Below are 57,671 nucleotides of genomic sequence, written 5' to 3' on the forward strand. Positions count from 1 at the left end.
GCAATAGCCCAAGATACAGACATGATTTTTTTAGATGAGCCGACTACTTATTTAGACATGGCTCATCAGCTTGAAGTCCTGGAATTATTACAAAAACTTAATAAGGATGAAGGGCGAACCATCGTGATGGTCTTGCATGATTTAAACCATGCCGCTCGTTTTGCAGATCATATTTTTGCTTTAAGAAACGGCAAGATTATTCAATCTGGATCTCCAGAAAACGTCATAACGAAAGAAGTTTTACGAGAAGTCTTTCAAATTGATGCGGAAATCGGAAAAGACCCTCGGACAAATCGTCCAATGTGTCTTACTTACCACTTAATCAAAGGAGAAAACAACAATGAAAAAAGCAATCATACCTTTTCTAATGATATTCGTTCTCATGGTTAGTGCATGTAGCAATGAAGAAACAACAAATAATAGTGAATCAACTGAAAATAAAAAAGAACCAGCATCGGAAACAATTACTTATGAAACAGAAAATGGCCCAATTGAAGTACCTTCAAAACCAGAAAGAGTCATTGTCCTTTCTTCATTTGCTGGTAGCTTAATAGATTTAGATATAAACTTAGTCGGCGTTGATAGCTGGTCAAAAATGAATCCTCGCTGGGAAACTGAATTAAAAAATGTTGAAGAAGTTTCAGAAGAAAATTTAGAAAAAATTATTGAGTTAGATCCTGATTTAATTATTGGATTATCCTCTATTCAAAATATTGATAAATTACAAGAGATTGCTCCTACTGTTACGTATACATACGGTAAAGTAGACTACTTACAACAACATATTGAAATTGGGAAACTTGTAAACAAAGAAGAAGAAGCTACGGCATGGGTCGAAAGCTTTAAAGAACGTGCTCAAGAAACCGGTGATCAAATCCGAGAGAAAGTTGGTGAAGATACTACCGTTTCCGTTATTGAAAAATTCGATAAACAATTCTATGTGTTTGGTGATAATTGGGGACGTGGAACAGAGATCTTATATCAAGAAATGAACTTAAAAATGCCTAAAAAAGTGAAAAGTGATGCATTGGAAGACGGTTGGTATGCCATCTCTTCTGAAGTGTTAGGTGATTATGCTGGGGATTACTTAATTTTAAGTCAGCGCCCTGGAAGTGACAACTCTTTCCAAGAAACAGATACTTATAAAAATATTCCTGCCGTTAAAAACAATCAAGTCATTGAAGTCGATGCAAGACAATTTTACTTCAATGACCCAAACACTTTAGAGTTTCAGTTAGATTCCTTTAAGAATACCTTTCTTGGAAAATAATTAACTAAACAATGTTTATAAGGCTGTCGATCAATCGACAGCCTTTTGCATACATAATATAAATAAGTCGCAAGCGCTCGTTTAGCGACGACAAGAGAAAGGAAACACGAAAAGCCGAGAAAAGCAGAGGATCTACTAACTACTGCCACGTCCTGTAGGCAACGATGAAGTAGCGCGTCGTATGCGTCGAAAGCGCTACCCGTCGCTGGGCGCTGGAGCTAGACAAGAATGTTAGAACCTTCTTAAAAAGGACAAAGTTTATCCTTTGTCAATCTTATATAAAAAAGAGTTGATTTTAGTGAAAAAAACGATATCCTTTCCTAGTAAACTATTGATAACTTCTTTATTCTTAATCATTTCCTCTATCCTATCTTTAGTATTTGGGGCAACGCAAGTGAGTTTACACGATGTTTGGCTAGCTCTTACAACCAATACCAGCCAAGAATCTCTTAATATTATTTGGGAACTTCGACTTCCTAGAGGAGTTGGTGCCATTTTTGTAGGAGCTGCTTTAGCGATATCCGGTGCCATTATGCAAGGGTTAACCCGAAATCCGTTAGCTGACCCTGGCTTGCTAGGGTTAACGGCAGGGGCGAATGCAGCTCTCGCCTTTGTACTAGCACTTTTCCCAACGATTAATTATCTTGGTGTCACTTTTGCTTGTTTCATTGGTTCTGCTGTTGGAGCAGCAATGGTTTTTACCATTGGATCTTTCACAAAAGGAGGGTTTTCTCCTTTTCGAATTGTTCTAGCTGGTTCTGCTATTTCTGCTTTTCTTTTTGCTATTGCAGAGGGAATTGGATTACAATTTAAAATTTCGAAAGACGTGTCCATGTGGACAGCAGGTGGTTTAATGGGGACGACATGGGATCAACTAGTTGTGATCATACCGATTGTAAGTGCCTCCATTATCCTATCATTACTATTATCTAAGCAACTAACTATTTTAAGTTTAAATGAAGATGTAGCTGTTGGCTTAGGACAGAACACAAAAAAGGTTAAAATCCTTTTATTTCTCGTGATTACGTTATTAACCGGAGCATCTGTAGCATTAGTAGGGAATCTAGCTTTTATTGGATTAATGATCCCCCATATTGCTAGGGTTTTTGTTGGTACAGATTATCGATTTATTTTGCCAATGAGCGCGTTAGTTGGAGCATGTTTTATGCTTTTAGCTGATTTATTAGGTAGAACCATTCATGCTCCTTATGAAACGCCTGTTGCTGCAATTGTATCCATTTTAGGATTACCCTTCTTTTTATTCGTTGTTCATAAAGGAGGAAGAGCATTTTCATGATTCATTCCAAATTAATAAAAAAACAACGCAACATCTTTATTCTTTTAGTCATACTTCTTTGTGCGACAGCCATTATAAGCATGGGGTTAGGTTATGCATCTGTCAGTTTTGATAGAATCATTCCAACTTTATTACAAAAAGGAACGATTAAAGATGAATTAATTTTATTTTCAATTCGTTTACCTCGAATTATTATCACTATATTAGCAGGAATGAGTTTAGCCTTGTCTGGTGCTATTTTGCAAGCTATAACAAATAATGATTTGGCGGACCCAGGAATTATTGGGATCAACTCAGGTGCTGGCGTAGCCGTTGCTATTTTCTTTTTATATTTTCCATTAGAAACTGGAACGTTTACCTACCTCTTACCTGTAGTAGGTTTTTTTGGGGCTTTCTTAACAGCTTTGTTTATTTATTTATTCTCTTACTCAAAGGATAGAGGGCTCCAGCCTATTAAACTAGTATTAACTGGTATCGGTGTGTCGATAGCATTATCTGGTTTGATGGTCGTCCTTATCTCTTCTTCAGAACGTAGGAAAGTAGATTTTATCGCACAGTGGTTATCGGGAAGTATTTGGGGTGCTGACTGGCCTTTTATTATTGCAATTCTTCCTTGGCTACTCATTCTTATTCCGTTTACCTTCCTTAAATCCAATCGGTTAAACCTTTTACAATTAGATGATTCTATCCCTATTGGGGTTGGAATGAGAATTGATAAAGAAAGATTTATTCTTTTATTTTCTGCTGTAGCACTAGCGGCCGCTTCTGTATCAGTTTCAGGTGGAATTGCTTTCATTGGCTTGATAGCGCCTCATTTAGCAAAAACACTTGTCGGTCCACGCCATCAGCTTTCTCTTCCTATTACGATATTATTAGGCGGATGGCTTCTTTTGCTTGCCGATACCATTGGGAGAAATATTTTAGAGCCTGATGGAATTCCTGCGGGAATTATGGTTGCCTTAATTGGCGCACCTTATTTTGTCTTTTTATTAATGAAGAAAGCTTGATCTAAAAACGAGTGTATGTAGATTCATACACTCGTTTTTTTATTGACATAATTGATTTTCTTCTTTTTTATCCTTCTTTCTGCTCTTCGAGTTGTTTCTTTAATAAAAACTTTTGAATCTTTCCACTCGCATTTCGTGGGATTTGCTCCATAAACACATAATCTTTTGGTCGTTTATACGGAGCAAGCTGATCACCGTCTTTACAGAAGCTCTCAAGATCATTTGCAGTTAAAAGGGAATTTTTCTTAACTACGACAGCAATGACCTTCTCTCTCCAAAACTCATCAGGAATTCCAAACACCGCTACATCTAGCACATCGTCATGTTTATGAAGAACGTCTTCAACTTCTCGAGGATAAATATTTTCCCCACCACTAATGACCATGTCGTCCACACGATCACAAACAAATAAGTAACCTTCTTCATCTAAATAACCTAAATCTCCCGTTCGATACCATCCATCTTGAATAACGTTTGCTGTTGCATCTGGCCTCTTTAAATACTCGACCATTATACAAGGACCTTTTACGACAATTTCACCTACTTCTCCACTAGGGAGCTCATCATGTATATCAAATGTGTCTTCCTCTTCTGCTTTAACAATTTTTATTTGATGATTTAAACAAGAACGACCAGCAGAACCTGCTTTACTTATTTGTTCAAATTCAAACAGGATCGAGATAATAGGGCCCATTTCCGTCATAGATTATGGATTGATATGGTCTAATATTGAACTATATCAAATCCTTTAAAAACGTGATTTTGGATGTGCTATATGAAAGAAAAATAATATATATTTGTACAAGTTGTTTTTTAATGTGAGGTCAAAATATGGTCACGTGAGGTCACTTTGTAATATTCACTGTAATATTTGTAACATTATAATGTAAGCCCACATCTGTTGGGCTTTTTTCTTATAATAATTTTTCCATATCCACCTCCTTACCTAACTTCTTTAACCCATTTTCAATCTTGCAGATCGTGGAGTATTTTGGGCGGTAATTTTCATTGTTGCAAATACTTGATATTGTTCCCCTGCTCAAATTTGTTACTTTTTCTAAATCAATTTGGCTAATCTCATTTTGATCTAGCCATCGTCCAAACTTCGTCCTATCCTTCCAGATCACCTCTATCCCTCCCACCTACTTTCTTTTACCAAGTAGCTTGACCATGATGTCAATTTCTTAAACTATAAAAACTTTTTGACCTTTTTGACATATTGGACAAGTAGTAACTAATACCCTTTATTAAGACGTCAAAACAAGGCGTCTACAACAAAAGGAGGTAATCAACATGACAGAAGAATTAGCGTTATTACTAAGCGAGTGCGAGGACGTCTACCTAACAGAGGAAGGACGTCAGCTATTAGGAGAGATACTTAACGATATAAAATGTCCAGAAAATATCATAAGGAAAAATGCATCATGACTTATCGCCCCACTGTCAGATACGATGAAAGATATAAAAAGTATGTGGATGAACTTTTTAAAGCGACAACGCTAGATCGCAACCAGATAATCAGACTTGCACTTTTTTCAGCAGCACACTCAAATGAGTTTTTAAACGTGATCCAGCAATATAAAAGAGTAGACGTCCCTCTCCCCTCCCCATCGTGGAGCGTGACGGATGCCGACCTTTGGCGGTATAAGAGTGTGGAGAATGCAAAAGAGAAGGAGGAAAAGACAGAACTACGTAGGCGAGAGACTGAGGGACGAAATGGGCAGGTTTATGAGCGAAGAATCGTCAATCAAGGAGGAATACGAATTAAATTGGGATAGAGATATCAAGGTGGTGAAAGTGAAAGATAGTTACGGGAGTTATCTAGTCAAGGATCGCCTGTTTACGGCTGAGGACGTCTTTAACTTTGTGGCTGTGGGCGCGGTTATATTGGGAAGGTTATGACTCTTTAAATAAAAAAACTCCATAAAGGAGCAAGTAGACGCGTGGGAGGTGTAAACCTTCCTTTTATGATATAAAAAATATTTTGAAAAATTTATTAAAAATTTGATAATATACCCAATCATGAAGATATGTTTTTCATATTTATATAGTATAATGTGATTTTTTTTATGGGAAGGAGTTGATTAATTAATATGTACCACCCCTGTGATGGGCTAGCTGAAATTCTAAAATGTCAGATAAACAGAGCAGTAGCTTTACTTCTTAACAGTGGGGATATTCAAAATCTCGTTGTTAAAAAAGTGGAAAATGGAGTGGTTGCTGGAAAAGATTTAAACAATCCCCAGGCTGTTTATTTCGTATCTATTGATAAAATCGAACGTATTATTACGTATCCAGATTAAGTTGAGCTATCAACCCACTCACTTGAGTGGGTTTTATATATGAAAAATGTTTGAAAAATAAGAATATTTACAATTAAATTACAATGTAAAATGTTTCTTTATTTCAAAAAAATATTATTATATAATTTTCATGTATTTAAAAAAATAGTATATGTGGAAGGTGATTCATTTGATACCAAAAAAACCATCAATGTTCTATCAGCAACTTTTTTTTAGGCGCAGCTCTTTTGTTTTCGGGAACAAGTACATCGTTTGCTAATTCTAATCAGACAGAAACTGAAAATATCCAAAATGCTTATTATTATGTCGATGGAGTTGAATATGAAATTCCAAAAGAAGAGTTTTCTAATCTTTTAGATGAAGATAATATAGTTGAACTGCCAGTTGAAAGTACTGTTGAAAAAGAAGAAAAAATAAATCCCAAAGACGGTCCTTTGAAAGCAAATGCATGTGTTGCTGGATATGAATTTGATGGAAGTAGGAAATCTTCAGGATTTAAAAAAGCAAGCAACGGATCTGGGAGTAGAGTAATCAACAAGTCAAAAAATAATCTAACTGAGGTGTCCCAATTATCTGGTACTACTACTGTATCTGGAAGTGTTAGTGGTAGTACTAAAGTGAGTTGGGGTGTAATTAAAGGAGAAGTTGGATTCAATATCGGAGGTAGTCAATCTTGGACTAAGTCACAATCTACTTCTATAACAGTCAGACCAGGTGATTGGGGATGGATTGATTATGGAGTGATTGCAGAAACATGGAAAGGTAATTATTATTATCTTTCTAGTAGTTGCTCTAAACAAAGTTCAAAATACATTACTGTGTCTGGACCAAAATATAAAACGAAACTTGCTAAAACTGAAAAATATCCTTACTAATCTTTTATCTACTTATAAAAGGAAGGCTTGGCATGAAAATTAAACTAACATTAATTGTTTTAATTTTTTCAACGGTTATAATAGGCTGTGAAAAGGAGCTTTCTAAAGAACAAAATAAAGAAGTTGATAAAAAAATAGAAAGTGTCAAAGATCTTAATGGTGACACAGATTAAAGTTATTGAAAGGCAAGTTGATTTTATTACTATCTCAGATCCGCCAGAAGGTGTCTTGTTCCCTTCAGATGCAGTTCAATATCAATATGAGGTGACTTTTAAGGATGGAAATAAAGTTCTCCCCAAAAAGGATGACATTATTTTTGAGACAACAATAGGAAAAAATAGTGTTGTTGGAATTCAATCTCCAATAGGTAAAAATGTTTATACAGTTTTCTTATACGAATATAAAGAAAACTGGATAATGAACGGTTATGCAAATCTAGAAATTTTTAATGATTCTACCTTTACTAATAAAGAAGGCTTATCTCTGCCTATGGAAGGATTCAATTTTGTTAAACTAGAAATTAATGAAAGTGATAAAGCAGTTTGGATATATGCGGATGAAAAAAATATAGTTACAATTTCAATTTTCGATCGTGAGCCATTTGAAGAGTCAATAATAGAAGAAATATCAATTGATAACGGTAATGTTGATATTGGCTATATCGGTGTAGATGAGTTAGATAATAAATATTTTTATTATTTTGATAGCGATAAAACAGTAGTTATTTCAGGAAATATAAAAGAAAAAGAGCTTATTTCAATGGCAAAATCTCTACCCTCTGTAAATTCGGCTTTTTTTCCTAAATCAGAATAAATTTTACATCACATGTAAAAAAACAGCCCACTCGAATGAGTGGGTTTTGTTGTTAATGATAAAAATATGGAGATTGTGCAGCACCAAGGTACTTTGTGCGTGCATAATCTGAATAAAATTTAACATATACCTTATAATTTCCTCGTGGCATACTATAGAATTTCTGATAAGCAAATGATGAATTAGTTATGGTGTCATAACGAGTTGCGTGATTTTTAATGGATCCCCCAACTTTTTCTTGTAGTTTAATTGTCAAATAGTATGTAGACTTATCATAATCATTGCTATATATTTTCCCAATAATATCACCATTACTTTGTGAGTAAATACATAAAGTTTGATTACTGAAACCCCAATTAGAACCTTTTTGACAATCTCCCGATCCCCCAGAGGCTTGCGCTTCCTCAGTAGGCATAAAAGTAAACCCTGCAATAACTAAAATAGATACTAGAAATAATTTCTTTAAATTTTTCATCATATTCCTCCTATATATTTGTATAACAATTTAAAAGTATACTAGAAAAATAGATAGATTTGAACAGGAAAAGGTAACTAAACAAAAAAAGACCCACTCGCTTGAGTGGATTATGTTTGTTATTAATAAGGCCAGTATAGATAAGGAGATTGAGCGCACCAAGATATTTAGTACGTGCAGAATCGGAATAAAACCTTACATAAAATTTTAATGGATAGGAAGATTTACTGAAACCAGAATAATAAGTGAAATAGTTATAAGGGTTACTTCTATTAATCATTATATTTCTACTGCTAAGAGTACCTGAAGATTTACTTATTATTTGGGCTTTTATATAATAAGTTTTTGACTCGTCGCTGTAAATCTCTGGTTTGACCCACCCGTTTTGGTTAACACTTAAACACAATGTTTGTTTATCCCACCCCCAAGTTGAACCTACTTGGCATACACGGTTTTGAGAGGCTGAAGCTTCTTCAGAAGGCATCATAGCATATCCTGCAATAGCAAATAATGTTACTATCAATAATTTTTTAATCTTACTCATGGTCTTCCTCCTATGTAATTAATTTATAACAGTTTAACATTTTACTAGGAAAATTTATGGATGTAAACAAAAAAAGGAATAAAATAGAAAAAGCCCTCCTCTTTAGAAGTGGGTTTTGTCATATTATCAAAGAAGGTATCAATCAGTATTGACCCAATAGACTAAAAACATAACTATCAAACTAAGCCACAACCACCAATATTTTAGGAATAGTTGACCTTGCGTTAGGTTGATTAGATCGTTCAGAAAGTCCATTATTTAACCCGAACCCTTTGCCCTGGATAGATCAAGTTAGGATTAATGAAAGTTCTCTTTCTTTTAAACGAAAATTGATCGGATTAATAACTGCCCCTATTTTGCTGCATGCAAAAAACAATGTTGCAAATTCAATGGTATTAAATGAAAATGTTGACACCCTATCTCCTTTTCGAACACCTTCATTTATAAGAGCCTGCGCCACCTTATTCACTTCATGATCCCATTCTTGGTACGTCCAGCGAATATTTTGTGTCAAATCAACAATGGCTTCTTTTTTGGAAAACCTTTCTACTGTTTGATTAAATAGTGAACCTAATGTCATGTACACAGTTTTTTCCTCCTTATCGTAAACGCTTTCACTCCCTCTATATATTTATATTTTATAAAAAGGACAAAAGTCCTTGTTTTCTTTCTAAATTTTCTAATTACTCATTCGGAGACTAAATGGTACTACCTCATACTACTTTTAATATGATAAACTTAGTAATAGATTGTTCAAAAAATCACATGAAATTGACTAGGAGATGAGAATAGAATGAAAGTACAAATTAAACAACCTGTTTTTGCAGAAACAGCTTCTTTGTTTGTCCAAACAGCTAACCTTTATTCTGAAACGATTTTAGTAAAAAAAGAACATTGGGTTGTTGACGCAAAAAGTTTATTAGGCATTTTAGCTTTATCGCTTCAAAATGGAGATATTATTGAATTTATGACGGAATCAGAAAATGATAAATTACCTGACTTAACAAAGCTAACGGAACTTCCTTTTATCGAAGTAATTGGTTAAGCTAAAACTTTTGCACCTACTTATTAGAGCCAACGCATGTTTATTCACTTGAAGTATGTGAGAACGATATTCACCACATACTAAAACCCTCTAGTTTTCCACGCTAGAGGGTCAGAGGTGTTTTTTTAGATCCACTACTATTATATTCTGCAAGGTTAAGAAAGGACCCTATTTCTTCATATATTCATCTTCATGTAATTGCGATGGTAACTTTATGTTTTATTTAGGTTCACTTGTATGATTGAGCTGAACGGAATTTCAAAAGTACTTCCCTCTCTAGATACCACGTTTATTGTTCGATTAAGCTCATCTACAGAATGTACAATTCCAGTTATCGCTTTACGTTGATGATGGTCAAAATACACCATCGTTAGTTGTGTACCTAGCGTTATTGACTCATAAATCAGTTCATTTATTTCTTCAAGTTGTTGTTCATCAAGCTCTGGCATTGTTTCAAAGCCGTCTTCTTTCGTCCACTCCTTCAGCTGTTTCACATGCTCTGGAAGCATCATTGATGTCCACTTTATCGTTCCGCGATCACGTATCATGCTTTATGCCCCCCTAATAATTTACTTCGATAAACAGCTGTGCCTGCTTTGGTATAAGAAACGGCTCTAAGTAAAGAGGCACTCCCATATTTATCCCTAATTTTATCCATTGCATAGCCTAATTGATGCTCCTTGACCCGATTAGGAGAAAATAAGTCTAATTGCATACATTGATCATCCTCAATATTCGAAAGTGCAATCGATATTTTTCTAACTGTTTTATGTTGATAAAATTGTTCAAATAGTTGCAAGCATGTTTGATAAATATCCATTGTTATATTGGTGGGGTGATCAATCGTTTTAGCACGATGAAAGCCCCCTCCTTGCTCGTTCTTACTGTAGCCAATTCCTAGTGTAATCGTTCGACCTATTTTGTGATCATTTCTTGCCCTGCGTGCCACCTCTTCGGCAATTTCTAGAATGACATGTTTCACTTCTGAAGGATCATGATAATCTCGAAGTAAAATTTGACTTTTCCCGTAGCTAATTTGTCCTTTGACAATCGGCGTACCAACCTCTGATAAATCTACTCCCCATGCATGATAGTAAAGCTGATTTCCCATCACTCCAAACTTCTTCTCTAGTTGTTCAAGAGGAAATCGAGCAAGCTGACCTACATCAAAAATTCCCATCTTATTTAATGTATTCTCTACCCGACTGCCAATTCCCCACATTTCACTTAATGGTTTAACTTTCCAAAGTTTTTTTGGCACGTCCTCATATGTCCATTCAGCAATTCCCTTTTGCTTCGCCTCTAAATCTAAACAAAGCTTTGCCATCAGCATATTAGGACCAATCCCAATGGCACATGGAAGTTGAAATAAATGACGCAAATCATCTCGTATCCGTTCAGCAATTTGAACAGCACCTCCCCATAACCTTTCCGCTCCATCTACCTTAATAAAACTTTCATCAATGCTATACGTATGAATCGCTTCCTTAGGCACATAACGATGAAACAGACGGCTAATTTCAGTTGAAATTCGTACGAATAAAGCCATTTTCGGATGGACAATGTGAATTTTAGGATCATTCGGTATTTCAAATAATCGTGCACCCGTTTTAATGCCGTACTCTTTCTTTAATTTAGGAGAGGCAGCTAATACGACGCTTCCTTTACGATCTTTATCACCTACAACCGCTAAGTAACAGTCAAGTGGATCAAGCCCCATTAAAACAGCAGAGCAGCTTGCATAAAAGCTTTTCATGTCCACACATAAAATTTTTTGTTTAGAGAACTGACTGTAGTCCACCGTAACCTCACCACCATAAGAATATACGTTCGATTATTAGTATATTCTTATCTTATGGGAATATACGTTCTTATTCAATGGTAGTTTACGGAATCATTCTAGCGATTGGAACGAGCATTGGAGCATGGTTAGGAAGTAAGTTCGCAGTAAAACATGGATAAAAATAGGGGGGACGATTTATGATTGTCGCAGTAGTAACGATGTCTATTAAACTATTTTTCACGTAGAAAAAAGAGAAAGACAATTGCCTTTCTCTTAAAAATTACGCTTCTTGTGGTACAGATAACCCTAATCCTTCCGCTACTCTTGCTCCGTATTCTGGGTCACCTTTATAGAAATGCTCAATTTGACGAAGTTTAATTTCTTCTTTCTCGACTGGCTTCATGGCATTTACGATATTTTCAACGAGACGTTCACGCTCCTCTTCATTCATTAAACGATATAAGTCCCCTGCTTGTGTATAATGATCGTGATGATCATATGAAGTACTATCTGCTACACCTGAAACCTCATACGGCGTTTGTTTATTTTCAGGTGTCTCTTTAGGGGCGCCAAAGCTATTTGGCTCATAATAGGTGGAACCTCCGCCGTTATTATGGAAGGTCATCTGGCCATCTCGTTGATAATTGTGAACTTCTGTTTTTGGTCGATTAATTGGTAGATGATTATGATTTGCACCTACTCGGTAACGATGAGCATCTGCATAAGCAAATAAACGCCCTTGCAACATTTTGTCAGGAGAAGCTTCAATTCCTGGAACAAATGAACCAGGTGAAAACGTTGCTTGCTCAACTTCTGCAAAATAATTTTCTGGATTCTTATTCAGAACCATACGACCGACTTCTATTAATGGATAATCTTTATGAGACCACACCTTTGTGACATCAAAAGGATCAAATCGATACGTATCCGCATCTTCTAAAGGCATAATCTGTACATACACTTTCCAAGAAGGAAAATCTCCATTTTCAATCGCATTAAAAAGTTCTTCCGTATGATAATCAGGGTTTTCTCCAGCAAGTTTTTCAGCCACCTCTGACGTTAAATTGTTAATTCCTTGTTCCGTTTTAATATGGTACTTCACCCAAACTCCTTCACCATTTTCATTTACCCATTTAAAAGTATGGCTTCCATATCCATTCATATGACGAAACGTGGCTGGAATTCCACGATCGGACATGAGTATGGTCACTTGATGCAAGGATTCAGGAGACAGCGACCAAAAATCCCATACAGCTGTAGGATTTTTTAAGTGAGTTTTAGGGTCTCTTTTTTGTGTATGAATAAAGTCAGGAAATTTTATTGCATCTCGAATAAAGAAAACAGGTGTATTATTACCGACGAGATCGTAATTTCCTTCTTCCGTATAAAACTTAACCGCAAATCCTCGAGGATCTCGAACTGTGTCTGCAGATCCATTTTCTCCAGCTACTGTAGAAAAGCGCACGAAAAGCGGCGTACGTTTACCAACTTCAGATAAAAAGTTGGCTTTCGTATAAGTTGTAACATCATTAGTCACTTCAAAATAACCATGTGCCCCAGCTCCTTTAGCATGAACCACACGTTCGGGTACACGCTCCCTGTTAAAGTGAGCAAGCTTTTCAAGCAAATGAACATCTTGAATTAACGTTGGTCCTCGAGACCCTGCCGTCATCGAATTTTGATTATCACCTACGGGTGCACCCCAACTTGTTGTAAGACTTTTTTTACTCATCATAATCACCTCAATTAAAGTTGTAATTTTATAATATCAATAATTAAATAAAAATCAATATATTTTTATAATAATTATAAATAATTGTAATGGACAACTTTTTATGATACATAATGTTACTCATATGTAAATAAGAAAAAGGCTGATCCTTGCACTAGAATCAGCCTTTCCACCTTCAATTGCTTAATAAGGATCAACCATGGGACGATTTAAACAAGCTCTAATAAAGAAAGATAAATACTAAGCATAATAAAATTAATATTTATTTAGACCTTTACTTTTTATTTAAATATTTCAAAGAAACAAGTTCAAATAATGTTGGAGATAAATGAAACAAAACACTTCCCATATTCATCCACCATGGCAGATTTAATTCTCTTTTAGGCTTAATCATTAATCGGGTAATTTTCTTTGCAACATCACTAGCTTCAAGCATATATTTCTCAGCATTATTCACATAGTCACCAGATTTATCAGCAATTTTAAAGAAATTGGTTTTTATAGGTCCTGGATTCACAGAAGAAACAACAATATTTGTTTCCTTCAGTTCCATACGCAGACTATTCGTAAACCCTAACACAGCATGCTTGCTTGCTGCATAACCAGATGATTTTGGGGTGGCTATTTTCCCTGCTTGAGAAGCTATATTAATAATATGCCCCCTATTTTGCTCAATCATGAACGGTAATACTTCTTTTGTGCACGCCATTAACCCCAGAACATTAACATCTAACATCCCTTTTAAATCGCTTAAACTAGCATCAAGAAAAAAATCAAAAACGCCAAATCCAGCATTGTTGACCAGAATATCGACGAACCCTTCATCTTTTCTAATCTTTTGAAATACTTCCCTCACCTGCTTATGATTGGTCACGTCTATCCTGTATAAAGAAGCTTGTACGGATGTTCTTCGCTTTATTTCTTCCACTATGTTTATCAATTTCTCTTCTGATCTCGCTAACAAAATTGGTTTTGCCCCTAAACTGGCGACTTGATAAGCCATCTCTTGACCAATACCCGAAGAAGCTCCTGTGATGACGATGATTTTGTTCTCTAAACTTTTCAACATTGTCACTCTTTCTATATCTACTATATTTATACACTATCTGGAGAGTCAAAAGTTCTCCGGAATTTTTCAAAGCTTTTTCCCCATACTCGATGTTTTTTATGTAATGGTAAGGGATTCCCCTCGCTTTCCGCGGACGACCTGTCAAGCCTCCTCGTTCGTGCCTCACATTGCGGGGTCTTGACTAGCCCGTTTTTCCGCAGGAGTCTTGGGGTCCCTTACAAAGTCCATTTTATAAAGATGACTCAATCCCTTAGAAAGAGAATTTTCTGCATAAAAAATAACCCTTCTGCTTGATTTCATGTTAACCTATTAAGCGACTAAACAAAATAAGGAGACATGTCATCCGAGAAGAGTTATCTTTGATATTGTATCAAACTCAACAGCGAATGACCATAGTGATTATGTGGAAAAGAATAGATAAAGAACTTTCAGAATTTAGGACCTGTTTTACACGACAAGCTACCTATGAATGGTTTGTCGTCATGATTATTGGATTGATGTTACGTTCCGATCAAGTAGGATTAACCTCCATCATTCGTGAGCCTTTCGATCTCACCCAAGTCCTATCCTGCTATGATGCATTTTTTTAGGTCCCAAGCTTGGAAGTTAGAGGATCTTATTCAAACATGGACGAAGCTTGTTTATCGTAAGGCACCCATCTATAAGAAAGACGGCATCACCATCTTGGTAGGAGATGGCGTGAAGCAATCGAAAGAAGCACGAAAATGCCTGGTGTGAAGAGGTTACATCAAGAATCAGAAAATTCCTCAAAAGCCGAGTTTATCTTTGGGCACATGTTTGGTGGGATAGGTGTTCTCATTGGCGATCCTTCTAAGAAACTATTTTGTCTTCCTCTTTCGATCAGGCTCCATGACGGTGTCAACATGATTCGAAATTGGAGAAAAAAACAGAACAATTATGAATGTGAAGGTTCTCACATTGTTCAAATCATAAACGATGCGTTTCAAGCAGCTAAATGTATGGGAGAATCGCTCGTACTGCTTGATGGCTACTATTTATCCATTTTTGCTCTTATGAAACGGGCAGAACTGTTAGAGAAATCAGAAACGATGCTTCACCTTTTGACTAAAGCCAAGAAGTCTTGTAGGGCTTATACAAAGCCCGGTGAATATAAAGGGGAAAGGTCGTCCTCGTAAAAAAGGAGAGACCATCAAACTTCAAGACCTCTTTACATCAAGGAAGAGTGAATTCGTAGAAGCAACCGTCCGTTTATATGGAAAAGAAGAGACCGTTCGTTACCTTTGCCTTAATTTATTATGGGGGCAAAAGCTTTATCAAGAACTGCGATTCGTCCTTGTCATGTATGGAGAAAAAACAGCCATTCTTGTTACAACGAAGCTCGATTTAGATCCCGTTAACATCATTGAATTGTACAGTTTTAGGTTCAAAATTGAATGTACGTTTCGAGAGCTGAAACAAGTGATGAATGGATTTGGGTATCAATTTTGGTCAAAAGCCATGCCTAAACTGAGACGCTATGCAAAAAAAGGAATGATTCATCCATTAGAAGAAATGGAGGATGAAAAAGAGAAAGAACTCATCTTGTCCGCTTTGAAAGCAATCGAGGGATTTGTCATGTGTAGTTGTATCGCCATGGGGATGCTTCAAATGTTGTCTCTTACTTTTTCAACTAAGATTAATGAGAGTCCTGTTCGATTTTTACGAACGAAGTCCAACCCTATTGTCTCAGAAGCGACCGTTGCCTATTATTTAAGGAAGACGACTTTTTCGCTTTTTAGTAAAACGAGCCGTTTATGCATAAGTCGAATAATGAAAAAGAAGCAATCAGACCCTTTTTTTGACGAGGATCTGAAGGCTTCTTAAAGGTGAAAACTTTTGACTGACAAGTACACTATTTTATCGTTTATAATAGCGTAAAATTCCGTTCTCTTCCCTACACTCGACTTTTCCCATATCCTCTAAATAATCAAGTTGACCAATAGTTTCTGAAAGTGTTAAAACCGTTTGTTTTTTATAAACCTTCGGAAATAACTGCACACATAAATCAAATACAGTTGATTCATTAACAAAAGATAACACTTGCAACGCTCTTTCATGCTGCTTTTTCAAACGATGTTCAACAAGTTTATGAACATGCTCAACCCTTTCCCCATGTCCAGGATACACGATATCGATAGGTCGATCCATTAGCTTCCGTAAAGAATCGTTATACTGCAATAACGATCGAGGTCTTTCATTCCCTTGAAGAGGAGGTTCAATCAATGGATTAGAAGAAATGTTTTTGATTAATAAATCCCCGCCTAGCATAACTTTAAATTGTGAATGATAAAAGGAAAGATGGCTCTGGGCATGACCGAGTGTCTCAACAACTTCCCATCCCTCCAATCCATCAATGTCCATCCCTTCATTTATTACTTTTGTCAGTGGTCTATGACAGGAAAAACTCATCAACCCCTCAAACCCCTTCTCTATATAGGGGATTAACACAGGATCAATACCAAGCTTTATTAATAGCGTGCTCATAAATAATTGATGATGAGAAAAAAAAGCTTCATCTCTATTAATAAACGGATTTAAATAGGGGTGTCCCATCACATCAATTTCATCAGGAAAGAAATCTAATAAACCAGCGTGGTCAGGGTGATGGTGGGTTAACAAAACTTGTTCAATATCTTCAACAGAATAACCTGCTTCTTTTAACTGAAATTGAAAGCTGTCCCATGCTTCTTTTGTTTTTGGTCCCGTATCCACTAAGGTTAGGGCATCTCCCTTTACTAAAAATATGTTTACATCCCCTACGGGGAACGGTGTCGGCAATGACATTTGATATATTTTTTCATCGTTTGTCTTCACGTTCATTTCACTCATCCTTATTCATTAATCTATAAGTTTCATTTTACACATATAAATAGACTATGTCATTATTTTCGAATAATTCATATAATTATTCCTTGACAATCACTCGTCTCTCCATGCATAATGAATAAAATTAAAATTACGAAAGCAATGAATAGGGCTAGTAAATAGTGTTATGGAAAAAAGAGAGTGGGATTCATTGGCTGGAAAATTCCACATCCCTCTAACCTATTGAACCTACCCTATGAGCAGTTAGGCAAACCTAACCGTATCCTAGCGATAAAAAGGAACTGAGTAGAATGCTTTTAAGAAAGGCGCAAGCGCACGTTTAGCGACGAAGGGGCTTGAGCACTTCGTATGAGATAAAGGAAACACGAATAGCCGAAGGTTTCGATGTTGACTTATCATAAGAAGGAGGGCGAAAACTTACGAGTCGTTGGGCGCAGGAGCTAGACAATAGAAAGGCGCAAACGCACACCTAGCGACGAAGGAGACTTTCTTTTTTAAGCATTAAATAAGGTGGTACCGCGGTGTCTATCGTCCTTGAATGGAGGATAGGCTTTTTTTATTGGAATGAAAATATGGGAGGGAAATGAAATGAATAAGCAGATCGCCTTTATAGGGGCTGGATCGATGACAGAAGCAATGATAAAAGGAATTAGACAAAAAGGAACCATTGAATCACAGCAAATTACAGTCACAAATCGATCGAATTTGAATCGCTTGTTACAACTTAAAAACTTATATTCTGTTCAAACCTCTTCTTCCGTTGAAGACTTCATAAAAGATACAAATATCATTTTCTTAGCTATGAAACCAAAAGATGCAAAAGAAGCTCTTCAAACATTAAGACCATATGTAGAAAGCCACCAATTAATTATTTCATTAATGGCTGGTATCACGACAGCAGCTATAGAAAGAAGCTTTGAAAAAGAAATTGGGGTTATTCGTGCCATGCCTAACACTTCAGCAAGCATTGGATTTTCTGCCACATCTTTATCAAAAGGTTTATTTGCGACTAAAGATCAACTGGCAGAAGCCGTCGTTCTTTTCGAAGCAATTGGCATTGTCAAAACGATTGAAGAAAAACAAATGGATGCTGTCACAGGATTAATTGGAAGCGGCCCCGCCTATGTTTATTTTCTAGTTGAAGCCATGCAGGAGGCAGCAGAAAAGCTAGGCTTAGAAGACAACCTATCAGAAACCTTTATTTTACAAACATTAAAAGGGGCAACGAAAATGATCGAATCCTCCGAAAAAACAGCTGCACAATTACGGGATGATGTAACGAGTCCATACGGAACAACAGAAGCAGCTATGAATATTTTAAGCCAACATGATACAAAAGAAACTCTCGTTCAATGTATATTAAAAGCTGCACAACGTTCGAATGAGCTACAGTTATCTATGACAAACAACTTACTAAATAGTACTCAATAAATCAAAGGAGGGGGCCGGAAAGTCCATGTTCATAGTAATTGAGTACAAATTGAAAACCCAAAAATATTATTTTAACACCATTTTTGGGTTTTACTTTTATTAAGGTTTTATCTAGAAAGTTACTTTTGAGACAGCCCCTTTCTCTGCGGCAGAAATCCTCCATTACCTACCTCGGCCTAAAGGGTTTTCCGACTGCACCACATTACGTAGAGGAGGCTTTGACTCACTTTAATAAGGATTCAATTGTGTATGATAATAATTCAGGCAAATATTCAAATGTGTATTGAATATCCAAGCGCTCCGTCCATTTATGAGGGTCTCTTCCTACTGGTCCAACATTAATAACAGGCACATTTATTTCTTTCATTTCTTCTAATGGGAGTGAATACCCTTTTCCGTATAAAGGCATGTTTGTTGTTAATAAATCGATATTTACCGAATCTCTTAACTGAACAAAGCTTAAATCCGATAAACCTGGAAAATAATATTGACGCTGCAAGCGAATGTGATACTGATCCCTAGCAAAATCAATCAAGTTAGAACATACATTTTCAATTAGCTCGTCTTCTTTTGACGAGACAGAAGGATAAAAAGGTGGGCTATAAAATAGAACGATCATCGGTGAGTCTTCACTCAAAAGTGCGGCTAATTCAGCCACTAATTTCGTCGAAAAATCACGATCTCCTAGTTCTCCCCTATTAGAAGCCACATAATCCAGTCTTCTAAACACCTCTTGCTCCCCGAACCGTTCAATGGCCTTTTCAAGAAGCTGTTCATACGTAAAAACATTCACTTTATGTGCCAAAGGTTCAAATGGTACCATTTCTGAATAGGCAATCGCCCTTTTCTTTAAATGCTCTTCTATTTCTTTAGCTGCTTCTTGGGCGACACTTAATAGTTGCTTATGTATTTGACTAAATGGCCGATCCATCGTGAAGATATTAAACATAGAAACCGATTCATGAGGCGTTTGAACCGAGTACTCTTCCTTTAAATCTTTTTGCATTAAATTCGTTGGAGGGGGGGTCACTTCTCCTTCAGCCTTTTCACAAAATGAAGGGTTCAACTCCATCTTCTCATTTATTTTAGAAACCATAAAATTGGGATTAAATCCAGAAAAAGGCTCACCAACATGAGCTTCAATTCCTTTGCAGAAGAAACCAGACAGTAATTTACCAATCGAACCTGTATAAACGTAGCGATCTTCATCATTCGGTACTTTCGCAAACATCGGTTCAGAATTAACACACGCTTGATAGGTTAAAGCATGTTTTTTTGCCAACTCATTTAGAGCAGGAACAGCTGCTAACATTCCCTCAGAGTTAACTTCCTCGTCCGGAACAGTCAAAAGCAATACATTGCCGTCAAACTCACCTTTCATTGCCCGTTCTAACATTGATAATTGAACCGTCAAACCCGCTTTCATATCCATAATGCCCCGACCAAACAGCCACTCCCCGTGTTCCATATCTTGGACAACTTGCAGAGGAAGTCGATCCTTTTGTTGCGTAAGCTCATGGGTCAATTGTTCAGGTTGAAAAGCTAAAGGCTTTAAATATCCATAATCCTGCACATCAACTACGTCAAAATGACTTAATAAAATAACGGTTTTTGATACATTCGGCTTTTTGACAAGTGCGGTTAAAACCGCCCGTCCATCTCTTAAAGGGTGTAAGTTTAGGAACTCTTCATTTTTTTTAAAATAGGGAAACTTTTTCAACCTATAAAATAGTTGCTCGCTAAAGCTTGCTTCCCCTTCTGTTAAAGTCACTGTGGGATGTTCGACAAGTGTACATAATAGTTCTTTTAATTGTTGCTTCGTTTGCCATTGCACGTTAAAAACCCCCTTCTAGTATCCTTCTGAGATATACCATAATTATACTATACCACCACCACTAGTTCATCCTCACCTTGAAAATTCACAAGCATTATTGTATTTTTGAAATCATATTTTTTGACCATAAAAATAAAACGGATCATACTGTTATATATTAGTGCGTGTTCAAAAAGTAGGGGGAAAAGGGTCGAGAAGAACGAGGCGACTAGTTAAAGGGTCACAGGCTAAGAACAACCACTTCCTGTGGTGAACGCCTGTACTAGCACATCGTGTGCGTCGGAGGAGTGGAATAGCGAGACAACAAAGTTATTCGACAGCAATTTTTCATGACTTTTTGAACAATATTAAAAATTGGAGGTCATTATTTATGAATGAAGGTGTTTTTTCTCCATATACGATTAAAGGGGTTACATTAAAAAACAGAATCGTCATGTCCCCAATGTGTATGTATTCTTCTACCGATGAAAATGGCAAATTACAGGCGTTTCATTGGACACATTACATAAGCAGAGCTGTCGGGGGTGTAGGGTTAGTCATGCTAGAAGCAACGGCCATTTCTCCAGAAGGAAGAATTTCTTCCCAAGACCTTGGAATTTGGAATGATGAACATGTCGAAGACTTAAAAATGCTTGTGGCAGAGATGCAAACCTATGGTACAAAAACAGCCATTCAATTGGCTCATGCTGGTCGTAAAGCAACCGTTGATGGAAAGATACTTGCCCCATCTGCGATTGCATTTAATGAAAATTTCTCTATACCAAATGAAATGACTTATGAGGATATTAAACAAACCATAGAAGCCTTTCAAAACGCTGCCTCACGAGCAAAACAAGCAAGCTTTGATATTATTGAGTTACATGGAGCTCATGGGTATTTAATTAATGAATTTTTATCTCCTTTAACGAATAAACGCGAGGATATTTATGGAGGAAATCAAGTAAACCGCTATCGTTTTTTAAAAGACATCATTGATGCTGTGAAGGAAGTTTGGGACGGAGCTTTATTTGTAAGAATATCAGCCAATGATTATCAAAAAGAGGGATTAACGGTCAATGACTATATAACATATTGTAAGTGGATGAAGGAACAAGGTGTAGATTTAATAGATGTTAGCTCAGGTGGAGTTGTACCTGCCTCAATTGATGTTTATCCAGGATACCAAATCGATTATGGTGAAAAAATTCGTCAGCATGTGAAAGTGGCAACAGGGGCAGTTGGCATGATTACCAGCGGTCTACAAGCAGAAGAAATCATTCGTAATGAAAGAGCAGATTTAGTATTCATTGGTCGAGCGTTATTAAAAAACCCTTATTTACCAAAGGTATTTGCAGATGAGTTAGATGTTCCAATTGACCCCCCTAAACAATATTCACGAGGGTGGTAAAAGAAAGGGTAGGCAAAACTTTTAAGTCTTTTGCCTACTTGTTTTTAATTTATGAACAAGGCGCGCTCAATTTGTTTTCGATGATGTAGATCATGTTTTATATGTCCTTCAAAGTATTCATGAAGAAGAAAAGTTGATTGACCAATGCTTATCCCACTGCCCCTCATCAATCGATTCCATCCTTTTGAGTAGCTCTTGTCTTGTGTGAACAAACTTTTTGATCATATCATCTTGTTCCATATTTCTTCCTTCGATTGCTGCTTTTCTATTAAACTCTTCTACTTCAGGTCCTAAAGGAAACAATTCTTCTGAAAAAAAATACGGAATACGTTTTTCCATGATAAAACGATCCCAAGCCTGTAGGTGACTAATGATTTCAGCACTACTCCACTTTTCTTTTTCAATAGGATTAACCCATAAATCTGAACCAAATCTATTTAAAGATTTCACCCAATCAATCATCCTATTATGATGTTCGACTAGCTGTTTCTTTATCGAGTTCAACATTAACACGCACTCTTAATTAAATAGAATTATACTAGACTATTAATTTTATAATACCTTTGTCATAAATACACTATTTTCATCCTCTATATAATCATCAAAAGGCTTGCAATAGTGAAACCCAAAACTTATATAGAGAGTTCTAGCTGGTTCAAAAGCTTCCATGGATCCTGTCTCCAAACTTAATCTTTTATAGCCACGCCGTCTAGCTTCATCCATAATGTGTTGAAGAACTAATTTTGCAACACCTTTTCTTAAATGTTGTGATGAAGTTCGCATAGACTTTACCTCTCCATGCTCCTTATCAAGTTCTTTAAGTGCTCCGCATCCTAACAATTCATCATGCTCCCACACACTCCAAAACGTTATTTCCTGTTTTTTCAATTCATCAAGATCCAGTGCATGAATACTTTCCAGCGGAGAATGTTGTTTCATTCCATCCATATGTTCCTCTAATAATATCGCCACGGCATTTCCACTTAAATCATCTATTTTAATTTCCAATATCATCAACCCTTTAAAGTTCAATTTGTTCTCTTAGAACATCAATTTCAACCAAGTCGTTGGCTATATATGTATTCGAGAAAGTTTTTTTCGCTTCCTGCAACAACGATTGAATTTGTAGAGACGACTGGTAGCGAGAACTTATATGTGTAAGCCAAAGACAACCCACATTTGCTCGCTTGGCAACTTGAGCAGCTTGCTTGGTAGTCGAATGAAAGTAATTAAAAGCTAGTTTTTCTTCTTTTTCACTAAAAGTTGCTTCATGAATAAGAACATCCGCATCCTTCGCCAACTCCATACTGGCTTGACAAAAACGCGTATCACCTAAAACCGTAACAATACGACCTTTTTTAGCCTCGCCTATATAATCTTGACCATTAATAATCCGGCCATCTTCCAACACCACTTTCTCTCCATCTTTCAATTGACTATAAATGGGGCCTGGTTGAATTCCTTCATTAATCAATTTGTCTACTTGCAATTTACCTGGTAAGTCCTTCTCAATAACACGATACCCGTATGAAGGAATGCCATGCTCAAGCAACTCTACTTGAACTTCAAACGTATCATCTTCAAAAATAATGCCTGTCTCCTCAATTTCTACAATTTGTAGTGGGTATTTTAAATACGTTGTACTTACAGAAAGACTTGTTTCCACAAATTCTTTTATTCCCTTTGGTCCATATATAGTTAGTAATTCTTCTCCTCCTTGAAATGAACGACTTCCCAATAATCCAGGTAACCCAAATATATGATCACCATGCAAATGGGTAATAAAGATTTTTTCTATTTTTCTCGGTTTTATTTTCGTATGCAAAATTTGATGTTGCGTCGCTTCTCCGCAGTCAAACAACCATATTTGGTTTCTTTCTTCTAATAGCATTAGAGCTATAGATGAAACATTCCGTTCTTTCGCAGGTATCCCTGCCCCCGTACCTAAAAACTGAATCTCCAATCAATTTTCCTCCTAAGAACTGTTCGTTTTAGTCATAGCATATCACGAACCGATCATGATAGGAATAAACATCGTTCCTCCAGCTTGTATGGTCATAAGCTGTAACGACTCATTCGTCTTAAATATTTGCTTTCACCCGTAATAAACATTAAAATTGTTTAAGTATAATAGGTCAAAACGAGGTAACTTACTACTACTTTATTACATATAACGCATTAAAAAAGTGAGGTATTCTAGTGGAAACAACAACATATCCTAAAGCAGTCATTGTGATCTTCGGAGCGACTGGTGACTTAGCGAAACGAAAGTTATATCCATCTATTCATCGGCTTTTCAATAACAACCAAATTGGTGATGAGTTTGCTGTTATCGGTGTCGCTAGAAGGCCTTGGACAAATGACCTTTTTCGAGAGAAAGTGAAAGAATCTATTCAAACCCCTATTACTACAGATGAAGAAATTGATTCGTTTACAAGTCATTTTTACTATCATCCTTTTGATGTGACAGATAAAAGTTCCTTTCAAGATTTAATGAGCTTAATGAACGACTTAGATGGACAGTATCGAACAGAAGGAAATCGGATGTTTTACTTAGCCATGGCGCCTGAATTTTTCGGAACAATCGCGCAAAACATTCAAGAATATGGATTGAAAGAGACAAATGGTTGGACTAGACTCGTCATTGAAAAACCATTTGGCCATAATTTTGAATCTGCTAAGAAGTTAAATGATGAATTAAGAGAAGCATTTGATGAAAAACAAATATATCGAATTGATCATTACTTAGGAAAGGAAATGGTACAAAACATAGAGGTTATTCGATTTGCTAACGCCATTTTTGAACATCTTTGGAACAACCGCTTTATATCCAATATACAAATCACATCTAGTGAATTATTAGGAGTGGAAGACCGAGGGAAATACTATGAAAGTTCAGGAGCCCTTCGCGATATGGTACAAAACCATATGTTGCAAATGGTCGCGTTACTTGCAATGGAGCCTCCTATTAAATTAACAACTGACGAAGTTCGTTCTGAAAAAGTAAAAGCTTTACGTTCTATCCGTCCTCTTACCAAACAGTCTACTTTTGACCATTTTGTTCGAGGGCAATATGGCAAGGGAGAAATAGAAGAAGAACACGTAGATGGGTATCGTGAAGATCCCAATGTTGACTCAGAATCGAATACGGAAACGTTTGTAGCAGGAAAGATCATGATTGATAACTATCGCTGGGCAGGCGTCCCTTTTTATATTCGAACAGGAAAAAGAATGAAAGAAAAATTAACAAAGATCGTGGTCGAGTTTAAAGACTTACCGATGAATTTATATAACAATGGTTCAGGAAAGAAACAAACAAACTTGCTGGTTATACATATACAACCTGATGAGGGGATCACCTTACATTTAAATGCCAAACAATCTGATGGAACAAGAACTATTATTCCCATTCAACTTGATTACTGTAACAATTGCATCAATGGCATTAATACACCGGAAGCTTATGAAAAATTAATTTATGATTGCATGAACGGAGATGCAACGAACTTCACCCATTGGGATGAAGTTGCTCTTTCTTGGCAATTTGTTGATACCATCTCAAAAGCTTGGGAGAGCCAAAAGGCCGAATTTCCAAACTATACGTCAGGTTCCATGGGACCTGACGACGCTGATAAACTTTTAGAAAAAGACGGATTTAACTGGTGGTAATAAGCAAAGCGCATGCGCCTTGCTCAGCCACGACAAGCATAAGGCACGGAGAAAAGAAAGATGTTCTTTATCTTTTGTTCTACGTGACTTATGACCTCGAGTGGCTAGGTGCTGGAGCTAGACAGCAATGTTAGCACATTCTTATAAAGCACAAAGTTTATACATTCTTATCTTTTAAGAAAGGCTGATGCCCTTTGCTCACATCCGACAAGCATAAGACGCGTATAAAATGAAGGTGTTCTTTACCTTCATGCATACGTGGCTTATGACCTCGAGGATGTAAGGGCGTCAGCTGGACAATAAGAAAAGCGCAAGCGCCCGTCTAGCGACGCAGGTGCTTATAGACCCCCGCATGAGATAATGGAACATCAACTAAAGACGCCCACGTCCTGTGGGCAACGTTGATGCTAGCACTTCCTGTGCGTCGAAAGCGCTACCCGCCGCTGGGCGCTGGAGCTAGACAAAAATAAAAGCACCATCCAAATAAGGACAGATTTTTATACTTTCTTACTCTATAAGAAAAGCGCAAGCGCCCGTCTATATTTATCAAAACGTATAAAAAATACAGGAGGAGAAAACTCATGAAATTTTACGATGTAACAACTCCTATTTATCAAGGAATGACTGTTTATAAAAACAAACCAGAAAAACAACCAATCATCAAAACAACTACAAATGAGCATGTAACCGAGTCTCGCATCGATATGGATTTACACACAGGAACACATGTTGACGCTCCTCTTCATATGATCAATGATGGGGATACAATGGAAACCATCCAAATTAAAGAGCTAGTCAGACCTGTTAAAGTGTTTGACGTGACACATGTTGAAGATCGGATCAAGAAATCAGATGTGGCGGGCTTAAATATTGAGAAAGATGATTTCATTTTATTTAAAACAAAAAATTCATTTGAAGATTCATTCAACTTTGACTTTATATTTGTTGCTGAAGATTTAGCCAAGTACTTGGCTGAGATTGGCATTAAAGGTGTTGGAGTTGACGGACTCGGAATAGAAAGAAGTCAGCCTGGCCATCCTACTCATCGCACATTATTTGATGAAAAAATTATCGTCATGGAAGGTCTTCGATTAAAAGACATAACAGAGGGTGAGTATTTTATGGTTGCTTCTCCACTTCCTATTAAAGGAGTAGATGCATCACCAGCCCGCGTATTATTATTCGAGGACAACCTATCTGGATAGCCTAAACCCTTATAAAGAGGATTCCATATTAGTAGAAAGTTTTGCTTTCAAACTAAAAAACGCCCCTAATCAAAATAACTGATTAGGGGCGTTTCTATTACTTTTTTATTTCTCCATCCAGTCAGTATGGAAAATTCCTTCTTTATCCACTCGTTGATACGTATGCGCACCAAAGTAATCACGCTGTGCTTGTAGAAGGTTCGCTGGCAACCTTTCTGAACGATAGCTATCATAATAAGCAAGCGCGGAAGAGAACGTTGGAACTGGGATTCCATTGTTAATTGCAAGAGCAATTACCTCTCGAAGAGCTCCTTGATAGTTTTCAACGATCTCTTTGAAATATGGGTCAAATAAAAGATTAGCAAGCTTTGGATCTAAATCATATGCTTCTTTTATCTTTTGTAGGAAGGCCGCTCGAATGATGCATCCCCCTCGGAAAATCATCGCAATTTCACCGTATTGAAGATTCCAGTCATACTCCTCTGAAGCTGCTCTCATTTGCGCGAAGCCTTGTGCGTAAGAAAGAATTTTACTCATATAAAGAGCTTTTCTAATGGCCTCGATAAGCTCTTTTTTATCGCCTGTAAAGTTTTGAATTGCGGGTCCAGATAGCGTTTGACTTGCTTTTACACGCTCTTCCTTCATCGCTGAAATAAAACGCGCAAAAACCGATTCAGTAATTACAGGGAGAGGAACACCTAAATCAAGTGAGCTTTGACTCGTCCATTTCCCTGTCCCTTTTTGTCCTGCCGTATCTAAAATCACATCCACTAAAGGTTTGCCAGTCTCTTCATCCATTTTTGTGAAGATATCAGCTGTGATCTCGATTAAATAACTATCAAGTTCTCCATTATTCCACTCTGCAAAGACTTCATGAAGTTCTTGTGCATTTAGGCCTAGAACATGTTTTAAAATCGAGTAAGCTTCACATATAAGCTGCATATCCCCATACTCTATACCATTATGTACCATTTTTACATAATGACCTGCTCCATCAGGTCCGATGTAGGTCGTACATGCTTCTCCGTCCACCTTTGCAGAAATGGCTTCTAAAATAGGCTTTACTAACTCATGAGCTTCTTTTTGCCCACCCGGCATAATTGAAGGCCCTTTAAGAGCTCCTTCCTCACCACCAGAAACACCGGTTCCTATGAAATGGATTCCACTCTCGGCTAATTGCTTATTTCGACGTTGAGTATCTTTAAAGAAAGTATTTCCACCGTCAATTAAAATATCGCCTTTATCAAGATGAGGCAATAATGACTCAATCGTCGCGTCTGTCGGTTTTCCTGCCTTAACCATTAATAAAATTTTTCGAGGTTTTTCCAGTGAAGCGACAAATTCTTCAATACTATATGTACCAACGACCTTTTTCCCTTCTGCTTCTTGTAAAAATTGTTCCGTTTTTTCTGGAGAACGATTAAAAACAGAAACAGAATATCCACGACTTTCTATGTTAAGAGCCAAATTTTTGCCCATAACTGCAAGTCCAACTACTCCAATATGTTGATTTGACATCCTTTTACGTCCCTTCTAGTTCAACTTGTACAATCTTGAAAATACCATATATAAATAAGGTTTATCAAGTTATAGATTTCGAATTCATTGCAAGAAGAGGGGAAAATGTTTCTGAATAAAAGAAACGAACGCTTAGTCTCGCAAAAAATCTTTGTTAAAACTAGTCTCTCCCTGTTCTTCTTCTTTTATCTTTAACCCTTTTTTAATAATACTTTTTCCATATTTCGTTTGAAGTTCATTCATCACATTGATAATAGGCTCGTCTTTTACATCCTTTTCGAACGTGAAAAGATCCAGTTGCTTCATAGCAGCGCTCTCATCAACTAACTCTTGACCCGTAATTCCTAAGAGTCTGATCGGTTTTTCATTCCAATGTTGATGAAACAGCCTCATGGATTGAGCAAAAATCTCTTCTTTCCCAGCTAGCGGATTTTCAAGAGAATAGCTTCTAGTAATGGTTTTTCGATCAGCATACCGTATGGTAATTGAGATTTTCTCCATCATCAACTCTTTCTTTGTTAATCTACTACTTACTGAATGGGCTAGTTTACGAAAGGTTTGTTCTATAAGTCCCATATCCACTGTATCATTAGAAATCGTCGTAGAGTTGCCTACACTTTTAATATCATATATGGCAGAGGGATCGACCTCTCGGTTATCAATGCCCATCGCTCTTTCTTGCAAACGAATTCCATTGATCCCAAGAAACTGTCTTAATGAATCTTTGTTTGCTTTAACCAAATCGTCAATGGTGTATACTTCAATTTGATTTAATTTTTCTGTTGATTTCTTTCCGACACCATGCATTTCTTCAATTGGAAGTGGCCACAATCTTTCTTTTAATTGTCTTTTTCGTAACACAGTAATTCCTAAAGGTTTTTTCATGTTTGAAGCCATTTTAGCCAAAAATTTATTAGGAGCAATACCAATACTACAAGGGAGTAAAAGCTCGTTATATAATTGATCTTGTATATTTTGGGCAATTGTTAGAGGATGTTCTGGAACTTGAGAAACATCTAGATAACCTTCATCAATTGAAACAGGTTCTACCGTTTGGGTGTATGTTTTTAACACTTGAAATATTTCAGATGAGGCCTGTCTATAGAGGTCAAAATTAGGCTTAACCACAATCATATTGGGACATAATTTCCTTGCTTGCCACAATGGCATCGCCGCTCTAACCCCATGCTTTCTTGCCTCATAGCTACACGTCACAACAATTCCCTTTCTTTCTTTAGGGTTTCCCGCTACAGCTAAAGGTTTACCACGCAAATCACAGTTATGCGCCATTTCTACAGAGGCATAAAAACTGTTCATATCGACATGAAAAATCACTTTCCCGTTTGCTCGTTCCATTATGTTTCATCCCTTTAATTTATAGTGACCTCTAACAACTGTTCCTTCACCTCTGCAAAATGAGGAAGGCTGTCTACAAGATTTGAAACATTTAAATGAGTGATTAAACTATCATCATGTAAGATGATATCCGTAAAATAGGGAACAGACTGAAAAAGGTTTTTATTTAAAGGCTTAACCATATCATTTGTAACCGAAATGATATCCCTCGTTTCCTCAACGAGTAATCCGATCAATTCATGTTGATTCATTTTCGAAACAATGATTTTTTGATTTGCATCGTCAATTTTTTCTTTGTTAAAAACAACATTGATATCAATAACAGGTACAACCTCATTTCTCATATTTGTAATACCACGTATGAATGATGGAAAATTGGCCCCAGAAACGACTTGCAAGCTGTTCTCAATCGTCACAATATCATCAATGGATAACGCATACTTCTCATCACCCGAAAAAAACACAATCGCTTTTTCCATAAGATTCATCCCCTTTTTGTAAAAGAGTAGGGGCTCATAAAGCCCCAGTTCAACACTACCCGTTAGCCACTTCTTCTATAATCGCAACGACATATTCAGCTGCTTTCACTAATTCCTTAGTAGGCATTTTTTCATTGGTTGTATGTATTTCTTCATATCCAACAGAGAGGTTTACAGTTGGGATATCGAATCCTGCGATAATATTCGCATCGCTTCCTCCTCCTGATGTTAATAAATTCGATTTACGACCAATTTTTTCAGCTGCTCTTTTTGCCACCTCGACTACATGATCTCCATCACCAAATTTAAACCCTGGATACATAACAATCACGTCAACATCTGCTTTGCCTCCCATTTCTGTTGCAACATCTTCAAAGGCTTTTTTCATTTTATTTGCTTGTTCTTCCATTTTCTCTTTCACTAAAGAACGGGCCTCCGCTAAAATTTCCACATGGTCACAAACAATGTTCGTTTGTGAGCCTCCCTCGAACCTGCCAATGTTAGCCGTGGTTTCATCATCTATTCTACCTAACGGCATTTTGGAAATCGCTTTTGCTGCCATTGTAATAGCCGATACACCTTTTTCAGGAGCAACTCCAGCGTGAGCGGTTTTCCCATGAATAACAGCTTTAATCTTTGCTTGTGTTGGAGCCGCGACGATAATATTGCCTACTTCTCCATCACTATCTAAAGCATATCCGAACTTAGCAGTTACAAATTTAGAATCTAACGCTTTCGCACCAACTAAACCTGATTCTTCACCTACGGTAATAATAAACTCTATTTTCCCATGCTTTATGTTTTGCTCTTTTAACACTTTGATTGCTTCAAGCATGGCTGCAAGACCTGTTTTATCGTCTGCTCCTAAAATGGTGGTACCATCTGTTACAATGTATCCATCTTTAATAGAAGGTTTAACTCCATTTCCAGGAACAACTGTATCCATATGTGAGGTGAAGTAAATAGGGTCTACTCCTTCTTTTGTTGCTTCTAACGTACAAATTAAATTCCCTGCGCCATGACCGGTTTCATCCATTGTATTGTCTTCCACAACTTTTACTCCAAGAGCCGTAAATTTTTCTTTCAATACTTTGGCAATTTTCGCTTCATGTTTTGTCTCAGAATCGACTTGGACTAATTCAAGAAATTCATCCACTATTCGTTGTTCGTTAATCAAAATCATTTCCTCCTTGTATAAATAACGTACTTTTTTATGTAATATTAAAAGATTAACTTTAACTTAATCAGTATATCATTTTCCATTGATTAATTCATAATACTCGAGAAGAGGAATAGTAAAATCACCCCACAATAATGTGAAGTGATTTTATGTTTATAAAGGGATATTCCCATGTTTCTTAGCTGGACGAGTCTCTTTTTTTGTTTTCAACATTTCTAGTGCCTGAATCAGTTTAATTCTTGTTTCTCTTGGATCAATAATATCATCGACAATTCCTTGGCTTGCGGCAACGTAAGGATTAGCAAACTTCTCTCTATATTCTTTTATCTTTTCTGCTCTCGTTTGTTGAGGGTTATCACTACGATTTATTTCTTTTGAAAAGATAATATTTGCTGCTCCTTCAGGTCCCATAACAGCAATTTCTGCATTCGGCCAGGCGTATACCATATCGGCACCTATTGAACGAGAATTCAATGCTACATATGCCCCACCGTACGCCTTACGCAAAATGACTGTGATCTTAGGTACCGTTGCTTCGGAATAAGCGTATAAGATTTTCGCACCATGTCTAATGATTCCACCATGCTCCTGGTTTACTCCTGGGAAGAACCCAGTCACATCTTCAAAAGTAACAATAGGAATGTTAAATGAATCACAAAAGCGGATAAACCTAGCTGCTTTATCAGAAGAGTTAATATCCAGCCCTCCTGCCATATATTTTGGCTGGTTGCAAACAAGCCCCACTACTTGGCCATTAATTCTAGCGAAACCAACTACAATGTTTTTGGCAAACGATTGTTGCACTTCAAAGAACGATCCTTCATCGGTTACCTGGTCAATAACGTGTCTGACATCGTATGGTCTGATTGCTTCAAAAGGAACGACATCTGCTAAATCAGGCAAATAATCATCTCTTTCTTCGATATCCACAACTTCAGGGTGTTTCTCGTTACTTTGAGGTAAATAACTTAATAATTGACGTACTTGTTTTAAAACTTCCTCCTCTGTTTCTGCAGAGAAATGGGCATTCCCGCTAATCGAATTATGAACATTTGCCCCTCCTAAGTTTTCAGAGGAGATTTTTTCACCTGTAACCGTTTCAATTACTTTAGGACCCGTGATAAACATTTGGCTTGTTTTTTGTACCATAAACACAAAATCAGTAATTGCTGGTGAATACACAGCTCCTCCTGCACAAGGACCTAAAATAACCGATATTTGCGGAATAACCCCAGAGTATATTGCGTTTCGGTAAAACACATGTCCATACCCATCTAATGAATTGACCCCTTCTTGTATTCTCGCTCCTCCTGAATCGTTCAAACCTATAAAAGGGGTTCCGTTTTGATAAGCTAGATCCATCACTTCAGCAATTTTTTTTGCGTGCATTTCACCAAGGGCTCCTCCAAATACGGTGAAATCTTGAGAGAATAAATAAATAGGGCGTCCATTAACCTTTCCATACCCTGTCACAACTCCGTCTCCAGCTGCTTTTTTCTCCCCTAAGCCAAAATCGTGACAGCGATGCTCCATAAATGTATTAATCTCAACAAAACTTCCTTCGTCCACTAGCAACTCAATTCTCTCTCTAGCGGTAAGCTTTCCTTTATCATGCTGCTTAGCAATTTTTTTATCTCCACCGCCTAATTCAACCTCTCGGCGCTTATCATATAGTTCATTAATTTTATCGTATATGTCCATTTCTTATTTCCCCCGCTTTTCGCATAGCTCAAACAATACACCTTTAGTTGATTTCGGATGCATGAAGGCAATATCAGCTCCACCAGCACCCGTCCTAGAAGTATGATCAATCATTTGAATATCTTTATCAACTAAGTGCTTAATCCGATTTTCAATATCATCAACACCAAAGGCTACATGATGAATTCCTTCACCTCTTTTTTCTATAAAAGATGCAACCGGACTAGCAGTACTTAACGGTTCTAACAATTCAAGCTTTATATTCCCTGCATCAATAAACGCCACTTTAACTTGTTGGCTTTCGACTACTTCCTCATCAATCAATGTCAATCCAAACACGTTTAAATAGATAGGCAATGTTTCTTTAATAGACCGAACGGCAATTCCAATATGATCCACTTTGTTCACCATTTTCACCAACCTTCCAAAGATGTATTCGCTTACAAATCTGATTGATATAGATTCTAATCCTATATCTCTTTCGCGTTTTATTTAAAAATATCCTGCTAAAATTGTTGAATAATGTTGTTAGGGGTTGTCCAAGAAGAAAATTCATCATAAAATAAAAGAGATAAAGAAGATTAATTCTCATCCTTCGAGGAGGAAATTAAACATGTCAAAAAAAACACAAAAAGTGGTTGTATATATAATGATTGCTTCTATGCTATTAACAACCTTACTTGCAGGTGCAGCAAGCTTTTTTTAATAAGAAAGGCGCAAGCGACCGTCTAGCGGCGCAGGTGCTTATAGACCCCCACATGAGATAAAGGAAACACGAAAAGCCCGAAAGCAGAGGATCTACTAACTACTGCCACGTCCTGTGGCAAACGTAGATCCACCTCCCTCCTGGAGGCGTCTCCGTTGACTTATCGTGGAGAAATGGAACATCATCTAAAGGCGCCCACGTCCTGTGGACAACGATGATGCTACTACCTCCTGTGCGTCGAAAGCGCTACTGGGCGCTGGAGCTAGACAAAAATAAAAGCACCATCCGAATAAGAACAGGTTTTTTATACTTTCTTATTCTGTAAGAAAGGCGCAAGCACTGGTTTTTTCAAAAAGTGTGAAATTATCTATTTCCAAAATAAAAAGACTTGGAGTATTTACGGATACTTCAAGCCATTTTCATTTCTTTTCATTGCTCCTTGCTCAACCGCAATCTCTTCAAAAGATCGACTCGATGTTGTCACGTATACCTTCGTCCCTATAGGAATATAATCGAAAATCTCCTCAACTGATTTATTCAACATCCGCACACACCCATTCGAAACAGAATAGCCAATGGACCAAGGGTTATTGGTCCCATGAATCCCATATATGCGACCATCTGTATCTAATGCATCAAAACCGATCCACCTTGATCCAAGAGGATTCTTAGGGTCTCCTCCTTGAATATTATTTCTACGATAATAAGGATTAATGGCTTTAACTGTTACCGTGTGAACTCCTTCTGGTGTTGGATCTTTTATCTTTCCAGTAGCAATCGGATAAACTTTATAAATACTATTATCACGTATTAATGCAAGTTGATTTTTTTGCAGATTGACAATAATAAAAGGATCACCAGGTAAAGGATTTTGACCTAAAGGCCAAATTGGGGAAGCCACCAACAAAAACGTAACAAGAATCAATTTCATTAATAAAGCTAACCTCTTTCCATAACAGTCTTATCCTTTATTATTCAACATAAAGGCGATTTCTATTAGAAAGAGTAGGTTAAATAATAAAACATCATTTTTTTCTAAACGAACTACTTGCCATTCCTTTAAATTGATTCTTTAAGGACAAATATTGCTCAAGTTCGTAAACAAAATGGAATAAAGCTGCTCGAACCTCAAACTCTTCTCTTGAGCTAGGCAAAGGCATCTCTTGGAACTTCTTTCTCATTTCATTTAACTTCCAAATATACTTTTTTGCTGTATTTCCAGGATGAATATTACAACTAAGTTCATGAACAAAATCTGCTAACATTTCTCCTTGCTCCACATTCAAAGATATCGTTGTTATGATCGGTAAACTTCTCTCAATTATTTCAAACTGCTTCTCTCTCATTTTGAAATAATGATAATAAAGATTCTCTTCCCTTAAAAAATGATTTTCTACATCACGAAAAGCTAAGGACTTTGCCTTTTTTAGAATTCGATCAACCTCTGTTAATTCTCTTCCATTCCAATGACTTTCACCCGTCCGTAAATAATTTTCAACCTCTAAGAAGATACGTTCAAATTGCTCCTCTAATTTCACTTGATACTTATGAAGTTCTCCCTCAAGACTGGGCATATATAGATTCATAATTAATGCAACACCAATTCCAATAAATATTAATAAAGCTTCATTTGCCACATGCTCAAAAGTCACTTCTCCATAAGAATACATGTGGAGCAAAATAACCGAGCTTGTTACAATTCCTTCTGTTGCTTTTATGACTACCATTGTAGGAATAAAAAATAACAATAATAATCCAATAACAACAGGGTGGTAAGCAATTCCTTCAAAAAAAACAAACGCGAAAACAATCGCAAAAGAACATGCTAGGAACCTTTCCCATGCACTTTGAATTGATTTCTTTTTTGTAACTTGAATGCAAAGGATTGTTAAGATTCCTGCAGATGAAAAATTTGTAAGACCCAACCACTGAGCAATCATAATCGCAATTACCGTACCAAGGCCAGTTTTTATCGTTCGATGTCCAATTTTAAATTTTTTCATACCTATAGCTCCTGTTTTGACAATGATTTCGATCGTTATTGCATGTATTAGTTTAGACTAAGTTTTTACTTAATCGCTATGAATAATATCATATTTTGAAAAGTTTTTTCATTTGTTACATGATCAGGAGTAATCAAGAATCCAAAAGTAATGTTAAAAAGTGAGAAAATAAGAAAAGATTAGAACGCCCGTTTAGCAACGAAGGGGCTTGAGCACTCCACTCCGTATGAGATAAAGGAATCACGAAAAGCCCGAAAGCTGAGGATCTACTAAGTTCAGCCACGACGCGCGAGCTAACGTTGATGCTAAAACTTCCTGTTCATCGCACGTCCTGTGGGCAACGATGATGCTAGCACCTCCTGTGCGTCGAAGCGCTACCAGTCGCTGGGCGCTGGAGCTAGAAAAAAATAAAAGTACCATCCAAATAAGGACAGATTTTTATACTTTCTTACTCTGTTAGAAGAAAAACAAAGGATTCTCCTTAATTGAGAATCCTTTGTTTTCTTATTATTTTATACTTCCTCACAATACTCATCAAACAAACGTTGTAAGTTTGTGACGACAGACATTGGATCATGACCTTCAATCTCATGTCGTTCAACCATCGCTTTAATTTCACCATCTTTTAAAAAGGCGAATGAAGGGGAGGATGGTGGATATCCAGTAAAATAAGTACGTGCTTTTTCAGTCGCCTCTTTATCTTGACCTGCAAAAACCGTTACTAAATGGTCGGGACGACTATCATAGTGAATGGCATGTGCGGCTGCTGGACGAGCAATTCCACCAGCACAACCACATACAGAATTGACCATTACCAATGTTGTTCCCTTTTTATTTAAAGCGTCTTCTACTTCCTCAGGAGTCTTAAGTTCTGTATAACCAGCAGCGGCAATCTCATGACGAGCTTGGCGTACGACATCGTTCATAAACAAATTAAAATCCATATTCATTGAGGTCATCTCCTTTACCTAAAACAATTTAGACCAATTTAATCTTACAATGAGAACACAAATAGAGCAAATACAAAGATTAGGATGAATAAACTTGTTTAAACAACTCAATAACAGAAAGCGCACTTTTAGAAACGGACTGTTTCCCTTTTATAATATCGCTCTCCAATTGTGATATATGCTCTTTAATGATTGGATGCTGAAAAACTAATCTCTCCACTTGTTCTTTAATTAAATCATGAAGCCATTCTTTCTGTTGCTCTTCTCGTCTTTTTTTAAATAAGCCATTCTTTTCTACTCTCTCCCGAAACTGCTCAATCTTAGTCCATATCTCTTCTATTCCACTTTCTTTAGTTGACGAACAAAGAACCGCTTCAGTCAACCATCCTTCCGTATAAGAGGTGAGGAAATGGAGAATGGTATTCAATTCTTGTTTTGCTTTGACAGCTCTTTGCTTATTGTCTCCATCTGCTTTATTGACAACAACTAGATCTGGCAGCTCCATAATTCCCTTTTTCATCACTTGAAGCTCATCACCAGCTCCAGTTAAAACAATCAATAAAAAGAAATCGACCATATTTCGAACAACATATTCTCCTTGTCCTACCCCAACAGTTTCAACTAAAATAACATCATATCCCGCTGCTTCACACAGAATGATAGATTCCCTTGTTTTACGGCTTACTCCGCCTAACTTCCCCCCTGCTGGTGAAGGTCTAATAAAGGCTTTATGATCTCTTGCTAGTCTCTCCATTCTTGTCTTATCTCCTAAAATACTACCCTTAGATACTTGACTACTTGGATCGATTGCCAGTACGGCAACCTTAAGTCCTTTACTTGTCAAATATGTTCCGAAAGAATCAATAAATGTACTTTTTCCTGCTCCAGGTACTCCTGTAATACCGATCCTAATCGTTTTATTTTGATGAGACATAAGTGCTTGCAGAAGCATTTGACCTTCCTCAAAATGTTTTTGTGAGTTGCTTTCAACTAGAGTTATGCCTCTTGCAAGGGACGCTCGATCTCCTGCTATTATGCCATTTGTAAGTTCTTCAACCGTTTGTCTCATCTTATAGCATCCTCTAAACCTAACTGTTCGCAGATGCAATCCAATATTTTATTGGCTGCTGCAGGTATATTTGTTCCAGGTCCGAAGATCTCAGTAGCTCCTTGCTCCTTTAAGAATTTGTAGTCTTGAAATGGGATGACTCCACCACAAATGACAAGAATATCTTCCCTTCCTAAAGCTTTTAGCTCTTTTACTAATTCAGGTAATAATGTTCGATGTCCGCCAGCTAAAGAACTCATTCCAACAACATGAACATCATTCTCAACTGCTTGAGCGGCAGTTTCAGCAGGGGTTTGAAAAAGTGGACCAATATCAACATCAAACCCAAGATCGGCATAGGCGGTTGCCACTACTTTCGCACCTCGATCATGTCCATCTTGCCCCATCTTCGCCACTAAAATTCTTGGTCTTCGTCCTTCTACTTCGTAAAACTGATTTGTACGTTCTCTAACAGCTAAAATAACCTCTTCATTTTTATACTCTGACTGATAGACACCACTAATAGATCTAATAACTGCTTGATGACGCTTTGCAACCTTTTCAACCGCATAAGAAATCTCTCCTAAAGTTGCTCTTTGCCTCGCAGCCTTAACAGCTAAATCAAGTAGGTTCCCCCTCTTTCGTTCTCGTAGCTTCGGTTAAGTCGTCAAGAGCTTTTTGCACTGCTCGCTCATCTCTATCTTGCTTTAATTGTCTTAATCTAGCCAATTGTTTTTCTCGAACTTCGGAATTATCAATGTTTAAAACTTCTAAATCCTGTTCTTCATGTTCAAGCTTAAATTTATTTACACCAATGATCGCTTCTTTTCCAGAATCAATTTTCGCTTGTCTTTTAGCAGCGGCTTCTTCAATTCTCATTTTTGGTAAGCCCGTTTCAATCGCTTTCGCCATGCCACCAAGTTCTTCAATTTCGTCCATATGTTCATGCGCTCGTTGTATCAAATCTGCCGTCAACTTTTCCACATAATAAGAACCTGCCCAAGGGTCAATCACGTTACAAATACTTGTTTCTTGTTGCAAATAAAGCTGTGTGTTACGCGCAATTCTAGCCGAAAAGTCTGTTGGTAATGCGATCGCTTCATCTAACGCATTCGTATGAAGGGATTGTGTGTGTCCCATGACCGCTGCATGGGCTTCAATACACGTTCGAATAACATTATTATATGGATCTTGTTCAGTTAAGCTCCAACCTGACGTTTGAGAATGTGTCCGTAAAGCCATCGACTTTGGATTGTTAGGGTTAAATTGTTTGACTACTTTCGACCATAAATAACGTCCAGCTCTCATTTTGGCCACTTCCATAAAGTAGTTCATTCCAACTGCCCAAAAAAATGATAGTCGTGGAGCAAACTGATCAATAGAAAGGCCTGCCTTTAACCCTGTCCGAATATATTCCAATCCATCGGCTATTGTATAGGCCAATTCCAAATCAGCAGGCGCACCAGCTTCTTGCATATGATAGCCAGAAATACTAATACTATTAAACTTAGGCATATTCTCTGAAGTATATTTAAAAATATCACCGATTATTCTCATTGATGTATCTGGAGGGTAAATATAGGTGTTTCTCACCATATATTCTTTTAAAATATCATTTTGGATCGTTCCTGTTAATTCTTCTTTTTTTACCCCTTGCTCCTCTGCCGTAACAATATAAAAGGCCATAATAGGTAAAACAGCACCATTCATTGTCATCGAAACCGACATTTTATTTAAAGGGATTTGATCAAATAAGATTTTCATATCTAATATGGAATCAATGGCTACACCTGCCTTTCCTACATCTCCAACAACACGCGAGTGATCCGAATCATACCCTCGATGAGTCGCTAAATCAAAAGCAACAGATAGTCCTTTTTGCCCCATTTCTAAGTTTCGACGATAAAAAGCATTGCTTTCCTCAGCAGTAGAAAAACCTGCATATTGACGAATCGTCCACGGTCTATTGATATACATTGTGGCATAAGGCCCCCTTACGTAGGGAGGAAGTCCCGGTAACGTGTTAAGATGAACAAGATTTTCAATATCCTGCTTTTGATAATTAGATTGGATCAATATATTCTCATTTGTTTGAAATAAGTCCTTGTCCTTTTTATCGTTTGTTGCTACTTGCATAAACGGATGGTCTTTAAGCCTCACCTTACTCATAATCCTTTCCTCCTAACTGCTTTTGCATATGAAGTAAGAACGAATACGCGTCCATATTAGTAGAAATAAGCGAAATGTTAGGGTGTTTTTGTAGTGATAAAGGTAGTTTCCTAGCTACGACGTACAATTGCTTAATGGATAAAAACTGCTCTACCGTTGAGTCCTGCAATTGCTGGTAATCATCATCTGTTCCACAAAGAATACAAATCTCTTTCTCTTGAAATTGTCGACTTACATGCCCTTTCATTCCACCAGAGGCCAAAATCCCATTAACAAAGTCAAGTCTTGGTTTATATTCTTTCAATTCTCCAACAACATAGATTGGTATATTTTCAGTTAGTTTTTGCGATTTCAAGCGTAGTTGTTCATACGATTCCGCTAAACGAGAGGGATTAAGTTTTTTTACCATCTCATTCTTATCATTACTCAACATAAAACCAGTATTAAGATTCGTTCTTTCAGAGGTCACAGCATCATTTATATTTGCATACATGTTGACTCCAATCATCGATTTTTGGCGATGATACAATTGATTCTCATGCTGGTTACTTAATTTCTCTATTGAACCTTGAACTTTTCCCAATTTTAGTGCTTGTATAAACCCTCCTTGTTCATCAATCTCTTGCATAAGAGCCCATGCTTTTTCTGCTAATGAGTTTGATAAAGATTCAATATAATAGGAGCCTTTCGCTGGATCCGCTACTTTACTTAATAAACTTTCTTCTTTAAATAAAAAATGTGTATTTTGAGCAATTCTAGCTCCATGTAAAGAATCGCTTTCTGTTAAAAAGTTATACGGTAAAATTGTTAATCCATCCACATTCGCGCAAATAGCTGAAAAGGCTTCACCAGTTGTTCTTAGTAAGTTGACTTGCTCGTCTAAAATCGATTTATTGCGAATAGCCGTTTTAGCGTGCAAATAGATTTTTCTCGACCCTTTAGAAACGCCATAGACCTTTATCAAGTTCGACCATATCTTTCGAGCAGCACGAAACTTGGAAACCTCTGTAAAAAACTGTGATCCAATTGAAAATGAAAAAGCGGTTTTGTCTATTAAGTCATCAATCGACACTCCATGATTGATAAGTTCATCAATCCATTCTTTCCAAGCTGAAAAGGTGTACGCTAATTCTTTTACAGCATCAGCTCCAGCTTCATGGTAGATTGCCCCTTTAAAAAGAAATAGTTTAAGGTTTAATGAATGAATATTCAGCCATTGAACTAACTGTTTACTCTGTTCTATATTCTCTTCATAAGAAAAGTGGCCCGTTAATAATAACTTTTCATATGGATCAAAGCCAACAACCCCTTGTAAGCGCTCACTTTTTTCATTAAGGTACTGTAAAAAACTAAGAATTTTCGTTGGTGATTGCGATGCGTCAATAAAGATCTTATAGTTTGATAAATCAATATTTTCAAAAGCTGATTGTAGATCTCCCACAGAAGCGAATGTCTGTAGCTCATCAATATAAATCGTATTCAGCCCTCTTTGAGAAAAAAAATCTAAATTCTTTTTATATTCTTCAATTGTTTGTCCAGGTATTCTTTGGCAAACATCCCATTCAACTGGGCTAGTTGGCTGTTCAAAACTCTGAATATGTTGCAAATCTTCTTCTGTATAAAAAGGCTTTAATCTTATTCCTTCATCTAATTCTGTTGATATCGATGATAGATCTCTTCCTCTCAAAGCTTTTTTTGCTAGTTCTTCCCATCTAGATAACATTGTTTCGTTCACAAGACCCATCCCCTTTCGGCTGTTTAAACGAATGTTCAAAATGTGCTACTATAATTATATTTTAGTATATCTTAATGAGATGGACAACGGTATCATAACAGGAATAAAGGTGCTTCCTTGTCTTTTTTGGTTATCTCTTCAGGGAACATCTCCTCTATTGTAAATGAAAAATGTATACATTCTGAGGCTCTTTATACTCGATTACTGAATAACCAGAACTATCTTTTTTTAAACGAATGAGCACTGGCATTGAATGACCTGTTTGCCCGTCTGTTCCAGTCTCCTTATTATATCCAGCATAAAACAAGTGCATATATAGATATCTCATTATTCTCTTAATTAGCTCTATAGATTTCATGAAATTCGAATTTTTTCTATAGGACAAAGGCTTCAACGTTTTTTTCAACGATATAATTTGAAATTACTTCATGCATTTTATCTGTAACAACTTTTTCACTTTCTTGAAATCTTCTCTTTGTCCACACCCCGTTAACATTATGAGTAGTATCAAGCTTCCTAATACCATTTTTTGTTTAACCATTCCTCTTCCTCCAAATACATAATTATAAATAAGCTAAACTACCTTATTCTATTTGCAAAATGTAAAAACCTTTCTTAACCTTTAGATGCATGTTCAAAATAACAAATACACACATTAGAGCATATAATATAAAAAAACGGAGTTTTCACTGTTTTATTTGACTAACACAAATATGCACTATTAAGATTTCGTTAAAATTTCTACACCAAAATATCATTTTTGCTAAGTTTATAAGAAACGGAGTTTGGTAAAATGAAAGCATATTACTCTTGTCTCCTAGATAGCAAACCGAAGTTTTATAAACAATGTTTCTTATTAGTTCATTCGCTGATTGAGTTAGCGAATGTACCACCTCAACATATTTGGGTACATTTCACAAATGATGTTGATGAGATGATTTTACAGCAGTTACAAGCCCTAAAAATACAACTATTTGAAATTGAACGTTTTGGAGATGAAAGATACTGCAACAAAATCGCCCAACTTTCAAATAAAAACCTTCATCACGCGGACTTAGTTGTGTTAATGGACACAGATATGATTGTCACCAAACCTTTTATTGAAAACGTAAGCATTGATTGTGTGAACGGGAAAATTGTCGACTTGGCCAATCCAGATATAAATGTACTTGAAGACATTTTTCAAAAAGCAGGAATAGAAAGGACATTAGGAAGGGTTAAAACAGATATAAGTAAAGAGGAGACGTTAAAAGGAAACTTTAATGGAGGACTTTATATCATTCCTAAAAAGTATATGAAAACAGTAAATGAAAGTTGGCGAAAATGGGCATTGTGGCTCTTAGAGAAAAAACATTTGCATAAAGCCGGAAAAGGAATACATGTCGATCAAGTTAGTTTTTGTATGACTCTACATGAAAACAAGTTACCAATAGAACATTTAAATAGAAAATACAATATGCCTACACATTTATCTTTTTATAAAGACGTCGATCCTTATATTTTACACTATCATGATCTGTTGACATCAAACGGACTTCTGCCCGTTGATCCTCATTCAAGCAATGCCTATAAAAACACCTTAGAAAAAGTAAATTCATTTATCCACTCTTCTTATAGGAAATTCAATTTAGAATCATAAGTGTAAAAGTAGACCTACTTGATTAACAGTAGGTCTACTTTTACACTAATTAATATACAGACGTTGTCTCACTCGAAACGTTTTCTAAAATTTCTTTTACTCTCGCTAAGAATCGTCCGCACACTAGACCATCTAACACGCGATGATCGAGTGATAAGCAAAGGTTAATCATATCTCGGGCAGCAAACATTCCGCCTTCCATCACAACAGGTTTTTTCACAATCGATTCTACTTGTAAAATCGCCGCTTGAGGATAATTAATAATACCCATCGATTGGACAGAACCAAATGATCCAGTATTATTCACGGTAAACGTTCCACCTTTCATGTCTTCTGAGGACAGTTTACCAGCTCTGACCTTTTGGGCTAGTTCATTTATTTCCCGAGCAATTCCTTTAATCGTTTTTTCATCTGCATTTTTAATAACAGGGACAAATAAGGCATCGTCAGTAGCTACGGCAATAGAAAGGTTGATATCTTTCTTCTGGACGATCTTGTCCCCTGCCCACATGGAATTAATCTCTGGGAACTCCTTCAATGCTTGAGCAACAGCTTTTACAAAGAAAGCGAAGAACGTTAAGCTAAACCCTTCTTTCGCTTTAAAAGGCTCTTTTAACTGATTGCGGTAGTTTACTAAATTCGTGACATCTGCTTCTACCATCATCCATGCATGAGGCGCTTCATGTTTACTTCGCACCATGTTTTGTGCTATAGCTTGGCGAACACCTGATACCGGTATTTCCTTATCTCCCACTTGAACATCCACTAGAGCACTCGGAGTTGCCTTTTGGACAGGTCTGCTTTCATTAAGTGATTTTTGTTCAGGTGCTTGTTTTTGTTCAACTATTACTTCTTCTTGTGCTATTGGAATGGAACCTGAATCAATCAGTTTTTGCAAATCTTTACGGGTAATTCTTCCTCCTTTCCCAGTTCCATCAACTTTCTCTAAATCAATCTCATTCTCCTGTGCTAAACGAAGGACCGCCGGAGAGTATCTCTTTTTGTTCGATTGGTCTTGATTCTCTTTATGCTCAGTTTCTTTCGGCTGTTGTTCTTCCTTTTCTACTTTACTATTCTCTGGTTTTCCTTCAACATCAACCTTACAGATGATTTCACCAACTTGAAGCGTTTCATCCTCTTTAGCGATAATTTCTTTGATCGTACCAGTAAAAGAGGACGGGATTTCAGCGTTCACCTTATCTGTCATCACTTCTGCAATTGGGTCATATTTATTAACATGGTCTCCTTCAGCAACAAACCATTTACTGATTGTTCCTTCAGTGACACTCTCGCCTAACTGTGGCATTTTCATTTCTTCAATCGCCATATTATCCCCTCCTTTAAAATTCAGCTAACTCTCTCATTGCTTTTTCGACTTTATCAGGATTAATCATAAAATGTTTTTCCATTGTTGGTGCATACGGCATAGCTGGTACATCCGGTCCTGCTAAACGCTCGATAGGTGCATCTAAATCAAATAAACAGTTTTCCGCAATCACTGCCGCTACTTCACTCATGATGCTTCCCTCTTTTGTATCTTCCGTTACTAAGAGAACTTTCCCTGTTTTAGAAGCAGCCTCGATAATGGCGTCTTGATCTAAAGGGTAAACTGTTCTTAAGTCTAAAATATGAGCCGAAATTCCATCCTTGGCAAGTCGGTCTGCTGCTTGCAAAGCAAAATGTACCCCTAATCCGTATGTAATGACGGTAATATCCTCACCTTCACGTTTTACATCCGCTTTTCCTATTGGCAACACATAATCATCACTCGGAACTTCTCCTTTAATTAATCGATACGCCCGTTTGTGTTCAAAGAAAAGCACAGGATCATCATCACGGATTGCGGCTTTTAAGAGTCCTTTCACATCATAAGGAGTGGATGGCATGACTATTTTCAAACCAGGTTGATTTGCAAAAAGAGCCTCAACAGATTGCGAATGATAGAGGGCTCCATGAATGCCTCCACCATAAGGAGCACGAATGGTAATCGGACATTGCCAATCGTTATTGGACCGATAACGGATTTTAGCTGCCTCTGACACAATTTGATTGACTGCTGGCATGATAAAATCGGCAAACTGCATTTCAGCGACTGGTCTCATGCCGTACATAGCAGCTCCAATTCCAACTCCAGCAATCGCCGATTCTGCTAAAGGGGTATCTAAAACTCGATCTTCTCCAAATTGCTCGTAAAGACCGTTGGTTGCTTTAAATACACCTCCTTTACGTCCTACATCTTCTCCTAACACAAACACTTTTTCATCTCGTTCCATTTCTTCTCGAAGAGCCATTGTGACAGCATCAATATATGATATTACAGGCATTTGTCTTCCCCCTCTACTTTAGTTCCCATACACATGCGTTAATGCAGACTCAGGTTCGGCATAAGGTGCATCTTCAGCATAGTCGGTCGCTTCATTGACCAACTTGGTGATTTTATCGTTTATTTCTTTTTCAGATTCCTCTGTTAGAACCTTTACTTCTCTTAAATATGTAGCAAACGTCACAAGTGGATCTTTTTGCTTTGCTTCAGCTACTTCATCTTGATTACGATAGGCTCGATCATCGTCATCGCTTGAATGAGGAGTTAATCGATAGGAGACAGCTTCAATTAATGTAGGGCCTTCTCCTCTGCGTCCTCTATCAGCCGCTTCTTTGACGACTTCATAAACAGCTAATGGATCATTTCCATCTATTGTATATCCTGGCATTCCATAGCCAATGGCTCGATCCGAAACTTTTTCACAAGCCAATTGTTTCTCTATAGGAACAGAGATGGCATACTTATTGTTTTCACACATAAAAATGACTGGTAGCTTATGAACACCAGCAAAGTTCGCTCCTTCGTGGAAATCACCTTGGTTTGATGACCCTTCTCCAAACGTAGTGAATGTGACAATATCTTTCTTTTCCATTTTCCCTGCAAGGGCGACACCCACTGCGTGAGGAACTTGTGTGGTAACAGGAGATGAACCTGTTACAATTCGATTTTTCTTTTGACCAAAATGACCTGGCATTTGTCTTCCTCCAGAGTTAGGGTCCTCTGCTTTCGCAAAACCTGATAGCATAATTTCTTTTGCTGTCATTCCGAATGCTAGCACAACCCCTAGATCGCGATAGTATGGAAGAACGTAATCTTTTTCTCGATTAAGAGCAAATGCAGCTCCCACTTGAGCAGCCTCTTGACCTTGACATGACACGACAAATGGAATTTTACCTGAACGATTTAATAACCACATACGTTCGTCTAGTTTACGTGCAAGTAGCATTGTTTCAAACATTTCAATGACATCTTGGTCTGATAATCCTAACGTTTGATGACGATCTTTTGACATTTTAACCCCTCCTAATATAACTGAACTTATCACCCGTGAATCGCATTTCCATCTACAGCTAAAGCTGCTTCACCTATGGCCTCTGATAACGTTGGGTGTGGATGAATGGTTTTTCCAACTTCCCAAGGAGTAGCATCTAAAACATGAGCAAGCCCTGCCTCAGAAATCATATCAGTTACATGAGGGCCAATCATATGGACTCCGAGCAAATCATCTGTTTCTTCATCGGCAATGATTTTGACAAACCCATCTGATTCACCATAAATTAAAGCTTTACCAATCGCCTTAAAAAGAAACTTTCCTTTTTTGACCTTATACCCTTTCGCTATTGCTTCTTCTTCTGTTAAACCGATACTCGCAACCTCCGGATTAGAATACACACATTTTGGAACGTACTGATCGTTCATTTTATCAGGGTTTTTATCAGACAGATGCTCCACTGCAATAAGCCCTTCGTGAGAAGCGACATGCGCTAACTGCAAACCACCAATCACGTCACCTATCGCATAAATATGGGATTCCTTCGTTTGATAATAATCATTCGTTGCGATATACCCATCTTTTACTTCAATCTGCGTGTTCTCTAGTCCAATACCTTCTACATTCGCTTGTCTGCCTACAGATACAAGGATTTTATTAGCAGTGAACGATTTTTGCTCCCCTTTGTGATCCGCGCAAATAGTTACATTCTCAAGATCGGTTTCTAGTGTTTCTGGGAGAACTTTTGCATTCGTGAGCACTTTTATTTTCTTTTTCTTTAATAATCGTTGCATTTCTTTTGAAATTTCTTTATCTTCTGTCGGTAAAATTCGATCCGCATATTCTAAAATGGTAATGTCCACACCAAAATCAGCAAGCATCGAAGCCCACTCCACACCAATGACTCCACCACCAACAATCATCATCGATGAAGGTAAGCTTTCTAAAGTCAAAGCTTCATCTGAAGTAAGCACTTTATCGCCATCAATTTCAAGTCCTTTCAGTGTACGTGGTCTGGAACCTGTGGCCACTATTACATTTTTAGGAATCAACATCTCATTTTCTTCTCCACTAGCCATTTCTACAGAAATTGTTCCAGGCATGGGAGAAAAAATAGACGGGCCTAATATTCTACCTGTTCCTTGGTAAACATCGATCTTCCCTTTTTTCATTAAGTGCTCTACACCTTTATGAAGCTGGTCAATAATTTGCTGTTTACGCTCTTGAACTTTTAAAAAATTCAGCTTAACATCTGAAACCGAGACGCCAAATTTTTCACTTTTTTTCGTTGTAGCATATACTTCAGCACTTCTTAATAATGCTTTACTTGGGATGCACCCTCTATGTAAACACGTTCCTCCTAGTTCTTTCTTTTCTACTATCGCTGTTTTAAGCCCTAATTGTGAAGCCCGAACGGCGGCTACATAACCACCTGTTCCTCCACCTAAAATAACTAAGTCATATTCTGTGGCCATTTTTCTCACTCCCTCTGTCTATTTTCTATCATAAGTATTACTAAAGGTTCATTCCTTTATTTTTCAATTGTATAGTGCTTACTTTGCTCCTCACCTGTAAGAACTCTTAACGCTCCTTCAGCTAAAGCTTCAAGTTCATTTTCACCAGGATGAACAATGATATCTCCAATCCAATCAATATAGGATGAGATAAGTTTGATAAATTCTTTCCCATACGCAAGCCCACCGGTAAGAACAATCGCATCAACCTTTCCTTTTAAAACAGCACTAGCTGAGCCGATTTCCTTGGCAATTTGATAGGCCATTGCTTCATAAACAATCTTTGCCTTTTCGTCTCCAGATTGAATCATTTTTTCTACTTTTAAAGCATCATTCGTTCCTAAATATCCTACTAAGCCTCCGTGACCAACAAGCTTCTTCATGATTTCATCTCGATAATAATCCCCTGAAAAACATAAAGAAACTAAATCACCCGCCGGTACTGTACCTGCACGTTCAGGACTAAAAGGACCGTCACCGTGAAGTCCATTATTTACATCAATTACTTTACCGTTTTTATGAGCCCCGATTGTAATACCTCCACCCATATGAGTCACAATCAAGTTCAAATCTTGATAAGATTTATGAAGTGAATGAGCGACCTTACGAGCAACAGCCTTTTGGTTCAGGGCGTGAAAAATACTTTTTCGTTCAATTTCTGCTACTCCTGATATTTTTGCAATCGGATCCATTTCGTCTACGACAACAGGGTCAACAATGTAAGCCGGTATATTAAGACCGGAAGCAATTTCATGAGCGATAATACCACCTAAATTTGAGGCATGTTCTCCAGCATATCCTATTTTTAAATCATTTAACATGTCATTGTTAACTAGGTAGGTCCCTCCTTCAATTGGACGAAGTAATCCCCCCCTACCACAAACAGCTGTTAATTTAGAAATATTGATCCCTTCATTATCTAAGGTTTCTAAAATGGTTTGTTTTCTAAAAGGATACTGGTCAATAATAGAGTCAAAAGATTCTATTTGATCTTGTTCGTGTCGAATGGTTTTTTCAAAAATGGAACGCTCATTATCAAAAACACCAATTTTTGTAGATGTCGATCCCGGATTTATAACTAAGATTCTATACTCGTCTTGTTGCAATGTTTTAGTAACCTCCATTTTTACAGGCTGCTATTTGCAGCATATATCTCAATATGTTTCTTTTTATAAATTGATTTATCTTCGACTTAATATGTTGTGCTCATTTTGCAGGAAGGTACTTCTTGAAATTCTCATTCTCTCAATTCTTTCTTCTGCAAGCTTATCTGCCGCACGATAAATTGGAATATTATCTCTTTTAGCAATAGAAAAGACTTTTTCGATATTTTGATAAATACCTTCTACTTTTTTCAGCGCTCTTTCACGGTTATAACCTTCCAGTTCATCAGCCACATTAATTACTCCACCAGAATTAATAACATAATCTGGCGCATAGACCATTCCCATTTCATGAATCATTTCTCCATGACTCTCATCTTTCAATTGGTTGTTTGCAGCACCAGCAATAACACGAGCTTTTAGTTGTGGTATCGTCTCATCGTTAATAATTGCGCCTAGGGCACAAGGAGCAAATATATCACAATCAACAGAATAAATGTCAGAAGGATCTACTGCTTTTGCTCCAAAATCATCCACTGCACGTTTTACTGCTTCTTTATTAATATCTGTCACAATTAACGAAGCACCCTCTTCATGCAAGTGCTTACATAGATTGTAAGCGACACTTCCCACTCCTTGAACCGCTATTGTTTTGCCTTCTAAAGAATCTGTATCAAATGCTTCCTTTGCTGCAGCTTTCATTCCTACATATACACCATAAGCTGTAACAGGAGATGGGTTTCCTGAAGAGCCGAAAGCAGGTGAAATACCTGTTACATAATTTGTTTCTTGGTGAATAATATCCATATCAGCAACTGTCGTACCAACATCTTCAGCTGTTATATATCGACCATTTAACCCTTGAATATAGCGACCAAAGGATCTAAACAGCTCCTCATTTTTATCTGTGCGAGGGTCTCCAATAATCACTGTTTTCCCTCCACCTAAATTCAACCCAGCTGCCGCATTTTTATATGTCATTCCTCTAGCTAAGCGAAGAGCATCTTCTATTGCTGCTGCTTCTGAATCGTATGTCCACATTCTTGTTCCACCTAGAGCAGGACCTAGTGTTGTATCATGAATCGCGATAATTGCTTTTAAACCAGAGAGTTTATCTTGACAAAATACTAACTGTTCATAATCGTACATTTCCATATAATCAAAAATTTCAAAACTCATGATTCATTCCCCCATAAACGATTTTTTTGTGAAGTACAAACGCCTAATGCGATTGAATATAATTTACTTTCAGCTGAATCCGCTCGACTTGTTAAAATAATTGGTGCCTTCGCTCCCATAATAACAGCGCCAACCTTAGCATTGGCGAAATAAACGAGGGACTTATAAAGGACATTGCCCGTTTCTATATTGGGTACAGTTAAAATATCTGTCAAACCAGCTACTTCGCTTTTAATACCTTTATGTTCTGCCGCCTGAATAGAAATTGCATTATCAAGAGCAAGAGGACCATCAATTAAACATCCCTTTATTTGTCCTCTTGAATTCATCACTGAAAGCATAGAAGCATCAGTGGTTGCTTGCATCGAAGGGTTAACAGTTTCAACAGCACAAATAGGTGCCACTTTCGGTTCTTCAATTCCTAAAGAATGGGCCACATCAACTGCATTTTCGATAATCTGTTTTTTCTCCTCTAAAGATGGAGATATATTCATAGCCGCATCTGATAAAAATAATAAACGCTTATAATTTGGTACTTGGAAAGCCGCAACATGAGAAATGATTTGGCCTGTTCGTAATCCATATTCTTTATTCAACACTTCTTTTAACAAAATGGCTGTTGAGACATTGCCTTTCATTAAAATATTTGCTTCTTGATTATGAACAGCTTGGACTGCTAATTTAGCCGCTAGTTCTTTAGTGTCTGCATGTTGAACAGATACAAGATCAAGATTAATTCCATACTCATCAAGCAAAGACAAAATGGGTTCCTTTTTTCCGAATAAAATAAAATGAGCTAGCTTTTTATCTAAAGCTGCTTGAATCGCCTTTATTACCTCATGATCCTCTGCAACAGCAACTGCTATCGTTGCGTTTGAAATTCTTTCTGCTTTTTGGAATAGTTCATTCAATTCCATTAACGTCAACCTTTCTATTAAAATGGCACCTATATTAGTTACTGCAATTTTCATGCCAACTTCTGATGATATTGTTTTTTATCATGCTGGTGTTTAATTGACTTAAAATATAAATATTTAACTAAATAAAGATAGTTTTAATGACCAGTCCAACTGCAAAAACATGCATGAGATGAAATTCACTGCATGCAATCATCTTCAATTTGATACTTTTCTAATTTATAATATAAGTTACGGATGGATATCCCTAAATCTTCTGCGGTGTCTTTTCTGTTATAACCATTTTCTTTAAGTTTATGTTTTATAACTAATCTCTCCATATCTGTTAACATTTGCGAAAGGTTTCTTTTATTATCTTTCCCAAACATAGAATGAATCATTTCTTTTTCTGGAAAATCAAGCCTTGACTCTATTGGAAGTGGAGGGATATGACTTAAATTAATAACGGATTCATGGTGATTCAAAAAGATTACTGCCCGACCTAATATATTTTCCAGTTCTCTTACATTTCCAGGCCAATTATATTTACATAAATAAGAAACGGCATTCTCGGCAATATCTAAGATTATCCTTCCATAATCTTGACTTATTTTACGCAATAAATGTAGAGATAGAGCCTCAATATCCTCCTTCCTATTTCTAAGTGAAGGAATAAATATTGGGTAACGATTAAGCCTATAATATAAATCTTCACGAAAGCGACCATTACTCATTGCTTTTTCTAAATTAACGTTTGTCGCTGCAATGACTCGTACATTTATTGAGATCGGTTTTGTATCACCAACACGGACAATTTCTTGTTCTTGCAAAACCCGAAGAAGCTTAACTTGCATGGATGGAGAAAGCTCACCAACTTCATCAAGAAAAATACTTCCGTTATTCGCTTCCTCGAAATAACCTTTTTTACCGCCACGCTTAGCACCAGAAAAAGCTCCATCAACGTATCCAAACAATTCACTTTCTAACAATGATTCACTTATCGCACCACAGTTTACACGAATAAATTTATTGTATTTTCGATCACTCTCATTATGTATTGCATGTGCAAACAGCTCTTTACCTGTCCCAGACTCACCTCGTAGTAGAATGGTTACAGGAGTTTTCGCCCCTAGTTTAGCCTGTTCAACAGAAAGCTTTATTTGTTCACTACTACCCACTATATCATCAAAAGTATATTTCGCTTCAAGTTTTCGAATAATTTGTCTTGCCCGATTTAATTCATTCGTTAATGCTCGAATTTCCGAAACATCATGTATGACTCCTACACTACCTCTTATCTTTCCATCTACAATAATTGGGGCAACATTGACCAAGACATCCTTTTTGTTCGGCCCAACTTTTAAAGGGACTCCTCTCACAGGCTTTCTTGTACGGAGAACGGTCATATGTACACTCTCACCTTCCGAAATATCGGCATTAGCAGGTTTCCCAATAACTTCCTGTTCTTTGAGTCCAGTCATTTTCATATATGCTCGATTAACGATTAAGCCTCTCCCTTTTTCATCTACTACTGAAATAGCTTCATCAGAGGATTGAATGATCGCTTCAAGCATTGTTTGAATTTCCTTTATATCTGTTAGTTCTTCCGCCAAATGAACAACTTCCGTTATATCCTTAAATACAGCTAAGGCACCATGAAGATGGCCCTTTTCATCAATAATAGGGATTCTTGTTTCAACAATTAGTGCCCCATTTTGCAGTTGCTGTTTTTGATTAAACTCGGTCCTTTTCGTTTGTAGAACTCGATAGAGTTTACTATATGGAAAAATATCTTTAATCGAGTGTCCAAGAGCACTAAGTTTATCTATACCTGTAATTTCTTGTGCGACTTTATTAAAATAAGTGATTTCCTCATCATTATTAATAAATATCATGCCATCATTAGTGGAATTAAGAATGGTTTCTTGCTTTTTAGACTCTTCAACTAAGCGGCTTATAAGAATTTCTTTTTCATCTATTAGTTGAGACATAAGATAAGCAACACTTCCAGGAATGATAACCGTTTTTTCACTTCTGTATTTGAGCAAGCCCTTAAATACTTCATCATCACCTGTGACGTCAATGACAATATCAATTTGATCTGATAAAACAGGTTTCCAGTCTACAAACGTCATTATCCCTAAACTTTTAGCTAATTGCATACCATCTGCAGATGGATTTTTGTCAACAACTGAAACAATTTGAATCGTTTTCGTTTCATTCAACATTTTCAGTAGTGTTGTTCCACCTTTTCCTGCCCCAACAAGCAAAACTGTTTGTTTTTTCATTCGTCAAATATCACCCCTGCAAATAATTGCATGTATTCATTATACTATACCTTTATTGGTTGACAAAACTTATTTTTCCTTTGACAATAAAGAAAAGCGGAAGCGACCGTTTAGTGACGACTTAACGAGGAACGCGGGCTAACTTCAGCCACCTCCTGTGGCAACGCCCCCGCTAGCACTTCGTGTGCATCGCCGCATGAGATATAGGAAACACGAAATGCGGTAAAGCGGAGGATCTACTAAGTTCAGCCACGTCCTGTGGCAACGTAGATCCACCTCCCTCCTGGAGGCGTCTCCGTTGACTTATCGTAGAGAGGAGGGCGAAGCAACACCAGTCACTGGTCGCTGGAGCTAGACAATAAAGAAAAGAGAATGCGCCTGTTTAGCGAATACACAACAAAATTCTTCTATAAGGTCCTCTTTAGAAAGGAAAGATGAAATTTGAAACGCATCATTGCTTTACTTATACTAGTTATTCCAGGTGTACTTGCTGGTTTTGGAATTAAGTTAATGAGAGACATGACATTTGGAATACTTCAACCACCGTTTACCTCTCCTACTCTCCAATTTCTATGCGGCTTCATTCTTTTTATTGGAGGACTAGCGTTTGTTGCAGGATTTATTTTTCACAGAGATCGAAAAAAAAATAAAGTACAAAAAAGATTTCAACAAAAACAAAAATAAACCGAGCTTTTTACGCTCGGTTTATTTACTCAGCTTATTTCTCTAACTTCCTTATTTTAATTGCCTTTTTAGGATCATCAGTAATAATAGAAGAGACATTCCATTTAAACATTTTTTTCATTGTAACCTCATCATTAATTGTAAAGGGCCTTACAGGTATATTACGTTGTAAACATTTTTCTAAAATGGCTGACCGAATTGATAATTGATATGGATGAATCGACTTTGCTCCAATTTTTTCAACATAATCCCAAGGTTTATATAAGTTTTCATAATATAAGATAGCCGTTTCAATTTCTGGATTTATTTGATTACACTCTGCTAAACTGTAATGGTTGAATGAAGAAATAACAACTTGCTCTTCCAATTGATATAGCCTAACCAACTTTATTACTTTTTCCTCTATACCCTTATAATCAATAATACCATTTTTTAGTTCAATATTAAGTAATTTGTCAGGGTAAGACTGAAATAAGTGCAAGACCTCTTTCAATAGAGGAATGCCTACTTTTTGGTTGAGGTCTTTGAATTTGTAGCTCGCATCCAATCGTTGAATCTCACTATATGAATGATCCTTGACTAAACCTGTACCGTTTGTTGTTCGTTCCAGTCGTTCATCATGAATGACAACAACTTCTCCATCCTTTGTAAGTTGAACATCCAATTCAATTCCGTCAGCCCCACTTTTCAGACCTTCCTTAAACGCCAACATCGTATTCTCTGGGAAATAAGCAGCTTCCCCTCTATGCGCCAATATCTGTGTCAAGATCCATCCCCCTATATAAATACATTTCCTTATTATTTTAAGGGATTTTTCTTGACGTCGCACGTATTTTAATAAAATTTTCAAATTTTCTTAACTAATTTTCACTTTATCAGGAAGCTTTATGTTCTAAGCGCAATTTATCTGCAACCATGGCAATAAATTCACTATTTGTCGGCTTAGCCTTCGACATACTTACAGTATATCCAAATAAAGAAGAAATGGAGTCAATATTTCCCCTGCTCCAGGCGACTTCAATCGCATGGCGAATCGCTCGTTCAACTCTAGAAGCCGTTGTATTATACTTTTTAGCAATATCTGGGTATAATACCTTGGTAATAGATCCAAGTAATTCAATATCCTTATAAACCATAGAAATGGCTTCTCGTAAATACATATACCCTTTAATATGAGCTGGTACTCCTATTTCATGAATAATACTTGTAATACTCGCATCCAAATTTTTTGGCTTATTTTCCATTCTTTCACCTGTGGATCTTTTAATAATAGGTGAAGGACTTCCTGCAACTTCTCTAATATGACTAACTAAATTCTCCATATCAAAGGGTTTTAAGATAAAATAAGAAGCCCCTAAATCGACAGCTTTTTTTGTTACATCTTCCTGTCCAAATGCTGTCAACATAATGACATTCGGCTGACTTTCCTGTTTCAAATCCTTCATTTTTTCTAATACGGCCAAACCATCTATATGGGGCATTATAATATCCAAAACGAGTACATCTGGCTTTTTTTCTTCTAAGATCGTTAAACAATCTTGGCCATTATAAGCAACTCCAACTATTTCCATATCCTCTTGATTTGACACGTATTCTTCGAGTAGGTGCACAAGCTCCCTGTTATCATCAACTAAACATACTTTGATTTTCTTCACTACATTTCCTCCCCATGAGTCGAATGCCAATAATTGATTCTATCACACAAATTCGACAGCATCAGAATATTTCCTCTAAAAAAATAAAAAAAGTCAAAATGTGTAATATTATTCTATATTTCATATTTTTTCTCTGTCATTCGACAACAATGATGTTTCGTTCCACTTATCATATGTATAGTTTACTTAATATTTGACTGTAATTAAAGTGTTTTTACAGTATCAACTTTCATTATTAATTAAAAAGAAGGACCACCATTATCATCACTTATGACATTCTGGTAAGTCCATTTTCATATTTTATGCTGCTTTATTTTGATCACCTGCGTTATATATATCAATCCCCGCTTCTTGGAGCATCCATTCAATGTGAACCCCATAGCCACTAGTAGAATCATTAACGAATACATGAGTAACCGCCCCTATTATCTTCCCATTTTGGATTATAGGGCTTCCACTCATCCCTTGAACAATTCCGCCTGTTTTGTTTAATAGATCTTTGTCTGTTATTTTTAAAACCATCCCTTTTACAGCTGGGAATTTTTGAGAAATTGTGCTGATAATTTCTACGTCGAATTCCTCTACTTTATTATGATCAACTACAGTATAAATCTTGGCAGGTCCTTTTTTTACCTCGTGGCTCATGGCAACCGGGATAGGTTTATTGATTAACGACTGATGAATAGGTTTATTTAATTCCCCAAAAATTCCGAAAGGGCTATTTTTTGTAATTGTCCCAATTACTTCTTTTTGTTTTGAAAACCTCGCTAATTTTTCTCCTGGACTACCATTACTTCCTTTTTGAATGGAAGTGACAGTTGAACTTACTAATTGTCCATCTTGAACAACTATTGGTTTTCTTGTATCCATATCAGAAATAACATGACCTAATGCTCCATACTTTTTTGTTTTTGGATCATAAAAAGTCATCGTTCCTATTCCAGCAGCAGAATCACGAATATATAAGCCAATACGATAAGACTTATCATTTTTATCTTTAATGGGAACTAGTGTTGTTTCTACAAGTTCATCGTTTCTTTTTAAAACTAGTTCTAAAGATTCCCCTGTTTTACCTGCTTCTTGGATAAATGGAGCAACATCCTTTAGCCTTTCAATTTTTTTATTATTTATTTGAGTAATGATATCCCCTATTTCAATTCCTGCAAGTTCAGCAGGAGATGCTTTACCACCGTTTGTGTTGACTTGATGAAACCCAACCACTAACACTCCTAAAGAATGAAGTTTCACCCCTATGGATTGTCCTCCTGGAACCACCTTATATTCAGGTATAACATTTACATTCATTTTTTTTATTGGTACCCCAGCGATATCCATAACAACTTGGCCTTTACCTTCTTTTTGACCTTTAATAGTTGTATTCATATTATTTTTGCTAACTTTTATGGCATCAGAATTATTTGAGTATTTCGCTGAGGTTGTCGGGATTGAAACAGTGTGATTAGTAAAAATGGTCATTTGATTTGGTATGTTTACATACTTTTGAACAGGTTGGGAAAAACAAATAGAAACAAATGAAACAAGGAGAATTACACCGATTAATTTTTTTATAATGTTTATTTTCAACTTAACACTCTCCTCGCTTCTACACCACACCACTCTTTATGGCTGTATCATTAATTTTGCCTTTTCCCTGCTGATTTATAACCGACAATATTTAAGAATTCGTTCCCACCATCTTATAAATTTAGAAAAGACCTTCTCGTAATAAGAAAAGCGCAAGCGGCCGTCTAGCGACGAAGGAATATAGAACGTCAACTAAGTACAGTCACGTCCTGTGACTAACGTTGACGCTAGAACCTCCTGTTCATCGCCGCATGAGATAAAGGAAACACGAAAAGCCCTAATGCCACGTCCTGTGGCAAACGTAGATCCATCTCCCTCCTGGAGGCGTCTCCGTTGACTTATCGGAGAGAAATGGAACATCATCTGCACAAAGGATCATCAACT

At 36.9% G+C, this 57,671-nt stretch carries 57 protein-coding genes and 2 pseudogenes (1 of these 59 cut by a window edge); 21 read left to right on the plus strand and 38 right to left on the minus strand.

All coding sequences use genetic code 11. From position 1 onward, the window contains the following. The 4 genes from LC087_RS06795 to LC087_RS06810 all read left to right on the plus strand — a co-directional run. Nucleotides 1-390 carry the 3' portion of an ABC transporter ATP-binding protein gene (locus LC087_RS06795; protein WP_226538644.1) on the plus strand. 456 nt of this gene lie to the left of the window's left edge, so the window shows 390 of its 846 coding nt (coding positions 457-846); its start codon lies beyond the left edge, outside the window; its stop codon occupies nucleotides 388-390. Further along, nucleotides 341-1,270: an iron-hydroxamate ABC transporter substrate-binding protein gene (locus LC087_RS06800; RefSeq protein ID WP_226538645.1), complete on the plus strand. Its 930-nt coding sequence runs from the start codon at nucleotides 341-343 to the stop codon at nucleotides 1,268-1,270. Before LC087_RS06795 ends, LC087_RS06800 begins: the two co-directional genes overlap by 50 nt. A gap of 298 nt (nucleotides 1,271-1,568) precedes the next feature. Continuing rightward, the gene (locus LC087_RS06805) at nucleotides 1,569-2,567 is read left to right on the plus strand and encodes a FecCD family ABC transporter permease (RefSeq protein ID WP_226538646.1); all 999 of its coding nucleotides are present in this window, start codon (nucleotides 1,569-1,571) and stop codon (nucleotides 2,565-2,567) included. Next, the gene (locus LC087_RS06810; protein ID WP_226538647.1) at nucleotides 2,564-3,574 is read left to right on the plus strand and encodes a FecCD family ABC transporter permease; all 1,011 of its coding nucleotides are present in this window, start codon (nucleotides 2,564-2,566) and stop codon (nucleotides 3,572-3,574) included. Before LC087_RS06805 ends, LC087_RS06810 begins: the two co-directional genes overlap by 4 nt. 67 nt (nucleotides 3,575-3,641) lie before the next feature. Here LC087_RS06810 and LC087_RS06815 read toward each other — a convergent pair. Beyond that, nucleotides 3,642-4,277 (minus strand): annotated as a pseudogene (locus LC087_RS06815) (AMP-binding enzyme); the annotation flags it as partial. A 211-nt stretch (nucleotides 4,278-4,488) separates the two neighbouring features. After that, nucleotides 4,489-4,701, minus strand: coding sequence for a helix-turn-helix domain-containing protein (locus tag LC087_RS06820; protein ID WP_371932657.1), 213 nt, complete (start codon nucleotides 4,699-4,701; stop codon nucleotides 4,489-4,491). A gap of 166 nt (nucleotides 4,702-4,867) precedes the next feature. Between LC087_RS06820 and LC087_RS06825 the strand changes: the two genes are divergently transcribed. From LC087_RS06825 to LC087_RS06850, 6 genes are all read left to right on the plus strand, one after another. Next, nucleotides 4,868-5,002 (plus strand): hypothetical protein, encoded by a 135-nt coding sequence (locus tag LC087_RS06825; protein WP_264189766.1) that lies wholly within the window; start codon nucleotides 4,868-4,870, stop codon nucleotides 5,000-5,002. Next, on the plus strand, nucleotides 4,999-5,352 hold the full coding sequence (locus LC087_RS06830; protein WP_226538648.1) for a hypothetical protein: 354 nt from the start codon (nucleotides 4,999-5,001) through the stop codon (nucleotides 5,350-5,352). The genes LC087_RS06825 and LC087_RS06830 overlap by 4 nt, the downstream gene beginning before the upstream one ends. A gap of 315 nt (nucleotides 5,353-5,667) precedes the next feature. Next, nucleotides 5,668-5,877: a hypothetical protein gene (locus LC087_RS06835; RefSeq protein WP_226538649.1), complete on the plus strand. Its 210-nt coding sequence runs from the start codon at nucleotides 5,668-5,670 to the stop codon at nucleotides 5,875-5,877. Nucleotides 5,878-6,104: 227 nt separating this feature from the next. Then, nucleotides 6,105-6,752, plus strand: a complete 648-nt coding sequence (locus LC087_RS06840) for a hypothetical protein (RefSeq protein ID WP_226538650.1) — start codon at nucleotides 6,105-6,107, stop codon at nucleotides 6,750-6,752. Nucleotides 6,753-6,784: 32 nt separating this feature from the next. Further along, nucleotides 6,785-6,925 (plus strand): hypothetical protein, encoded by a 141-nt coding sequence (locus LC087_RS06845; protein ID WP_306020431.1) that lies wholly within the window; start codon nucleotides 6,785-6,787, stop codon nucleotides 6,923-6,925. Further along, complete coding sequence (locus LC087_RS06850; protein ID WP_306020433.1) at nucleotides 6,912-7,565, plus strand: hypothetical protein; 654 nt, start codon at nucleotides 6,912-6,914, stop codon at nucleotides 7,563-7,565. The genes LC087_RS06845 and LC087_RS06850 overlap by 14 nt, the downstream gene beginning before the upstream one ends. Nucleotides 7,566-7,617: 52 nt before the next feature. Here LC087_RS06850 and LC087_RS06855 read toward each other — a convergent pair whose 3' ends face one another. From LC087_RS06855 to LC087_RS06865, 3 genes are all read right to left on the minus strand, one after another. Next, a complete protein-coding gene (locus LC087_RS06855) occupies nucleotides 7,618-8,040 on the minus strand; it encodes a hypothetical protein (protein ID WP_226538652.1) in 423 nt (140 codons plus the stop codon). A 10-nt stretch (nucleotides 8,041-8,050) separates the two neighbouring features. After that, complete coding sequence (locus LC087_RS06860) at nucleotides 8,051-8,584, minus strand: hypothetical protein (protein WP_306020435.1); 534 nt, start codon at nucleotides 8,582-8,584, stop codon at nucleotides 8,051-8,053. A gap of 286 nt (nucleotides 8,585-8,870) precedes the next feature. Continuing rightward, on the minus strand, nucleotides 8,871-9,164 hold the full coding sequence (locus LC087_RS06865) for an AMP-binding protein (protein ID WP_226538686.1): 294 nt from the start codon (nucleotides 9,162-9,164) through the stop codon (nucleotides 8,871-8,873). Nucleotides 9,165-9,377: 213 nt separating this feature from the next. Between LC087_RS06865 and LC087_RS06870 the strand changes: the two genes are divergently transcribed. Further along, nucleotides 9,378-9,629 (plus strand): HPr family phosphocarrier protein, encoded by a 252-nt coding sequence (locus LC087_RS06870; protein WP_226538654.1) that lies wholly within the window; start codon nucleotides 9,378-9,380, stop codon nucleotides 9,627-9,629. Nucleotides 9,630-9,841: 212 nt separating this feature from the next. Here LC087_RS06870 and LC087_RS06875 read toward each other — a convergent pair whose 3' ends face one another. From LC087_RS06875 to LC087_RS06890, 4 genes are all read right to left on the minus strand, one after another. Beyond that, nucleotides 9,842-10,177, minus strand: coding sequence for a YolD-like family protein (locus LC087_RS06875; RefSeq protein ID WP_226538655.1), 336 nt, complete (start codon nucleotides 10,175-10,177; stop codon nucleotides 9,842-9,844). Next, nucleotides 10,174-11,385 (minus strand): Y-family DNA polymerase, encoded by a 1,212-nt coding sequence (locus LC087_RS06880; RefSeq protein ID WP_264189782.1) that lies wholly within the window; start codon nucleotides 11,383-11,385, stop codon nucleotides 10,174-10,176. Before LC087_RS06880 ends, LC087_RS06875 begins: the two co-directional genes overlap by 4 nt. Nucleotides 11,386-11,692: 307 nt before the next feature. Beyond that, nucleotides 11,693-13,144: a catalase KatA gene (gene katA / locus LC087_RS06885; protein ID WP_226538657.1), complete on the minus strand. Its 1,452-nt coding sequence runs from the start codon at nucleotides 13,142-13,144 to the stop codon at nucleotides 11,693-11,695. A 274-nt stretch (nucleotides 13,145-13,418) separates the two neighbouring features. Continuing rightward, complete coding sequence (locus LC087_RS06890) at nucleotides 13,419-14,213, minus strand: SDR family NAD(P)-dependent oxidoreductase (RefSeq protein WP_226538658.1); 795 nt, start codon at nucleotides 14,211-14,213, stop codon at nucleotides 13,419-13,421. Between the two features lie 359 nt (nucleotides 14,214-14,572). On the opposite strand from LC087_RS06890, the gene LC087_RS06895 reads away from it, so the two are divergent. The 3 genes from LC087_RS06895 (at nucleotide 14,573) to LC087_RS06905 (ending at nucleotide 16,058) form a co-directional block, all read left to right on the plus strand. Further along, on the plus strand, nucleotides 14,573-14,803 hold the full coding sequence (locus LC087_RS06895) for a hypothetical protein (protein ID WP_306020440.1): 231 nt from the start codon (nucleotides 14,573-14,575) through the stop codon (nucleotides 14,801-14,803). Between the two features lie 135 nt (nucleotides 14,804-14,938). Further along, nucleotides 14,939-15,370 (plus strand): hypothetical protein, encoded by a 432-nt coding sequence (locus tag LC087_RS06900; protein WP_306020441.1) that lies wholly within the window; start codon nucleotides 14,939-14,941, stop codon nucleotides 15,368-15,370. Continuing rightward, the gene (locus tag LC087_RS06905; RefSeq protein WP_306020444.1) at nucleotides 15,339-16,058 is read left to right on the plus strand and encodes a hypothetical protein; all 720 of its coding nucleotides are present in this window, start codon (nucleotides 15,339-15,341) and stop codon (nucleotides 16,056-16,058) included. The genes LC087_RS06900 and LC087_RS06905 overlap by 32 nt, the downstream gene beginning before the upstream one ends. A 33-nt stretch (nucleotides 16,059-16,091) precedes the next feature. Here the strand turns inward: LC087_RS06905 and LC087_RS06910 are convergent, their stop codons facing one another. Next, nucleotides 16,092-17,054, minus strand: coding sequence for an MBL fold metallo-hydrolase (locus LC087_RS06910; RefSeq protein WP_226540105.1), 963 nt, complete (start codon nucleotides 17,052-17,054; stop codon nucleotides 16,092-16,094). Between the two features lie 594 nt (nucleotides 17,055-17,648). Here LC087_RS06910 and proC point away from each other — a divergent pair. Further along, nucleotides 17,649-18,491, plus strand: coding sequence for a pyrroline-5-carboxylate reductase (gene proC / locus LC087_RS06915; RefSeq protein WP_226540103.1), 843 nt, complete (start codon nucleotides 17,649-17,651; stop codon nucleotides 18,489-18,491). 223 nt (nucleotides 18,492-18,714) lie between these two features. On the opposite strand, the gene LC087_RS06920 is transcribed toward proC, so the two are convergent. Next, nucleotides 18,715-20,325: a M20/M25/M40 family metallo-hydrolase gene (locus LC087_RS06920; protein ID WP_226540101.1), complete on the minus strand. Its 1,611-nt coding sequence runs from the start codon at nucleotides 20,323-20,325 to the stop codon at nucleotides 18,715-18,717. A 370-nt stretch (nucleotides 20,326-20,695) separates the two neighbouring features. On the opposite strand from LC087_RS06920, the gene namA reads away from it, so the two are divergent. Beyond that, nucleotides 20,696-21,712 carry an NADPH dehydrogenase NamA gene (gene namA / locus LC087_RS06925; RefSeq protein WP_226540099.1) on the plus strand — a complete coding sequence of 339 codons (1,017 nt, stop codon included), beginning with the start codon at nucleotides 20,696-20,698 and terminating at the stop codon, nucleotides 21,710-21,712. A gap of 117 nt (nucleotides 21,713-21,829) precedes the next feature. Here namA and LC087_RS06930 read toward each other — a convergent pair whose 3' ends face one another. The 3 genes from LC087_RS06930 to rnz are packed head-to-tail and all read right to left on the minus strand — an operon-like array spanning nucleotide 21,830 to nucleotide 23,675. Continuing rightward, on the minus strand, nucleotides 21,830-22,219 hold the full coding sequence (locus LC087_RS06930; protein WP_226540098.1) for a hypothetical protein: 390 nt from the start codon (nucleotides 22,217-22,219) through the stop codon (nucleotides 21,830-21,832). Between the two features lie 45 nt (nucleotides 22,220-22,264). Then, a complete protein-coding gene (locus tag LC087_RS06935; protein ID WP_226540097.1) occupies nucleotides 22,265-22,720 on the minus strand; it encodes a GNAT family N-acetyltransferase in 456 nt (151 codons plus the stop codon). A 13-nt stretch (nucleotides 22,721-22,733) separates the two neighbouring features. After that, entirely contained in the window at nucleotides 22,734-23,675 is a 942-nt protein-coding gene (gene rnz, locus LC087_RS06940; RefSeq protein WP_226540096.1) for a ribonuclease Z, read from the minus strand. Nucleotides 23,676-23,911: 236 nt separating this feature from the next. On the opposite strand from rnz, the gene zwf reads away from it, so the two are divergent. Together zwf and LC087_RS06950 are read left to right on the plus strand one after the other, a co-directional pair. After that, nucleotides 23,912-25,381: a glucose-6-phosphate dehydrogenase gene (zwf, locus tag LC087_RS06945; RefSeq protein ID WP_226540095.1), complete on the plus strand. Its 1,470-nt coding sequence runs from the start codon at nucleotides 23,912-23,914 to the stop codon at nucleotides 25,379-25,381. 581 nt (nucleotides 25,382-25,962) lie between these two features. Beyond that, a complete protein-coding gene (locus LC087_RS06950; RefSeq protein ID WP_226540094.1) occupies nucleotides 25,963-26,586 on the plus strand; it encodes a cyclase family protein in 624 nt (207 codons plus the stop codon). Between the two features lie 105 nt (nucleotides 26,587-26,691). On the opposite strand, the gene gndA is transcribed toward LC087_RS06950, so the two are convergent. From gndA to mce, 6 genes are all read right to left on the minus strand, one after another. Next, nucleotides 26,692-28,104, minus strand: a complete 1,413-nt coding sequence (gene gndA, locus LC087_RS06955; protein WP_226540093.1) for an NADP-dependent phosphogluconate dehydrogenase — start codon at nucleotides 28,102-28,104, stop codon at nucleotides 26,692-26,694. Nucleotides 28,105-28,236: 132 nt separating this feature from the next. Next, nucleotides 28,237-29,460 (minus strand): DNA polymerase IV, encoded by a 1,224-nt coding sequence (locus LC087_RS06960; RefSeq protein WP_226540085.1) that lies wholly within the window; start codon nucleotides 29,458-29,460, stop codon nucleotides 28,237-28,239. 14 nt (nucleotides 29,461-29,474) lie between these two features. Continuing rightward, entirely contained in the window at nucleotides 29,475-29,939 is a 465-nt protein-coding gene (locus LC087_RS06965) for a chemotaxis protein CheW (RefSeq protein ID WP_226540083.1), read from the minus strand. A 55-nt stretch (nucleotides 29,940-29,994) separates the two neighbouring features. After that, nucleotides 29,995-31,116 (minus strand): M20/M25/M40 family metallo-hydrolase, encoded by a 1,122-nt coding sequence (locus tag LC087_RS06970; protein ID WP_226540081.1) that lies wholly within the window; start codon nucleotides 31,114-31,116, stop codon nucleotides 29,995-29,997. Nucleotides 31,117-31,272: 156 nt separating this feature from the next. After that, nucleotides 31,273-32,820 (minus strand): acyl-CoA carboxylase subunit beta, encoded by a 1,548-nt coding sequence (locus tag LC087_RS06975; protein WP_226540079.1) that lies wholly within the window; start codon nucleotides 32,818-32,820, stop codon nucleotides 31,273-31,275. A 3-nt stretch (nucleotides 32,821-32,823) separates the two neighbouring features. Beyond that, nucleotides 32,824-33,231, minus strand: a complete 408-nt coding sequence (gene mce, locus LC087_RS06980) for a methylmalonyl-CoA epimerase (RefSeq protein WP_226540077.1) — start codon at nucleotides 33,229-33,231, stop codon at nucleotides 32,824-32,826. 202 nt (nucleotides 33,232-33,433) lie between these two features. On the opposite strand from mce, the gene prli42 reads away from it, so the two are divergent. Continuing rightward, on the plus strand, nucleotides 33,434-33,526 hold the full coding sequence (gene prli42 / locus LC087_RS06985; RefSeq protein ID WP_226540075.1) for a stressosome-associated protein Prli42: 93 nt from the start codon (nucleotides 33,434-33,436) through the stop codon (nucleotides 33,524-33,526). Between the two features lie 397 nt (nucleotides 33,527-33,923). On the opposite strand, the gene LC087_RS06990 is transcribed toward prli42, so the two are convergent. From LC087_RS06990 to LC087_RS07020, 7 genes and pseudogenes are all read right to left on the minus strand, one after another. Continuing rightward, nucleotides 33,924-34,457, minus strand: a complete 534-nt coding sequence (locus LC087_RS06990) for a L,D-transpeptidase (RefSeq protein ID WP_226540072.1) — start codon at nucleotides 34,455-34,457, stop codon at nucleotides 33,924-33,926. Nucleotides 34,458-34,551: 94 nt separating this feature from the next. Further along, entirely contained in the window at nucleotides 34,552-35,529 is a 978-nt protein-coding gene (locus tag LC087_RS06995; protein WP_226540071.1) for an aromatic acid exporter family protein, read from the minus strand. Between the two features lie 512 nt (nucleotides 35,530-36,041). Then, nucleotides 36,042-36,479, minus strand: coding sequence for a BrxA/BrxB family bacilliredoxin (locus tag LC087_RS07000; protein ID WP_226540070.1), 438 nt, complete (start codon nucleotides 36,477-36,479; stop codon nucleotides 36,042-36,044). 79 nt (nucleotides 36,480-36,558) lie between these two features. Then, the gene (gene meaB, locus LC087_RS07005; RefSeq protein ID WP_226540061.1) at nucleotides 36,559-37,548 is read right to left on the minus strand and encodes a methylmalonyl Co-A mutase-associated GTPase MeaB; all 990 of its coding nucleotides are present in this window, start codon (nucleotides 37,546-37,548) and stop codon (nucleotides 36,559-36,561) included. Beyond that, nucleotides 37,545-39,663, minus strand: a pseudogene (gene scpA, locus LC087_RS07010) (methylmalonyl-CoA mutase). The gene meaB and the pseudogene scpA overlap by 4 nt, the downstream one beginning before the upstream one ends. A 25-nt stretch (nucleotides 39,664-39,688) precedes the next feature. Further along, nucleotides 39,689-41,431: a methylmalonyl-CoA mutase family protein gene (locus LC087_RS07015; RefSeq protein ID WP_226540059.1), complete on the minus strand. Its 1,743-nt coding sequence runs from the start codon at nucleotides 41,429-41,431 to the stop codon at nucleotides 39,689-39,691. 154 nt (nucleotides 41,432-41,585) lie between these two features. Beyond that, the gene (locus LC087_RS07020; RefSeq protein ID WP_226540057.1) at nucleotides 41,586-41,744 is read right to left on the minus strand and encodes a hypothetical protein; all 159 of its coding nucleotides are present in this window, start codon (nucleotides 41,742-41,744) and stop codon (nucleotides 41,586-41,588) included. Nucleotides 41,745-42,224: 480 nt separating this feature from the next. Between LC087_RS07020 and LC087_RS07025 the strand changes: the two genes are divergently transcribed. Then, on the plus strand, nucleotides 42,225-43,070 hold the full coding sequence (locus LC087_RS07025; protein ID WP_226540056.1) for a hypothetical protein: 846 nt from the start codon (nucleotides 42,225-42,227) through the stop codon (nucleotides 43,068-43,070). Between the two features lie 49 nt (nucleotides 43,071-43,119). Here LC087_RS07025 and LC087_RS07030 read toward each other — a convergent pair whose 3' ends face one another. The 8 genes from LC087_RS07030 to LC087_RS07065 form a co-directional block, all read right to left on the minus strand. After that, on the minus strand, nucleotides 43,120-44,397 hold the full coding sequence (locus LC087_RS07030; protein WP_226540055.1) for a dihydrolipoamide acetyltransferase family protein: 1,278 nt from the start codon (nucleotides 44,395-44,397) through the stop codon (nucleotides 43,120-43,122). A gap of 13 nt (nucleotides 44,398-44,410) precedes the next feature. Then, entirely contained in the window at nucleotides 44,411-45,394 is a 984-nt protein-coding gene (locus LC087_RS07035; protein ID WP_226540054.1) for an alpha-ketoacid dehydrogenase subunit beta, read from the minus strand. Between the two features lie 18 nt (nucleotides 45,395-45,412). Beyond that, nucleotides 45,413-46,405 carry a thiamine pyrophosphate-dependent dehydrogenase E1 component subunit alpha gene (locus tag LC087_RS07040; RefSeq protein WP_226540053.1) on the minus strand — a complete coding sequence of 331 codons (993 nt, stop codon included), beginning with the start codon at nucleotides 46,403-46,405 and terminating at the stop codon, nucleotides 45,413-45,415. 29 nt (nucleotides 46,406-46,434) lie between these two features. Next, entirely contained in the window at nucleotides 46,435-47,859 is a 1,425-nt protein-coding gene (lpdA, locus tag LC087_RS07045; protein ID WP_226540052.1) for a dihydrolipoyl dehydrogenase, read from the minus strand. A gap of 56 nt (nucleotides 47,860-47,915) precedes the next feature. Next, nucleotides 47,916-49,022, minus strand: a complete 1,107-nt coding sequence (gene buk / locus LC087_RS07050) for a butyrate kinase (protein ID WP_226540051.1) — start codon at nucleotides 49,020-49,022, stop codon at nucleotides 47,916-47,918. A 57-nt stretch (nucleotides 49,023-49,079) separates the two neighbouring features. Then, entirely contained in the window at nucleotides 49,080-50,180 is a 1,101-nt protein-coding gene (bcd, locus tag LC087_RS07055; protein ID WP_226540049.1) for a Leu/Phe/Val dehydrogenase, read from the minus strand. Continuing rightward, nucleotides 50,177-51,097: a phosphate butyryltransferase gene (gene yqiS / locus LC087_RS07060; RefSeq protein WP_226540141.1), complete on the minus strand. Its 921-nt coding sequence runs from the start codon at nucleotides 51,095-51,097 to the stop codon at nucleotides 50,177-50,179. The genes bcd and yqiS overlap by 4 nt, the downstream gene beginning before the upstream one ends. A 179-nt stretch (nucleotides 51,098-51,276) precedes the next feature. Then, nucleotides 51,277-53,364 carry a sigma-54 interaction domain-containing protein gene (locus LC087_RS07065; RefSeq protein WP_226540047.1) on the minus strand — a complete coding sequence of 696 codons (2,088 nt, stop codon included), beginning with the start codon at nucleotides 53,362-53,364 and terminating at the stop codon, nucleotides 51,277-51,279. Nucleotides 53,365-53,805: 441 nt separating this feature from the next. Between LC087_RS07065 and LC087_RS07070 the strand changes: the two genes are divergently transcribed. Further along, nucleotides 53,806-54,048 carry a DUF2627 domain-containing protein gene (locus LC087_RS07070; RefSeq protein ID WP_226540045.1) on the plus strand — a complete coding sequence of 81 codons (243 nt, stop codon included), beginning with the start codon at nucleotides 53,806-53,808 and terminating at the stop codon, nucleotides 54,046-54,048. 34 nt (nucleotides 54,049-54,082) lie between these two features. Here the strand turns inward: LC087_RS07070 and LC087_RS07075 are convergent, their stop codons facing one another. The 3 genes from LC087_RS07075 to spoIVB all read right to left on the minus strand — a co-directional run bounded on the left by LC087_RS07075 (nucleotide 54,083) and on the right by spoIVB (nucleotide 57,287). Then, nucleotides 54,083-54,814 carry a glycerophosphodiester phosphodiesterase gene (locus LC087_RS07075; protein ID WP_226540043.1) on the minus strand — a complete coding sequence of 244 codons (732 nt, stop codon included), beginning with the start codon at nucleotides 54,812-54,814 and terminating at the stop codon, nucleotides 54,083-54,085. A 109-nt stretch (nucleotides 54,815-54,923) separates the two neighbouring features. Continuing rightward, nucleotides 54,924-55,703, minus strand: a complete 780-nt coding sequence (gene spo0A, locus LC087_RS07080) for a sporulation transcription factor Spo0A (RefSeq protein WP_226540041.1) — start codon at nucleotides 55,701-55,703, stop codon at nucleotides 54,924-54,926. Nucleotides 55,704-56,003: 300 nt separating this feature from the next. Next, a complete protein-coding gene (gene spoIVB / locus LC087_RS07085; protein WP_226540038.1) occupies nucleotides 56,004-57,287 on the minus strand; it encodes a SpoIVB peptidase in 1,284 nt (427 codons plus the stop codon). Nucleotides 57,288-57,671: the final 384 nt, after the last annotated feature.

This window comes from Bacillus carboniphilus, from assembly GCF_020524035.2.
Lineage (GTDB): Bacteria > Bacillota > Bacilli > Bacillales > JAIVKR01 > Bacillus_CC.

Excerpts from the sequence above, each read along its gene's own strand:
- LC087_RS06890 (WP_226538658.1), bottom strand. The coding sequence starts at position 14,213 with ATGTTGAAAAGTTTAGAGAACAAAATCATCGTCATCACAGGAGCTTCT.
- buk (WP_226540051.1), bottom strand. The coding sequence starts at position 49,022 with ATGGAGGTTACTAAAACATTGCAACAAGACGAGTATAGAATCTTAGTT.
- LC087_RS06990 (WP_226540072.1), bottom strand. The coding sequence starts at position 34,457 with ATGAAATTGATTCTTGTTACGTTTTTGTTGGTGGCTTCCCCAATTTGG.
- LC087_RS06855 (WP_226538652.1), bottom strand. The coding sequence starts at position 8,040 with ATGAAAAATTTAAAGAAATTATTTCTAGTATCTATTTTAGTTATTGCA.
- LC087_RS06865 (WP_226538686.1), bottom strand. The coding sequence starts at position 9,164 with ATGACATTAGGTTCACTATTTAATCAAACAGTAGAAAGGTTTTCCAAA.
- LC087_RS06810 (WP_226538647.1), top strand. The coding sequence starts at position 2,564 with ATGATTCATTCCAAATTAATAAAAAAACAACGCAACATCTTTATTCTT.
- LC087_RS06950 (WP_226540094.1), top strand. The coding sequence starts at position 25,963 with ATGAAATTTTACGATGTAACAACTCCTATTTATCAAGGAATGACTGTT.
- LC087_RS07025 (WP_226540056.1), top strand. The coding sequence starts at position 42,225 with ATGAAAGCATATTACTCTTGTCTCCTAGATAGCAAACCGAAGTTTTAT.
- gndA (WP_226540093.1), bottom strand. The coding sequence starts at position 28,104 with ATGTCAAATCAACATATTGGAGTAGTTGGACTTGCAGTTATGGGCAAA.
- LC087_RS06975 (WP_226540079.1), bottom strand. The coding sequence starts at position 32,820 with ATGGACATATACGATAAAATTAATGAACTATATGATAAGCGCCGAGAG.
- LC087_RS06800 (WP_226538645.1), top strand. The coding sequence starts at position 341 with ATGAAAAAAGCAATCATACCTTTTCTAATGATATTCGTTCTCATGGTT.
- LC087_RS07035 (WP_226540054.1), bottom strand. The coding sequence starts at position 45,394 with ATGCCTGTAATATCATATATTGATGCTGTCACAATGGCTCTTCGAGAA.
- LC087_RS06830 (WP_226538648.1), top strand. The coding sequence starts at position 4,999 with ATGACTTATCGCCCCACTGTCAGATACGATGAAAGATATAAAAAGTAT.
- lpdA (WP_226540052.1), bottom strand. The coding sequence starts at position 47,859 with ATGGCCACAGAATATGACTTAGTTATTTTAGGTGGAGGAACAGGTGGT.
- LC087_RS07020 (WP_226540057.1), bottom strand. The coding sequence starts at position 41,744 with ATGCACTTGTTTTATGCTGGATATAATAAGGAGACTGGAACAGACGGG.
- katA (WP_226538657.1), bottom strand. The coding sequence starts at position 13,144 with ATGAGTAAAAAAAGTCTTACAACAAGTTGGGGTGCACCCGTAGGTGAT.
- LC087_RS07000 (WP_226540070.1), bottom strand. The coding sequence starts at position 36,479 with ATGAATATGGATTTTAATTTGTTTATGAACGATGTCGTACGCCAAGCT.
- bcd (WP_226540049.1), bottom strand. The coding sequence starts at position 50,180 with ATGAGTTTTGAAATTTTTGATTATATGGAAATGTACGATTATGAACAG.
- LC087_RS06880 (WP_264189782.1), bottom strand. The coding sequence starts at position 11,385 with ATGAAAAGCTTTTATGCAAGCTGCTCTGCTGTTTTAATGGGGCTTGAT.
- namA (WP_226540099.1), top strand. The coding sequence starts at position 20,696 with ATGAATGAAGGTGTTTTTTCTCCATATACGATTAAAGGGGTTACATTA.
- LC087_RS06995 (WP_226540071.1), bottom strand. The coding sequence starts at position 35,529 with ATGAAAAAATTTAAAATTGGACATCGAACGATAAAAACTGGCCTTGGT.
- LC087_RS06845 (WP_306020431.1), top strand. The coding sequence starts at position 6,785 with ATGAAAATTAAACTAACATTAATTGTTTTAATTTTTTCAACGGTTATA.
- meaB (WP_226540061.1), bottom strand. The coding sequence starts at position 37,548 with ATGAGACAAACGGTTGAAGAACTTACAAATGGCATAATAGCAGGAGAT.
- LC087_RS06835 (WP_226538649.1), top strand. The coding sequence starts at position 5,668 with ATGTACCACCCCTGTGATGGGCTAGCTGAAATTCTAAAATGTCAGATA.
- proC (WP_226540103.1), top strand. The coding sequence starts at position 17,649 with ATGAATAAGCAGATCGCCTTTATAGGGGCTGGATCGATGACAGAAGCA.
- mce (WP_226540077.1), bottom strand. The coding sequence starts at position 33,231 with ATGGTGAACAAAGTGGATCATATTGGAATTGCCGTTCGGTCTATTAAA.
- LC087_RS07030 (WP_226540055.1), bottom strand. The coding sequence starts at position 44,397 with ATGGCGATTGAAGAAATGAAAATGCCACAGTTAGGCGAGAGTGTCACT.
- LC087_RS06900 (WP_306020441.1), top strand. The coding sequence starts at position 14,939 with ATGCCTGGTGTGAAGAGGTTACATCAAGAATCAGAAAATTCCTCAAAA.
- LC087_RS06875 (WP_226538655.1), bottom strand. The coding sequence starts at position 10,177 with ATGATACGTGATCGCGGAACGATAAAGTGGACATCAATGATGCTTCCA.
- LC087_RS06965 (WP_226540083.1), bottom strand. The coding sequence starts at position 29,939 with ATGGAAAAAGCGATTGTGTTTTTTTCGGGTGATGAGAAGTATGCGTTA.
- LC087_RS07040 (WP_226540053.1), bottom strand. The coding sequence starts at position 46,405 with ATGTCAAAAGATCGTCATCAAACGTTAGGATTATCAGACCAAGATGTC.
- LC087_RS06825 (WP_264189766.1), top strand. The coding sequence starts at position 4,868 with ATGACAGAAGAATTAGCGTTATTACTAAGCGAGTGCGAGGACGTCTAC.
- LC087_RS06960 (WP_226540085.1), bottom strand. The coding sequence starts at position 29,460 with ATGGAACGAGCAAACGGGAAAGTGATTTTTCATGTCGATATGAACAGT.
- yqiS (WP_226540141.1), bottom strand. The coding sequence starts at position 51,097 with ATGGAATTGAATGAACTATTCCAAAAAGCAGAAAGAATTTCAAACGCA.
- prli42 (WP_226540075.1), top strand. The coding sequence starts at position 33,434 with ATGTCAAAAAAAACACAAAAAGTGGTTGTATATATAATGATTGCTTCT.
- LC087_RS06910 (WP_226540105.1), bottom strand. The coding sequence starts at position 17,054 with ATGAACGTGAAGACAAACGATGAAAAAATATATCAAATGTCATTGCCG.
- LC087_RS06860 (WP_306020435.1), bottom strand. The coding sequence starts at position 8,584 with ATGAGTAAGATTAAAAAATTATTGATAGTAACATTATTTGCTATTGCA.
- LC087_RS06930 (WP_226540098.1), bottom strand. The coding sequence starts at position 22,219 with ATGTTGAACTCGATAAAGAAACAGCTAGTCGAACATCATAATAGGATG.
- LC087_RS06870 (WP_226538654.1), top strand. The coding sequence starts at position 9,378 with ATGAAAGTACAAATTAAACAACCTGTTTTTGCAGAAACAGCTTCTTTG.
- LC087_RS07065 (WP_226540047.1), bottom strand. The coding sequence starts at position 53,364 with ATGAAAAAACAAACAGTTTTGCTTGTTGGGGCAGGAAAAGGTGGAACA.